Annotated in this window: 57 protein-coding genes and 1 tRNA gene (2 of these 58 only partly in view); 27 read left to right on the top strand and 31 right to left on the bottom strand. The window is 50.6% G+C overall.

All coding sequences use genetic code 11. From position 1 onward, the window contains the following. The 4 genes in view from F7P81_RS13870 to F7P81_RS13855 are tightly spaced (each overlapping or abutting the next) and all read left to right on the top strand, a layout consistent with a single transcriptional unit that may run on beyond the window. On the top strand, positions 1-171 hold the final stretch of the coding sequence (locus tag F7P81_RS13870) for an ABC transporter permease (RefSeq protein WP_022710893.1). Its footprint begins 894 nt before the window's first position; the window shows 171 of its 1,065 coding nt (coding positions 895-1,065); the start codon falls outside the window, past its left edge; it ends in the stop codon at positions 169-171. After that, a complete protein-coding gene (locus F7P81_RS13865; protein ID WP_022710892.1) occupies positions 168-1,097 on the top strand; it encodes an ABC transporter permease in 930 nt (309 codons plus the stop codon). The genes F7P81_RS13870 and F7P81_RS13865 overlap by 4 nt, the downstream gene beginning before the upstream one ends. Then, complete coding sequence (locus F7P81_RS13860) at positions 1,094-1,930, top strand: ABC transporter ATP-binding protein (protein WP_022710891.1); 837 nt, start codon at positions 1,094-1,096, stop codon at positions 1,928-1,930. The genes F7P81_RS13865 and F7P81_RS13860 overlap by 4 nt, the downstream gene beginning before the upstream one ends. Further along, entirely contained in the window at positions 1,927-2,697 is a 771-nt protein-coding gene (locus F7P81_RS13855; RefSeq protein WP_151159964.1) for an ABC transporter ATP-binding protein, read from the top strand. The genes F7P81_RS13860 and F7P81_RS13855 overlap by 4 nt, the downstream gene beginning before the upstream one ends. Before the next feature lie 216 nt (positions 2,698-2,913). Here the strand turns inward: F7P81_RS13855 and F7P81_RS13850 are convergent, their stop codons facing one another. From F7P81_RS13850 to F7P81_RS13840, 3 genes are all read right to left on the bottom strand, one after another. Next, positions 2,914-3,402: a hypothetical protein gene (locus tag F7P81_RS13850; protein ID WP_246176130.1), complete on the bottom strand. Its 489-nt coding sequence runs from the start codon at positions 3,400-3,402 to the stop codon at positions 2,914-2,916. Between the two features lie 171 nt (positions 3,403-3,573). After that, entirely contained in the window at positions 3,574-4,404 is an 831-nt protein-coding gene (locus tag F7P81_RS13845) for an alpha/beta hydrolase (RefSeq protein WP_151160024.1), read from the bottom strand. Positions 4,405-4,597: 193 nt separating this feature from the next. Beyond that, positions 4,598-5,140 (bottom strand): flavin reductase family protein, encoded by a 543-nt coding sequence (locus F7P81_RS13840; RefSeq protein WP_022709840.1) that lies wholly within the window; start codon positions 5,138-5,140, stop codon positions 4,598-4,600. A gap of 479 nt (positions 5,141-5,619) precedes the next feature. Here F7P81_RS13840 and F7P81_RS13835 point away from each other — a divergent pair, with 479 nt between their 5' ends. Further along, positions 5,620-6,690, top strand: a complete 1,071-nt coding sequence (locus F7P81_RS13835; protein WP_170265287.1) for an ABC transporter substrate-binding protein — start codon at positions 5,620-5,622, stop codon at positions 6,688-6,690. 37 nt (positions 6,691-6,727) lie between these two features. Continuing rightward, a complete protein-coding gene (locus tag F7P81_RS13830; protein ID WP_151159960.1) occupies positions 6,728-7,777 on the top strand; it encodes a P1 family peptidase in 1,050 nt (349 codons plus the stop codon). Positions 7,778-7,839: 62 nt separating this feature from the next. Here the strand turns inward: F7P81_RS13830 and F7P81_RS13825 are convergent, their stop codons facing one another. Continuing rightward, positions 7,840-8,292, bottom strand: coding sequence for a tellurite resistance TerB family protein (locus tag F7P81_RS13825; RefSeq protein WP_075656273.1), 453 nt, complete (start codon positions 8,290-8,292; stop codon positions 7,840-7,842). A 359-nt stretch (positions 8,293-8,651) separates the two neighbouring features. On the opposite strand from F7P81_RS13825, the gene F7P81_RS13820 reads away from it, so the two are divergent. Then, the gene (locus tag F7P81_RS13820) at positions 8,652-9,437 is read left to right on the top strand and encodes a TSUP family transporter (RefSeq protein WP_151159958.1); all 786 of its coding nucleotides are present in this window, start codon (positions 8,652-8,654) and stop codon (positions 9,435-9,437) included. Here F7P81_RS13820 and F7P81_RS13815 read toward each other — a convergent pair. Continuing rightward, positions 9,434-9,862, bottom strand: coding sequence for an EamA family transporter (locus F7P81_RS13815; protein ID WP_022709845.1), 429 nt, complete (start codon positions 9,860-9,862; stop codon positions 9,434-9,436). The two genes, F7P81_RS13820 and F7P81_RS13815, sit on opposite strands and share 4 nt — an antisense overlap. A gap of 850 nt (positions 9,863-10,712) precedes the next feature. On the opposite strand from F7P81_RS13815, the gene F7P81_RS13810 reads away from it, so the two are divergent. From F7P81_RS13810 to F7P81_RS13800, 3 genes are all read left to right on the top strand, one after another. After that, on the top strand, positions 10,713-11,723 hold the full coding sequence (locus tag F7P81_RS13810; RefSeq protein WP_022709846.1) for an ABC transporter substrate-binding protein: 1,011 nt from the start codon (positions 10,713-10,715) through the stop codon (positions 11,721-11,723). A gap of 227 nt (positions 11,724-11,950) precedes the next feature. Then, positions 11,951-12,841, top strand: a complete 891-nt coding sequence (locus tag F7P81_RS13805; RefSeq protein WP_075656271.1) for an ABC transporter permease — start codon at positions 11,951-11,953, stop codon at positions 12,839-12,841. Next, entirely contained in the window at positions 12,831-13,886 is a 1,056-nt protein-coding gene (locus tag F7P81_RS13800; protein WP_246176129.1) for a quaternary amine ABC transporter ATP-binding protein, read from the top strand. Before F7P81_RS13805 ends, F7P81_RS13800 begins: the two co-directional genes overlap by 11 nt. 212 nt (positions 13,887-14,098) lie before the next feature. Here F7P81_RS13800 and F7P81_RS13795 read toward each other — a convergent pair whose 3' ends face one another. Next, complete coding sequence (locus F7P81_RS13795; RefSeq protein ID WP_075656425.1) at positions 14,099-14,233, bottom strand: entericidin A/B family lipoprotein; 135 nt, start codon at positions 14,231-14,233, stop codon at positions 14,099-14,101. A gap of 588 nt (positions 14,234-14,821) precedes the next feature. Between F7P81_RS13795 and F7P81_RS13790 the strand changes: the two genes are divergently transcribed. Then, entirely contained in the window at positions 14,822-15,820 is a 999-nt protein-coding gene (locus F7P81_RS13790) for a GlxA family transcriptional regulator (RefSeq protein ID WP_022709850.1), read from the top strand. A gap of 114 nt (positions 15,821-15,934) precedes the next feature. Here F7P81_RS13790 and F7P81_RS13785 read toward each other — a convergent pair whose 3' ends face one another. The 3 genes from F7P81_RS13785 to F7P81_RS13775 all read right to left on the bottom strand — a co-directional run bounded on the left by F7P81_RS13785 (position 15,935) and on the right by F7P81_RS13775 (position 21,635). Beyond that, positions 15,935-18,445 carry a GcvT family protein gene (locus F7P81_RS13785; protein WP_151159954.1) on the bottom strand — a complete coding sequence of 837 codons (2,511 nt, stop codon included), beginning with the start codon at positions 18,443-18,445 and terminating at the stop codon, positions 15,935-15,937. 373 nt (positions 18,446-18,818) lie between these two features. Continuing rightward, complete coding sequence (locus F7P81_RS13780; protein WP_022709852.1) at positions 18,819-19,103, bottom strand: hypothetical protein; 285 nt, start codon at positions 19,101-19,103, stop codon at positions 18,819-18,821. A gap of 189 nt (positions 19,104-19,292) precedes the next feature. Beyond that, a complete protein-coding gene (locus F7P81_RS13775; RefSeq protein WP_170265286.1) occupies positions 19,293-21,635 on the bottom strand; it encodes a mechanosensitive ion channel domain-containing protein in 2,343 nt (780 codons plus the stop codon). Between the two features lie 543 nt (positions 21,636-22,178). Between F7P81_RS13775 and F7P81_RS13770 the strand changes: the two genes are divergently transcribed. From F7P81_RS13770 to F7P81_RS13755, 4 genes are all read left to right on the top strand, one after another. After that, positions 22,179-22,568 carry a hypothetical protein gene (locus F7P81_RS13770; RefSeq protein WP_151159952.1) on the top strand — a complete coding sequence of 130 codons (390 nt, stop codon included), beginning with the start codon at positions 22,179-22,181 and terminating at the stop codon, positions 22,566-22,568. A gap of 143 nt (positions 22,569-22,711) precedes the next feature. Next, entirely contained in the window at positions 22,712-25,246 is a 2,535-nt protein-coding gene (gene secD / locus F7P81_RS13765) for a protein translocase subunit SecD (protein WP_151159950.1), read from the top strand. 342 nt (positions 25,247-25,588) lie between these two features. Then, complete coding sequence (locus F7P81_RS13760; RefSeq protein WP_151159948.1) at positions 25,589-27,370, top strand: cation:proton antiporter domain-containing protein; 1,782 nt, start codon at positions 25,589-25,591, stop codon at positions 27,368-27,370. Between the two features lie 173 nt (positions 27,371-27,543). Then, positions 27,544-28,494, top strand: coding sequence for a lysylphosphatidylglycerol synthase transmembrane domain-containing protein (locus tag F7P81_RS13755; protein WP_022709857.1), 951 nt, complete (start codon positions 27,544-27,546; stop codon positions 28,492-28,494). Between the two features lie 57 nt (positions 28,495-28,551). On the opposite strand, the gene F7P81_RS13750 is transcribed toward F7P81_RS13755, so the two are convergent. Beyond that, positions 28,552-29,406: a branched-chain amino acid aminotransferase gene (locus F7P81_RS13750; RefSeq protein ID WP_075656257.1), complete on the bottom strand. Its 855-nt coding sequence runs from the start codon at positions 29,404-29,406 to the stop codon at positions 28,552-28,554. 645 nt (positions 29,407-30,051) lie between these two features. Here F7P81_RS13750 and F7P81_RS13745 point away from each other — a divergent pair. From F7P81_RS13745 to F7P81_RS13730, 4 genes are all read left to right on the top strand, one after another. Continuing rightward, positions 30,052-31,065 (top strand): ABC transporter substrate-binding protein, encoded by a 1,014-nt coding sequence (locus tag F7P81_RS13745; RefSeq protein WP_028233375.1) that lies wholly within the window; start codon positions 30,052-30,054, stop codon positions 31,063-31,065. 277 nt (positions 31,066-31,342) lie between these two features. Continuing rightward, positions 31,343-32,437, top strand: a complete 1,095-nt coding sequence (locus F7P81_RS13740; RefSeq protein WP_022709861.1) for an ABC transporter ATP-binding protein — start codon at positions 31,343-31,345, stop codon at positions 32,435-32,437. Next, on the top strand, positions 32,434-33,627 hold the full coding sequence (locus F7P81_RS13735; protein ID WP_151159946.1) for an ABC transporter permease: 1,194 nt from the start codon (positions 32,434-32,436) through the stop codon (positions 33,625-33,627). Before F7P81_RS13740 ends, F7P81_RS13735 begins: the two co-directional genes overlap by 4 nt. Next, positions 33,624-34,415 (top strand): ABC transporter permease, encoded by a 792-nt coding sequence (locus tag F7P81_RS13730; protein WP_075656254.1) that lies wholly within the window; start codon positions 33,624-33,626, stop codon positions 34,413-34,415. Before F7P81_RS13735 ends, F7P81_RS13730 begins: the two co-directional genes overlap by 4 nt. Positions 34,416-34,478: 63 nt before the next feature. Here F7P81_RS13730 and cysW read toward each other — a convergent pair whose 3' ends face one another. From cysW to F7P81_RS13700, 7 genes are all read right to left on the bottom strand, one after another. Further along, the gene (gene cysW / locus F7P81_RS13725; protein WP_281348910.1) at positions 34,479-35,351 is read right to left on the bottom strand and encodes a sulfate ABC transporter permease subunit CysW; all 873 of its coding nucleotides are present in this window, start codon (positions 35,349-35,351) and stop codon (positions 34,479-34,481) included. Beyond that, positions 35,335-36,177, bottom strand: a complete 843-nt coding sequence (cysT, locus tag F7P81_RS13720; RefSeq protein ID WP_151159944.1) for a sulfate ABC transporter permease subunit CysT — start codon at positions 36,175-36,177, stop codon at positions 35,335-35,337. The genes cysW and cysT overlap by 17 nt, the downstream gene beginning before the upstream one ends. A gap of 78 nt (positions 36,178-36,255) precedes the next feature. Next, positions 36,256-37,266: a thiosulfate ABC transporter substrate-binding protein CysP gene (cysP, locus tag F7P81_RS13715; RefSeq protein ID WP_151159942.1), complete on the bottom strand. Its 1,011-nt coding sequence runs from the start codon at positions 37,264-37,266 to the stop codon at positions 36,256-36,258. A 249-nt stretch (positions 37,267-37,515) separates the two neighbouring features. Beyond that, positions 37,516-37,659, bottom strand: a complete 144-nt coding sequence (locus F7P81_RS17140; RefSeq protein WP_170265285.1) for a hypothetical protein — start codon at positions 37,657-37,659, stop codon at positions 37,516-37,518. A 311-nt stretch (positions 37,660-37,970) separates the two neighbouring features. After that, the gene (locus tag F7P81_RS13710) at positions 37,971-38,537 is read right to left on the bottom strand and encodes an NADPH-dependent FMN reductase (protein ID WP_246176128.1); all 567 of its coding nucleotides are present in this window, start codon (positions 38,535-38,537) and stop codon (positions 37,971-37,973) included. Between the two features lie 190 nt (positions 38,538-38,727). Continuing rightward, entirely contained in the window at positions 38,728-40,287 is a 1,560-nt protein-coding gene (locus F7P81_RS13705; protein WP_075656249.1) for a TerC family protein, read from the bottom strand. A 773-nt stretch (positions 40,288-41,060) separates the two neighbouring features. Beyond that, positions 41,061-41,738, bottom strand: a complete 678-nt coding sequence (locus F7P81_RS13700; RefSeq protein ID WP_022709872.1) for a DedA family protein — start codon at positions 41,736-41,738, stop codon at positions 41,061-41,063. A gap of 516 nt (positions 41,739-42,254) precedes the next feature. Here F7P81_RS13700 and F7P81_RS13695 point away from each other — a divergent pair. Further along, positions 42,255-42,330: transfer RNA gene (locus F7P81_RS13695), tRNA-Lys, on the top strand. Positions 42,331-42,661: 331 nt separating this feature from the next. Here F7P81_RS13695 and F7P81_RS13690 read toward each other — a convergent pair. After that, the gene (locus tag F7P81_RS13690; RefSeq protein ID WP_183956650.1) at positions 42,662-43,288 is read right to left on the bottom strand and encodes a LysE family translocator; all 627 of its coding nucleotides are present in this window, start codon (positions 43,286-43,288) and stop codon (positions 42,662-42,664) included. A gap of 154 nt (positions 43,289-43,442) precedes the next feature. Then, positions 43,443-43,661: a hypothetical protein gene (locus tag F7P81_RS13685; RefSeq protein WP_151159940.1), complete on the bottom strand. Its 219-nt coding sequence runs from the start codon at positions 43,659-43,661 to the stop codon at positions 43,443-43,445. Between the two features lie 211 nt (positions 43,662-43,872). Between F7P81_RS13685 and F7P81_RS13680 the strand changes: the two genes are divergently transcribed. Beyond that, complete coding sequence (locus F7P81_RS13680) at positions 43,873-44,346, top strand: c-type cytochrome (RefSeq protein ID WP_151159938.1); 474 nt, start codon at positions 43,873-43,875, stop codon at positions 44,344-44,346. Positions 44,347-44,566: 220 nt separating this feature from the next. Here the strand turns inward: F7P81_RS13680 and F7P81_RS13675 are convergent, their stop codons facing one another. The 3 genes from F7P81_RS13675 to F7P81_RS13665 are packed head-to-tail and all read right to left on the bottom strand — an operon-like array spanning position 44,567 to position 46,812. Next, complete coding sequence (locus tag F7P81_RS13675; protein ID WP_151159935.1) at positions 44,567-45,472, bottom strand: dihydrodipicolinate synthase family protein; 906 nt, start codon at positions 45,470-45,472, stop codon at positions 44,567-44,569. 21 nt (positions 45,473-45,493) lie between these two features. Then, the gene (locus tag F7P81_RS13670) at positions 45,494-46,177 is read right to left on the bottom strand and encodes a B3/B4 domain-containing protein (protein ID WP_151159933.1); all 684 of its coding nucleotides are present in this window, start codon (positions 46,175-46,177) and stop codon (positions 45,494-45,496) included. Between the two features lie 23 nt (positions 46,178-46,200). Continuing rightward, positions 46,201-46,812: a LysE/ArgO family amino acid transporter gene (locus F7P81_RS13665; RefSeq protein WP_151159931.1), complete on the bottom strand. Its 612-nt coding sequence runs from the start codon at positions 46,810-46,812 to the stop codon at positions 46,201-46,203. 99 nt (positions 46,813-46,911) lie between these two features. Here F7P81_RS13665 and F7P81_RS13660 point away from each other — a divergent pair, with 99 nt between their 5' ends. After that, positions 46,912-47,814 (top strand): LysR family transcriptional regulator ArgP, encoded by a 903-nt coding sequence (locus F7P81_RS13660; RefSeq protein ID WP_151159929.1) that lies wholly within the window; start codon positions 46,912-46,914, stop codon positions 47,812-47,814. 96 nt (positions 47,815-47,910) lie between these two features. Further along, positions 47,911-48,330, top strand: coding sequence for a group III truncated hemoglobin (locus tag F7P81_RS13655; protein ID WP_151159927.1), 420 nt, complete (start codon positions 47,911-47,913; stop codon positions 48,328-48,330). A gap of 61 nt (positions 48,331-48,391) precedes the next feature. On the opposite strand, the gene F7P81_RS13650 is transcribed toward F7P81_RS13655, so the two are convergent. Further along, positions 48,392-48,898 (bottom strand): hypothetical protein, encoded by a 507-nt coding sequence (locus F7P81_RS13650; protein ID WP_151159925.1) that lies wholly within the window; start codon positions 48,896-48,898, stop codon positions 48,392-48,394. Between the two features lie 379 nt (positions 48,899-49,277). Here F7P81_RS13650 and F7P81_RS13645 point away from each other — a divergent pair, with 379 nt between their 5' ends. From F7P81_RS13645 to F7P81_RS13635, 3 genes are all read left to right on the top strand, one after another. After that, entirely contained in the window at positions 49,278-49,712 is a 435-nt protein-coding gene (locus tag F7P81_RS13645) for a DUF2834 domain-containing protein (RefSeq protein WP_151159923.1), read from the top strand. Positions 49,713-49,797: 85 nt separating this feature from the next. Then, entirely contained in the window at positions 49,798-50,307 is a 510-nt protein-coding gene (locus tag F7P81_RS13640; protein ID WP_116087713.1) for an MgtC/SapB family protein, read from the top strand. A 99-nt stretch (positions 50,308-50,406) separates the two neighbouring features. Continuing rightward, positions 50,407-50,745 carry a hypothetical protein gene (locus tag F7P81_RS13635; protein WP_246176127.1) on the top strand — a complete coding sequence of 113 codons (339 nt, stop codon included), beginning with the start codon at positions 50,407-50,409 and terminating at the stop codon, positions 50,743-50,745. A 288-nt stretch (positions 50,746-51,033) separates the two neighbouring features. Here F7P81_RS13635 and F7P81_RS13630 read toward each other — a convergent pair whose 3' ends face one another. Next, positions 51,034-51,369: a hypothetical protein gene (locus F7P81_RS13630; RefSeq protein ID WP_022709125.1), complete on the bottom strand. Its 336-nt coding sequence runs from the start codon at positions 51,367-51,369 to the stop codon at positions 51,034-51,036. 132 nt (positions 51,370-51,501) lie between these two features. Then, entirely contained in the window at positions 51,502-51,825 is a 324-nt protein-coding gene (locus tag F7P81_RS13625; protein WP_022709126.1) for a hypothetical protein, read from the bottom strand. Between the two features lie 162 nt (positions 51,826-51,987). Here F7P81_RS13625 and F7P81_RS13620 point away from each other — a divergent pair, with 162 nt between their 5' ends. Then, entirely contained in the window at positions 51,988-52,335 is a 348-nt protein-coding gene (locus F7P81_RS13620) for a hypothetical protein (protein WP_022709127.1), read from the top strand. A 75-nt stretch (positions 52,336-52,410) separates the two neighbouring features. On the opposite strand, the gene F7P81_RS13615 is transcribed toward F7P81_RS13620, so the two are convergent. The 6 genes in view from F7P81_RS13615 to F7P81_RS13590 are tightly spaced (at most 26 nt apart) and all read right to left on the bottom strand, a layout consistent with a single transcriptional unit that may run on beyond the window. Beyond that, entirely contained in the window at positions 52,411-53,829 is a 1,419-nt protein-coding gene (locus tag F7P81_RS13615) for a M20 family metallopeptidase (RefSeq protein ID WP_151160020.1), read from the bottom strand. 26 nt (positions 53,830-53,855) lie between these two features. Beyond that, on the bottom strand, positions 53,856-54,731 hold the full coding sequence (locus F7P81_RS13610) for an alpha/beta hydrolase family protein (RefSeq protein ID WP_151159921.1): 876 nt from the start codon (positions 54,729-54,731) through the stop codon (positions 53,856-53,858). Beyond that, positions 54,731-55,732, bottom strand: coding sequence for an ABC transporter ATP-binding protein (locus tag F7P81_RS13605; protein WP_151159919.1), 1,002 nt, complete (start codon positions 55,730-55,732; stop codon positions 54,731-54,733). Before F7P81_RS13605 ends, F7P81_RS13610 begins: the two co-directional genes overlap by 1 nt. Next, positions 55,729-56,730, bottom strand: a complete 1,002-nt coding sequence (locus tag F7P81_RS13600; RefSeq protein ID WP_210246331.1) for an ABC transporter ATP-binding protein — start codon at positions 56,728-56,730, stop codon at positions 55,729-55,731. Before F7P81_RS13600 ends, F7P81_RS13605 begins: the two co-directional genes overlap by 4 nt. After that, the gene (locus F7P81_RS13595) at positions 56,730-57,629 is read right to left on the bottom strand and encodes an ABC transporter permease (RefSeq protein WP_075656207.1); all 900 of its coding nucleotides are present in this window, start codon (positions 57,627-57,629) and stop codon (positions 56,730-56,732) included. The genes F7P81_RS13600 and F7P81_RS13595 overlap by 1 nt, the downstream gene beginning before the upstream one ends. Further along, positions 57,626-57,671: the end of an ABC transporter permease gene (locus F7P81_RS13590; protein ID WP_151159915.1), read on the bottom strand. Its footprint extends 932 nt past the window's final position; 46 of the gene's 978 nt are visible here — the last part of the coding sequence; the start codon falls outside the window, past its right edge; its stop codon occupies positions 57,626-57,628. Before F7P81_RS13590 ends, F7P81_RS13595 begins: the two co-directional genes overlap by 4 nt.

The raw sequence follows: 57,671 nt of genomic DNA, 5'->3' as shown, positions 1-57,671 counted from the left end.
ACCGTGTTCTCATGGCCGGGTCTTGGTCTGTACATCACCAATTCTCTGCAAAGCGCTGATATGAATGCTGTTCTCGGCGGCACCATTATCATCGGCTCTGTGTTTATTGCCCTTAATCTGCTTTCCGATCTGCTCTATCGGACACTCGACCCACGGACGCGCGCACGATGAGTGAGACAACACTTCCAAAAGAAACATGGCGGGAATGGCTGCTCACTGAGCGTCCGCAATCCCGTGCACAAGCCAAACTCGGCCGTTCCTACATGATCTGGCGCCGTTTTACCGCGAATAAACTTGCGGTACTCGGCCTGATTATCATCGGTCTGCTGGTATTCGTGGCTGCCTTTGCACCATGGCTGGCACCGCATTCACCGGTTTCCGGTGATCTGGCCAATTCACGCCTGCTGCCAATGGGCTCACCGGGCTATCTGCTGGGTACAGACGATCAGGGGCGCGATATTCTCTCCCGTCTGATCTACGGCTCCCGCTGGACGCTCTATGTTGTGCTGCTGGTGGCTATCCTGTCGGCTCCTGTCGGTCTTCTGGTCGGCACTGTAGCCGGTTATGCCGGTGGCTGGGTTGATGCGCTGCTAATGCGTATTACCGATATTTTCCTTGCTTTTCCGAAGCTCATTCTGGCGCTCGCTTTTGTTGCGGCTCTGGGACCCGGCATTGAAAATGCAGTTATCGCGATTGCGATTACCTCATGGCCGCCTTATGCCCGTATTGCCCGTGCAGAAACACTGACATTACGCAATTCGGACTATATTTCAGCTGTGAAGCTGATGGGCGCATCCCCTGCCCGTATCGTCATCCGTCATATTATGCCGCTCTGCCTGTCCTCGCTGATCGTTCGTGTGACGCTGGATATGGCCGGTATTATTCTGACTGCTGCCGGTCTTGGCTTCCTGGGTCTCGGTGCTCAGCCGCCACTGCCTGAATGGGGTGCAATGATTGCTTCCGGCCGTCGTTTCATTCTCGACCAGTGGTGGGTAGCCGCTGTACCGGGCATGGCCATTCTCATTGTCAGCCTTGGCTTCAACCTGCTTGGTGACGGCCTGCGTGACGCTCTTGATCCGCGAGGCAACAACCAATGAGTGATAAGCTGCTTTATGTTGACGATCTGCGGGTATCATTCCCTACCCGCACCGGCTCGATTGAGGCTGTTCGCGGCGTGTCTTTCACGCTGGGACGTGAGCGTCTGGGCATTGTGGGTGAATCCGGCTCGGGTAAATCCCAGACCGGCCGCGCCATCATGGGGCTGACACCGCCCCATGCAAAAATCACAGCCAAGCGTCTGGAATTTGATGGTATTGATCTGCTCGGCATCTCTGCAAAAGAACGCCGTGCTTTGCGCGGCAGCCGCGTGGCCATGGTTCTGCAGGATCCGAAATATTCGCTCAATCCTGTTATGACCATTGGTCGCCAGATTATTGAGACGCTTTCGGCTCATGCACCGGTCAAAAAATCCGAAGCCCGTCAGAAGGCTCTGGAAATGCTGGAAGCGGTACAGATCCGTGATCCGGAGCGCGTTTTTGATCTCTATCCGCACGAAGTATCCGGCGGTATGGGACAGCGCGTAATGATCGCGATGATGCTGATTGCCCAGCCTGAACTGCTGATTGCCGATGAGCCGACTTCGGCTCTCGACGTCACCGTTCAGCTTGAAGTGCTTGGTATTCTCGACAAGCTGGTGGCAGACCGCGGAATGGGGCTGATCTTTATCAGCCACGATCTGCGTTTGGTTTCCTCCTTCTGCGACCGCGTTATCGTGATGTATGCCGGTCGTATTGTTGAGGAAATTGCCGCAAGCGATCTGGCCAATGCAAAACATCCATATACTCAGGGGCTTCTGAACTGCATGCCTAAGATCGGCGCCGACCGTCATCCGCTGCCAACCCTGCAACGTCAGGCGGAGTGGAGCGTATGACCGGTACCAGTACAAAAACATCTGCCAATCCGGCATTGTTCATTGAAAATCTCAATGTCTTGTTCAATGACTTCCACGCGTTGAAAGATGCGTCGATCACGGTTGCTAATGGCTCCTCCTTTGGTCTGGTCGGTGAATCCGGTTCGGGCAAGTCCACACTGCTGCGCGCAGTTGCAGGACTGGCACCAACCTCTTCCGGCAAGATTGAGGTCAACGGCAAGCCAATACCAAACCCGCGTGACAAGGCCTTCTATAACACGGTACAGATGGTGTTTCAGGATCCTTACGGTTCCCTTCACCCGCGCCAGACTGTAGATCGCCTCTTGCTTGAGCCATTGGCTATCCACGGCATCAAAGACACGGAGAAGCGTATTGTCCGAGCATTGGATGAAGTAGGCTTGGGCTCCGGCTTCCGCTTCCGCTATCCGCACCAGCTTTCCGGTGGTCAGCGTCAGCGTATTGCGATTGCACGCGCCCTCATCGTCGAGCCGAGCATTCTGCTGCTGGATGAACCGACTTCCGCACTTGATGCTTCCGTTCAGGCGGAAGTGCTCAACCTGCTGGAGCAAATCCGCCGCGACCGTAAACTGACCTTCGTTATGGTCAGTCACGATCTCGCAGTTATCACCCATATGTGTGATGAGCTGGCGGTAATGCAGAACGGTACGATTGTTGAGAAACTCAAAGCTGATGATCTCGCTAAGGGCAATCTGAAAGAAGACTATACACGCAATCTGATGGTTGCCAGTGAAGGCTTCAAACGCTGATTTCCTGACATCATTAAAAATCAGGCCGCGTGTCCCTCGACCGCGGCCTTTTTCTTTATCTACACAATGATTTCAGATGGTTAGCACCACTATCGGAATCATTTTCTCAAACAAAAAAGCCGCTCTGTATTAAGAGCGGCCTTTTTGTAATTCTCAGCCTATAAAATGTTAGAGCGACCTTTGTGCGCCCGGGAGGGCGCACGGCGCTCTAAAAAATCAGCTGGCTTTTTTCTGTTTTGTTGCGGCTTTTTTCGCAGGTGCAGCCTTGGCAGGCGTTGCTGCAGGCGCTTTAGCAGCTGCTTCATTGGCTGCGCGCTGATCGGCACTCATCGGGCTGGTATCAACAACCGAACGCACAGTGCCGTTGGCGCTGATTGTGCAGCGTGCATCACGGGAATCCACTTTCAGGATCACATCCGTATTGCCACCGCCGCCCGGACGGCTGTCTACAGCAGTAACCACGCGCTCCGGAATATAGTAGCGGTTAGCCGCTGCTGTAATGCACGGATTTGCCAGTTCAGGCGCTACATTGCTGCGCACGAATTGCGGGAAGCTCGGCATTTGCGAAGCAACCGGAACCGGTGCCTGTGCAGCAGCCGTTATCGGAGCCGGAGTTGTGTTGGATGTTGTGGTACAGGCGGCAACCAGCGGAGCAAACATTGCCAGAAGTACAAAACGTTTTGCGGAACCTGTGCTGGTGCGCATACCATGCCTCATTCATAAAACAGATGTTATTACTGTGAAATCGTCACTTTTTTCTGAGCCGAACCTATTCGCTTTTTCCCAAATGTCGAGTGGCAGCACAGTCACACTGACCAACAATCCTTCATGCTCCACAGTCAAAATGCCCTGTACTGACATTATCCGCAGCAGATTTTATGGCGCCTTGCTAACCAGCCAGTTCAATGCCACCCGCCAGTCTGTCATGCGGATCGGCGTACCGTGATTGCCGCTTTCATAACGATGCATCACCACCGGATATCCGCCCTTTGTTTTGCGCAAAGACCGGTAAAAAGCTTCCTGACTGTCAATCGCAAAAACCGGATCACGACTACCATGGCTTAGGAAAACCGGAACCTTGCGTTTAAACGCAACGCTCTTGCGGAACTGGTCATCCCAGAGGGAGCCAAGCAGTGCCAGCCCGTCAATCTGCTGCGCCGCAGTTGCATCCGCAGTCAATTGCCAGCACAGCACACCACCCGCTGAACCGCAGGTGACAATCACCTTGGCACGTGGTGCCTGCTGCTTCATGGCAGCAATCAAACCGGAAATTTCTGAAGTTCCCTTGGCTGCGAAATCCGAAAAATCCGGAGCAAGATAAACACCGCCGCCCTGCACCACCAGATTTTTAAGCCGGTTAAAATTACCGCCAAATGTAAAGTCATTCACACCCTGATGGCGGTTGCCGCCTTTACCATGGAGATAGAGCACAATCATGGAGGTCTGCGGTGTCAATTTGCCGACCTGATAGGTTTTCACCACGCCCGCTGCAGTCGGCACAGCGACATCCTTCTGCTGCGCCCGTATTTTCAGCGAGACATATTTATCCTGCACCCGCTTCTCTACAATGGTGTCGCGCCCGTTAATGTCGCGCATTTCATTATAATCGAGGATGAGATAATTGCCGCCATCGGCGCTTTTCAGCACGGTCTGTGCAGAAAACAAGTCATCTTTGAAAGGTTGTAACTGCGGTTGCGCATGAGCCATACCAGCGCAGAATAATCCCGCAGCCAGAACCAGCGCCCCCGCAGGCCGCAATGAAATTCCCAAAACTCCCACTGCAATCTCCCTTTGCAGCCTCCCCTTTAGTCCTTGAGCATTCTCATAATAAAAATACCCGCGCGCAGAGTGCTGCGCACGGGCTTTTTTGTCAAACCAAGTCTCGTTTAATTAACAGGCTTCAGATTTTGAGCTGATGATAGGAGCGGTTGAGATAAACCAGCGCTTCATTGCCCTCGGCCTGCGACTGTTCCGCAGAAATCTGCCGCAAGGCCAGCACTTCCCCGAACAGAACATGATGCGTGGCATGATCCTGACGCGAGATGATCTTACAATCGAGACTTGCCAGCGCGCCTTTGAGAACCGGCGAGCCTGTTGCCATGACATCCCACTCAGCCAAGGCAAAACGCTCTTCCATGGTCAGGTGATTGCGGCCGGCAAAAGCCTCCGCGAGATCTTTTTGCCCCGCATGAAGCACATTGAAAGCAAAAACACCGTTTTCAATGAACATCAGATTATCGGTATGCACACGCTGCAGGCAGATCAGAATAGTCGCCGGATTATCCGATACGGAACAACCGGCAGAAAGCGTCAGAGCACGGCGTCCGGCCGGACCGTCAGTCGTCACAATGTTCACAGCACCGGCAAACTGGCTCATCGCATTGCGATAGTTCAGCGGATCCACAGCCTGATTTGTCGTCACAATAGACTTTACCATATTCATTTATATCGCTCTGCCAGTGCACCACTATAAAATGCGCATAAGATTTCAACACCCTCTTACACGTCCGGTGCCCACTTTACAGTACCAACTCTTCAATTTTAGCAATCAAATGACAGTGAGGACTGTCGTTTAACTCTATAAAAGCAGAATTCTAAAGACGGCAACAGAAAATCAGCACAGTTACGTAGGTGTGGCCGGAACAAGTTTAAGTATCTGAATCAAAAAGCGGCTGACACAAGCGAAAATGGTGATTTTTGAGCATCCGCACGGAGCGTACTTAATGTATGTGAGTACGGAAGCGGAGAAAATTGCCATTTGCAGCCAAGTCAGGCGGTTTTGGATCAGATACTAAGCCATTGCAAGCAGATGCAGAACACTCTACCTCTGAGGGCAGAATTTTCTTATCAAGGTTGAACCCGCATCTCATGAGACTTGCCGCCACGCTTTACTGTCTTTGTACCGGACTATCAGCGCTGACCATGAGCACTGCTCACGGCCAGACACAGGCTGATAATTCTCCCCTGCAAATCGGTATTGTTGCCCCTTTTGAAGGGCCTTATGCCACGCTGGCAAAACAGATCATGCTTGGTGCGGAAGCGGCCAAAATACAAAACCAATATCCGGTCAGCCTTGTCTATATGCAGGAATATTGCAAAGCGGATCAGGATGCAGCCACAGCTGAGAAACTCAGACAGGCCAAAGTCAAAGTCGTTATCGGCTATTTGTGCAGTGAATCGCTGGAAGGTGCGGCACCGGTACTGGCGCGAGACGGCATAGCCATTCTCAGCCTCGGCAGTCGCCAGCCAACAATTCTTGAGCAGGAAACCAGACAGAGTTTTGGTATTTTCCGGTTGCAGCCGGATCGTAAGCTCGCAACGGCAGTTCTCGCTGATAAGCTCGCCCCCCTCTGGCGCACCGCTCCTTTTGCTTTGATTGAAGACGGAACCGTTCAGGGTCGTGACTTTGCGCGCGATGCTCTATTGGCGTTCAAATCCCGCGGCCTTGAACCGGCATTGACCGACACTTACCGTCCGGCACAAACCTCGCAAAATGCTTTAATCTCACGGCTGAAACGTGCGGGTATCAACCATATTCTGCTCGGCGGTGAAGGAGATGATGCTTCAGTCATTGCCCGCAGTGCAGCAGCTGCCAACTGGCCTTTGACAATAGCAGGCAGCGAAACATTTCTGCGCGTTGATCCGCAAAACCCGTTGCCAGCAGGACTGCTGATGAGTGCCATTCCTGAAGCCATTACACAGGCTTCGGCAGAAAGTGCAGTTAAAGCCATTACCGCTATGGCTGAAAAGCAACCGGATACGCAGGATATGAAGGCTGATGGTTATGCATTAGAGGCCTATAGCGCCCTGCAAATTGCCGCACAGATCCTGACCGATCCGTCAGAAACGCAAAAAACCGCTGCCGAGCTTTTATACTCAACCCGTTTTGAAACAGCCGGTGGCACCATCAGCTTTACACCTGCAGGTTTGCGGCAGGAAAATCCCTACCGGCTGATGCGCTTTAACGGCAAGGATTTTGAACCGGTGCAATAAAATCAAAAATGGGAAAACCAAAATAGGGGGACAGAAAATGACAAAGCCGCTGAGCCACAGCCACAACACCACTGTTTCCGGCCCGCGAAATCTGATTACCGATGTGGCGGGGCTGCGGGTTGGCAATGCGCAGGACGAGCATATCAAAACCGGCGTCACAACTATTCTCTGCGACCGCGAAACCACCGCTGCGGTGCAAGTGCTGGGCGGCGCGCCCGGAGCACGGGAAACCGATCTGCTGGAGCCCCATAATACCGTGCAAAGCGTGAATGCGATTGTGCTTTCCGGCGGTTCGGCATTCGGTCTCGATTCTGCCTCCGGCGTGCAGGCTTACTTACGCGAGAGAAAAATCGGTTTTGAAGCGGCAGGGCATCATATTCCGATTGTCCCCTCTGCCATTCTTTTTGACATGCATAATGGCGGCAATAAAGACTGGGGGCGTTACCCGCCCTATCGCGAGCTTGGCTATCTGGCAGCGGAAAATGCGGCAGAAGACTTTGAACTCGGCAGTTATGGTGCCGGTGCCGGTGCTCTGGTCGCCGGTTTCAAAGGCGGGCTTGGCTCCGCCTCTCACAGACCACCGAATGGCATGACCATGGGCGCACTGGTTGCCGTCAATGCTGTCGGCTCTGTCACTGTCGGCGATACAAAGCACTTCTGGGCTGCACCATTTGAGCAGGATAATGAGTTCGGTGGGATTGGTTACCCCTCACCTATGCCTGCAAATGCAACAGACCTGCGCATCAAATTCCGTGACAACGGCACGGCATTACCACCTGCCGCGAATACTACCATCGGCACCATTGCCACCGATGCGGTTCTAACAAAAGCGCAGGCCAAGCGTCTGGCAATTGCTGCTCATGACGGTTACTCCCGCGCGATCTGGCCTGCACATACACCTTTTGACGGTGATCTGATCTTTGCACTCGCCACCGGTGCCAGCGGCATTGAACCCTCGGTTGAAGATTTCATTGATCTTTGTGCCGCTGCGGCTTCAACCATGGCACGCGCTGTGGCACGCGGAGTTTATCATGCTGCACCGAGAGAAAATGACCTGTCCTCGTGCTGGAGTTTGAGCGGAGAATAAATAAAAAGCGCGCCGGTCGGGGCGCTCTTTCTTTGTTGATTACCCCGCTTGAGTGAGTGTGCTTAATCTTCAACCTGTCCGCTGTTCTGGCGGCGTTCAAACAGTTCTTCCGGTGTAACATTCAGCTGCTCAACCACACGGGCAATCAATGCACTTTCCGCCGGATGAATTTCATTATCCGCTTTTGCAATGGTCAGCAGATGTCCGACAAGCGACTGACGGCGTTCCGGCACCATTTCACTGAACAAAGCGGCAGCCTGTGTACTGGTCGTCTCATAGGAGAAGGTTTTCAGATAATCTGCCACTTCAGGCAGTTCTTCCGGCTTGATATCAAAATCATGCTGCATGATGCGCAATAATGCATTCATTTCAGCCTGATTTTTCTGTCCGTCAGCAAAAACCAACCGCACCAGCAGCAGCAATTCGGAGACCAGAGCCGGATCCTCCGACAGGCGCTGCACAGCAGTCTTCTTGCTCAGATAAGCGCTGATACGCTCAAAAATCGTTTCACTCATCATCGTCCCCGAAAAACGCAAGTCTTTTAAGAAATGCAGTGTTGGCAAGACTGCGGCCAAATGACAAGCCCTGCCTTGCAACTCTTTAGAAATAAGACAAGCATTGAGCATAATTTCTTAAACCTGGATCAGTTTAAGGTAGAATTATGCTCTGCTTTAAAGGTGTTAGAGCGACCTGTGTGCGCCCAAACAGGCGCACGGCGCTCTAAGTAAACAATCCCGTTATTGTTCTGTCCCATCTTGCACCTCTATCCGGCAGTCTTTATGAATTGCTCCCAACATAAAAGCCCGCCGCCTGCTTTGCCCCTCTCCGCAAGACCCGCTGCACAGTTCTAAACGGTTCCCCCATGTTCGCGTCTATGACCGCCTCCATTGATTCCCTGCTTCTGCTGCTCGCTCTTGCCGGTTTTATTGCCGGATTTATTGACGCGATTGCAGGCGGCGGTGGTATGATTACCGTTCCGGCGCTGATGCTGGCCGGTATTCCCCCTGTTGAGGCACTGGGCACCAACAAGTTGCAATCGCTGTTCGGCTCATCTTCCGCAACCCTGTCCTATGCGCGCAAAGGCCATGTCAATATCAAAGAGCAATTGCCGCAAGCTTTAATGTCCGGTCTCGGTGCTGTGCTTGGTGCCCTGCTGGCCACTTATATTCCAGGTGATTTTCTCTATGGCTTGCTGCCAATTCTGTTGATCGCTATCGCCATTTACTTCGCCCTGAAACCGAATGCAGGCGATGTCAGCCGCGTTCAGCGTATGAAGCCGTTTCTCTTCGGTGTAACCATCGTGCCGCTGATCGGTTTTTATGACGGCTTGTTTGGCCCCGGCACCGGTTCGTTCTTCATGCTGTGCTTTGTGTCGCTGGCAGGCTATGGCCTGCTCAAAGCAACTGCACACACAAAATTACTGAACTTTGCCTCGAATTTCGGCAGCTTCCTGACCTTTTTGGCTTTCGGTGCGATTAACTGGAAAATCGGTCTGGTGATGGGTATCGCCCAAATGTTCGGCGCCACAGCCGGTGCCCATCTGGCAATGCGTGTCGGCGCAGGTCTCATCAAGCCATTGCTGATTATCACTTGTATCCTGCTGACAATCCGCCTGCTGATGGAGCCAAGCAATCCGCTGCGTCTCTGGATCGGGTTTTAAACTTTTAAGGTCAGCAGAATAACGCCGCCTGCGATCATCACCACACCGGCCCAGTTTATCGCGGAGAGCTTTTCGCCGAGAAAAACCACACCGAAAATTGCCACCATAATGATTGAGAGCTTGTCTACCGGCGCAACCCGCGCGGCATCCCCGATTTTAAGCGCACGAAAATAAGCGATCCATGACGCACCGGTTGCCAGCCCTGACAGAACCAGAAACAACCAGCTCTTTGCCGAAATATCAGATGTTTTCTGCCATTGCCCGCTGATTGTGAGAAACAGGCACAAGGCTGCGATAATCACCAATGTACGGATAAAGGTCGCAAAATCCGAATTAATTCCGGCAATACCCAGCTTGGCAAAAATTGCTGTCAGTGCCGCAAATGCAGCTGATACCAGCGCCCAGAATTGCCAGCTTTCCGTCATTTTCTGTTCCTTAACTTTATCTTCTGCGTTTCTTGTAAATAATCTTCTGAGTTTTCAGATGCTACTAACAATAATGGTCACGCAGCCCATTATTTAATGTATTGCACAATAGAAATAATCTGCATCCCGAGAGAAAAACAATCAAAAAAATTGCATATTTACCACCCGTTAAACTCTTGATAACCGAACGGTAACGATGTGTGTTTAAAAGAGTGGATAAGAGACATTTATGTCTCCCGCTCCGGATCAGGTACTGCGTACCGGAGTTGTATTTTATCTGCCGCGTTGAGTGAGGCAGATAAGCCAAGCGTATTTTGGCAATCACCGCGCAAGCTTAAAAGCGATAGCGCGGTTTTTGCCGTATCTGCTCTCTATGCGCAGCCGCAGCCAAGCCTGCACCTGTATTTTCCCAGCTCTAAATTCTGATAAATCTGCTCCGCCTGTTATGCCAGAGCGAGTTTTTTTCGCGCCTGTAGTACAGGCTGCCTACGGCTTCCAAAAACCTCTTTACTATCAAAGTGATACTTAAAATTACTCAAAGTATAATATCACTATTTTTATCTGATTTTACACTAACCTAAATATTACCCACAAAATCTTCCTGACAAAATAGGTCACATTTTTAAAACTGAAGCACTCCATTTCTCTTCTGTCACAAAACAACTGACAGCAGCAAAGTTTTTCACTCTTTAAATAGGAATGTCGCTAATTCGTTACAGATCGTCGTTGTGAAGCCGCACAGTTTGCTGCTTAGAATATTGCATATCATTATAAAAAATTAACTGTCTCCGGCACCGGTACCACCGGAAGACAGATAACAACCGGTACCACGGGGAATAGGAGAACACATATGAAGAGGCTCTTTGCTTCAACTATTCTGGCCGCCGGTCTTTTGACGGCTTCCGGTATGATGTCTGTGTCTGCACAAGCTGCCGAATGCGGTGAAGTCACCATTTCCAATATGAACTGGCAGTCCGCAGAACTGCTTTCCAATCTTGATAAAATCATTCTCACCGCAGGCTATGGCTGTAATGCGGAGATCGTTGTCGGCGATACAGTACCGACCATCACATCCATGGTAGAAAAAGGTCAGCCGGATATTGCTCCGGAAGGCTGGGTCGATCTACTACCCGATATTGTTAAAAAAGGTTTTGATGACGGCAAAATTATTGCCGTGTCCGAGTCCCTGCCCGATGGCGGTGAACAGGGCTGGTGGATTCCAAAATATATTGCCGACAAAAACCCTGACATTAAAACCTTCGACGATTTGCTGAAACATCCTGATCTGTTTCCCGATCCGGAAAACCCGTCTAAGGGCGCTATTTATAATGGTGCACCGGGTTGGGGCGGCACGGTTGTTACCAGCCAGTTCTACAAGGCTTTTGAATTTGAAAAGGCCGGTTTCAACCTGATCGATACCGGATCCGCAGCAGGTCTGGACGGCGCTATCGCCAAAGCCAATGAGCGCAAAGAGCCGATTGCTGCCTTCTATTGGGCACCAACCGCCCTGCTCGGCAAATATGAAATGGTCATGCTGAAAACCGGCTATGACATTGATGAAGCTGAATGGAAACGCTGCAACACAGTGCTCGACTGTCCAGATCCGAAGAAAAACGGCTGGCCGAAAGATCGTGTGCAAACACTGGTCACCAAGAAATTCTCTGATCGCGCAGGCCCTGCCCTCGATTATCTGAAAAACCGGTCATGGTCGAATGAAACGCTGAACAAGCTGCTCGCATGGATGACCGACAATCAGGCAACCGGTGAACAGGCTGCCGTTCACTTCCTGAAAACACAGGAAGATATGTGGACGAAGTGGGTTCCGGCAGATGTTGCTGAGAAAGTGAAAGCTGCGATCTGATCCTTAGAGCATGTCGCGCTCAAATGAATTCATTTGAGCTACCGCGAACATGCGACAATGAAAAGAATCTAGAGCGAGCGCTATGATCCAATCTGGATGTAAACCGCTCTAGTCACTGATTTTTATCAGTAACAAAGCCTCTTCAAAAATCCCTGTCCGGCCTCATCATGCCGGACAGGGAGTGTTTAAAAAATTGAATGAGTTGCAAATCGGAGAACAGACGCTTCATGGACTGGCTGTACCGCTTTCCCAATCTCGACAATGCGACACTTACCAATCTCAAAAAAGCCATTGACGAGACATTCCGCAGCTTCACCCGTGCCTACGGGGATGCCATTGAGGGCTTTTTCAACCCGCTGCAATATTTTCTGATTCAGGCAGAACGCTTTATGACAGGCACACCTTGGCCGGTTATATTACTGCTCATTGCCGCAATCGCATGGTTCTCCAGCCGCAGCATCAAAATCACCATCGGCTCTGTCATCACTTTGTTTATCATCGGCTATCTCGGCATGTGGGATGATACGATGAAGACAATCTCGATGATTTTTGTCTGTACGGTTATCGCCATTCTCGTCGGCATCCCGACCGGCATTCTGATGGCCAAATCCAACCGGCTGCAAAGTGTCATCAGCCCTGTGCTGGATATTATGCAGACCATGCCAAGCTTTGTTTATCTCATTCCGGTGGTGATGCTGCTTGGTATCGGTCGCGTACCGGGGCTGATTGCCGTGGTTATCTACGCCATTCCGCCGATTATCCGCCTGACCAATCTCGGTATACGGCAGGTTGACCGTGACGTGCTGGAGGCGGCAGATGCTTTCGGCTCATCCCCGTGGCAAAAGCTCAAAAATGTACAGCTACCGCTGGCGCTGCCAACTATTATGGCGGGTATCAACCAGACAATCATGATGGCGCTGGCCATGGTGGTGATTGCCTCGATGATCGGCGTGCAGGGGCTGGGACAGCCGGTGCTTAAAGCCATTTCCAACCAGTATTTCACTTTGGGTATTTTCAACGGCATGGCCATTGTCGGTATTGCCATTATTTTTGACCGCATCAGTCAGGCCTATGGCGCACGGTTGCAGAAACATCTGGAGATCACGCATGGCCAATAATCCGTCTGTATCGACGGCTGAGACACCTGCAGCCGGCATCTCCATCCGCAATCTCTACAAAATCTTCGGTCATGATCCGAAAGCCTATGTGCAGCTTGTCAGAGAAGGCATGACCAAAGCAGAACTGAATGACAAGCATGGGCATATTCTGGGGCTGCGCGACATTAATATTGATATGCCTGCGGGTTGTATTCAGGTGGTGATGGGCTTGTCCGGCTCCGGCAAATCCACCCTTATCCGCCATATCAACCGGCTGATTGACCCGACCAGCGGTGAACTTCTGGTCGGTGACGAAGATGTGGTCACCATGTCGCCTGCGCAATTGCGCGCATTCCGGCGGCACAAAACCGCGATGGTGTTTCAGAAATTTGCGCTATTGCCACATCGCACAGTTTTGGAAAACACCGTCTACGGGCTGGAGATACAAGGGGTGCCGCGTGCCAGACAGCTGGAAGAAGCCCATCGCTGGATTAAACGCGTCGGCCTGAAAGGCTTTGAGGAGAAATATCCGAACCAGCTTTCCGGCGGAATGCAGCAGCGCGTGGGACTTGCCCGTGCGCTGACCAATGATGCACCGATCCTGCTGATGGATGAAGCCTTTTCCGCGCTTGATCCGCTGATCCGCGTGGATATGCAATCTGTGCTGCTCGACCTGCAAAAAGAGATCAAAAAGACCATTGTATTTATCACGCATGATCTGGATGAGGCTTTGCGGCTGGGCGACCGGATTGCCATTTTGCGTGACGGTGAAATTATTCAGCAAGGCACAGGTCAGGATATCGTGCTTCATCCGGCAGATGCTTATATTGAAAGCTTTGTGCAGGAGGTCAATCGCGGGCGGGTTATCCGTGTGGATACGATTATGACACCCCCGCAAGGTGCGGACACCAATCTGCCGGTGATCCGTTTTGATACGCTGCTGGAAGAGGCAATGCGCAAGCTCGTGGATGAAAAAACTGAACAGGTCAATGTGTGCTGCGAAAAAGGCATCATCATCGGCCAGACATCTGTCAGTTCGGTTATGGCTGCGATGATACGCCGTTAAACTTTAGAGACTTAACTAGAGCGGTTTACGTCCAGATTGGATCATAGCGCTCGCGTCTCAATTCTTTATTTGGGCGCATTATCACGGGCGTCAAGTTGATCCAGCTTGACATAATCAAGAAGTCAAGTTGATCCAACTTGACTGTGAAATGCTCTAGCAAAAGCCTGCATTGATCCCTCAATGCAGGCTTTTAAAGTATTTTGTGTGCTTATTTACTCAATGGTCTGCTGAACAGCACGGCCGGTGTCTTTCACGTCCTTACCGACACCACGCACCGTATTGGCACAAGCGGCCAGCGACAGCGCACAGATAACAATAACAAGCGGGGCGAATACAGAAGTTTTCATCAAGATATCTCCCAAATCATGAACCAAAACCTGATCGCCTATCAGTTACGGGGCGTTTTCCCAAAGAATAACCTTAGAAAACCGCATCACTCCTGACAGAAAACGAACAGTTTCATGACAAGGAACGCGGAACGCCCCTTTCTGGTTGCATCACTAAAACATAATTCAGGAAATAATTGAGCGCCTTACCGGCTGTGCCTTGCACAATATCAAGAGACGCAAACAATATAGCGTTCGCGACATAATTTTATTTTACACCAATTCTAAGATTACAAAAAATTTGCGTCTGCACGCCATTTTTCGATACAAAATTACCATTTCGCGACAGGCATTTGGCCGCACTTCCCTAAGACCAAAGAATATGTCTCAATACCGATATCCTGATTGCGCCGTCTGTGTGGGACAGAAAACCGGCCTGTCAGAGATCAAACTATACAAAGCGGTTCAGACAAAACAGAGAGTGTTTTACGGGAAAAGCACCTTAAAGGATAAACCCGGCTCTTCTCTGGCCCGATCTGACCTGCACAAATTAATAATTGAGCATCTTGTTTTGCGACATGACAGCTCTGAAAATGCGGGAACATGGCCATGAATGATAAAGCACGGCTTAAGCGGTCTATTGTCTTTTTTCTGGTGCCGAATTTTTCTATGATTGCTTTTGCCACGGCGATTGAGCCATTGCGCATTGCCAATCGTATGCTCGGTTTTGAAGCCTATCGCTGGCGGCTGGCCTCCGCAGACGGTAAACCTGTCATGGCATCCAGCGATATTGAAATTGCTGCAAACACATCACTGGATGATGAACGCCGCAATCTTATCGGAGAGAACCGCCCCAGCATGGTATTTGTCTGTTCAGGCGTTCATGTCGAAAATTATCAGAATAAATCTGCACTGGCATGGCTCCGTGAATCCTATAATCGCGGCATTTCCGTTGGCGGACTGTGTACAGGTGCTCATATTCTGGCATCGGCAGGACTGCTCTCCGGCAAACGCTGCGCCATCCACTGGGAAAACCTGCCCGGCTTTTCTGAAACCTTTCCGAAGGCTGAGGTCTATGCGGATCTGTTTGAGATCGACAGCAATCTCTACACCTGCGCAGGCGGCACCGCGGCACTGGATATGATGCTGAAACTGATCGGCGATGATTTTGATGAAAATCTGGTCAACAGCATTTGCGAACAGGCACTGACTGATCGCGTACGCAAACCGCATGACCGCCAGCGCCTGCCACTGCGTGCCCGTCTTGGCGTACAGAATTCCAAGGTACTCTCAATCATTGAAATGATGGAAGGTTGCCTCACAGAACCTCTGTCACTACTGGATGTCGCCGGTAATGTCGGCCTGTCCCGCCGCCAGATTGAACGCCTGTTCCGTCAGGAAATGGGGCGTTCTCCTGCCCGCTATTATCTGGAAATCCGTCTTGACCGCGCCCGCCATCTACTGATCCAATCTTCTATGCCGGTGGTTGAGGTGGCTGTTGCCTGCGGCTTTGTCTCCGCCTCGCATTTCTCAAAATGTTATCGCGAACTTTACGGTCGTTCACCACAGCAGGAACGCGCCGACAGAAAACAGCTGATTGCTGCTTAAGAACACTGCAAAGGCCGGTTTTACCGGCCTTTTTATTTTGCGCTCAATCCATAAAAAATCACCGGCATCTCAAAGGAAATGCCGGTGATTTTGTCTTTGCAATGACGGAGAGTTTTAAGCTCTCAGGCGTTCATTCTCAGGATCAAACGGCGATTCCGGTACGATCGTCGCCTTGTAGTTTTTGCCGAGAATATTGATTTCCAGTTCCGTCCCGATTGCAGCATGTTCCGGCTTGACCATTGCCAGTGCAATACTCTTATTGAGACGCCATGCAAAGCCGCCATTGGTGGCGCGGCCAACCAGCTTGCCGTCTTTGTAAATCGCCTCAGAACCACGGGCATCGGCATCCTCAACACCGTGGATTTCCAGCGTTACAAAATTCCAGCGCAGACCTTTTTCGCGGGCAGCCACAGCTGCATCACGGCCGATAAACTCGCCTTTATTCGGATGAACAAAGCGATCCAGACCGGATTCAAAGGCATTATATTCAACCGACATTTCGCGCGGGATCAGACGATAGGATTTTTCAATACCCATCGACAGCATGGCGCGGATGCCAAACGGCTTGATACCGAATTCAGAACCGGCTTCCATCACCAGATCATAGATCGTGTTCTGCTGTTCAATCGGATGATGCAGTTCCCATCCCAGCTCGCCAACAAAATTGACGCGCAATGCATGGGCGGTTGCAGTGCCGACGCTGATTTCCTTACCTGTCAACCAAGGGAAATCTTCATTGGACAGGCTGGTGCGGGTCAGTTTCTGCAAAACTTTACGGCTATTCGGTCCAGCCAGAACCAGCACACCATATTTCTGGGTGATCGGACGCAGAATAAGCGAACCGTCTTTCGGTGCCAGCTTATAGAGATAATCATGATCGATATTCTCATAGGCACCGGCGGACACCAGATAGAAACTTCCTGGTTTCCACTCATAGACGGTGAATTCGCTCTGCACACCACCCTGCGGTGTCAGCATATGGCTCAGTGCCACGCGGCCCTGTTTCTTCGGCACACGATTGGCGAGAATGCTTTCCAGCCACTGACGCGCACCGGAACCGGTAACTTCCATCTTGGCGAAAGGTGACATATCCAGCAGGCCGACATTATTGGTGACATTCTTCACTTCATTGCCGACATGTTCGAAATAATTCGAGCGGCGGAACGACCAGAGTTCCTGAACCTTACCATTGGCATCCGGCTCCGGATGATTATGGTTCAGCAACACATCCGGCTTATCCAGCGATGCAACATCAATGCCATAGCCCTCCGGTGCAAACCAGTTGGCACGTTCCCAGCCATAGACGGAACCGAACACACCGCCCAAAGCCTTTTGGCGGTCATAGGACGGCGAGCGCTTCAGCGGACGCGCAGCCGTGCGTTCCTCATCAGGATAATGCACCGTAAAAACATCAGCATAGGCTTCTTCCGCTTTTTCTTTAAGATAGCCTTCGGTCACATAAGGGCCGAAACGGCGCGGATCGACGCCCATCATATCAATGGATGGTTCGCCCTCGACAATCCATTCGGCCAGCTGCCAGCCGGCACCACCCGCAGCAGTCACACCAAAGGAATGGCCTTCATTGAGCCAGAAATTCTGCAACCCCGGTGCAGGACCGATAATCGGATTACCATCCGGCGTATAGGCAATCGCACCATTATAAACTTTCTTGATCCCCACTTCGCCAAAGGCAGGCACACGCGCAATTGCGGTTTCAATATATGGCATCAGGCGTTCGAGATCTTCCTGAAACAGCTCATATTCGCTCTCGTCAGACGGGCCGTCCTGATAACAGACCGGCGCGCCGATTTCGTAAGGCCCGAGCAACAACCCGCCATTTTCCTCACGCATATACCACGAGCTGTCACTTTCGCGCAGCACGCCCATTTCCGGCAGACCTTTGGATTTGCGCTCCATGATTGCCGGATGCGGCTCGGTGACAATATATTGATGCTCGACCGGCACAACCGGCACAGTCAGGCCGACCATCTTGCCGGTTTTCGCAGCGAAACTGCCGGAAGCGGACACAACGTGATCAGCGGTAATGTCGCCCTTGTCAGTTTTCACCAGCCATTTGCCGTCCGGCAATTGTTCAATACCGGTCACGGTGGTGTAACGGTAAATCGTAGCGCCCATATCACGGGCACCTTTTGCCAGCGCCTGTGTGAGATCGGCCGGCTGGATATAACCGTCATCCGGATGCTGGATCGCACCGAGAATACCGTCCGTTTCCGCCAGCGGCCAGACTTCTTTGACCTGTTCCGGTGTCAGAATATTCACCGGTACACCAATGGTCTTCGCCACACCGGCATAATACATATATTCGTCCCAGCGGTCTTTGGTGCGTGCTAAACGAATATTGGTGCACTTACTGAAACCGACATTCAGACCGGTCTCTTTTTCCAGTTCCTGATAGAATTTGACGGAATATTTGTGAATCTGCCCGACCGAATAACTCAGATTAAACAGAGGCAAAAGCCCCGCCGCATGCCATGTCGAGCCGGAGGTCAGTTCTTTGCGCTCGATCAGCACAGAATCTGCCCAGCCTTTCTTCGCCAGATGATAGAGCGTTGACACGCCTACCACACCGCCACCAATAACCACCGCACGGGCATGGGTCTTCATGAAACTTCATCCTCTGAACCGGCAATGCCGCGTCTTGTTCTGAAGCGGTCCGGCACTGCAACATTCTGATACAGCCTGTTATTTCAGCCCCTTTATCCGGTGCGGTCATAACGTGGCAGGGCGCAAATCTCCCGCCTTGAGGCGCACCATTCTTCCGGTGTTTCAAAGCAGATTGCGCTTACTATGCTGTCAGTTCAGTGACTTGTAAGGTCTGTTTGCGACACCGCCGAAAAGCGCCGCGACGCGGCCTCTCAGCAGTGTAAATTCACCCGCGCAGGCAATGTCAAAACAAGGATTGCTGCTTTAAGCATAAGAAAAAGCCGCAACGGTTGTGACCATTGCGGCTTTAAAAAAATCAGTCGCTTTGAAGCGGTTATTTATGCGTACCGCCGCCATTGAGAATTGTGATGGCCTCATTGCCCGTCAGCGCCTCGCGGTCGCCGTTCGGAAAGGTCACAAAACAGCCGCTCGGGCAGATTGATACTGTTTCACCGGGCTGCACTGTCACCTGCTGCTTGGAAGAACCTTCCGTCACCACAAGCGTCTGTGCTGTGCTGTCGCTGTTCAGGACGGATGCTGCCAAAGCAGATGCTGATCCGGCCAGAATGCCTGCAATCATAACAAGGCTGCCAAATCCGGTTTTTTTCATATTCACCATAGCACTCCTCAAACTCTGAACTTCACTGCGGTTTCAATCTCTGTGTCAGTCACATTTTAGTCTGCACCGCATCATTTCATGGCCTTATTTATAATCATTGCCGATGAACCGCAACTGAATGAGAAGTTAATTAAAGCTTAATCCAGACAAGAATCGAACAACTTTCTGGCATTTCCTTCATGATCAGCTCTAAGCAACCTCTTCTGAATTTACATGCGGCTCAGGCAAAGGAATCGGAGACGGCAAAGGCATCACACTGATCCCTTCTGCTGCAAACCGCTCAACAATCGTGAATTGCAATTCATTACGCACACCGAGAGCGCTGGTAATATCGGCCAGAAAAATACGGATCTCGAAGCGCATCATCATATTGCTGCTGACCAGCTCAGTCATATTAATCAAGAACACCATCGGCTCCGGATTTTTCAGAACCAGCGGCGTTTCTTTGGCGATCTCAAACAGCATTGCCTGAATTCGGCGCACATCGGTACGATACCCGATCAGAAGCTGCATGTCGGAACGGCCAAGTTTGTTACGATGCGTCCAGTTGCCGACATTGTCATTAATCAGCGTCGAGTTCGGCACGATAATCGTCTCGCGCTGGAAGGTTTCCACTTCCGTTGCACGCACGCTGATCTTTTTCACAAAACCGCTGACAGTGCCAGTCTGTACCCAATCGCCGACCTTCAGCGGGCGCTCAGCCAGCAGGATCAGACCCGAAACAAAGTTCGAGACAATATTCTGCAAGCCGAAACCGATACCAAGCGAAAGACCACCGGCGACCAGTGCAAGGCTGGAGAGATTGATACCGGCAGCTGAAATACCAAGCAGCCCCGACAAAGCCAGACCGACATAACCAACTACGGTTTTGATGGAATTGCGCACACCCGGATCAATACGCCCGCGTGCCATGACACTGCCGTCCAGCCAGTTCTGGAACAACCGCGTCAGGAAATAGCCCATAATGAACAGCACAATACCGGTCAGGATGCTCAGCAGCGAAATCGAGAAATTCCCGATCTGGAAACCGGTCATAATCCGCACAAAACTCGTGCTCATTTCCGACCACTGGAAACCGAACTGCATCAGAACCAGCGGCACACCAATCAGCAGGACGATAAGATTAATGACGATACCCGCGAGCAGCCCCAGCTGATCCAGCGTGGCCTCATTGGCATTAAACTTGTCCCGCAGCTTCCGTCCGAGGCTGGTATTGGCAAAAGCTTTCTCATGGGTAATGGCGCGGGCTGTCAGAAAGCCGAGATACATGGTGACGATAAACGCACCTGTCACCACAATCTGCTGCGCCACAAAACGGGCAAGACCGATATAACCAAAAATCGCAGCACAAATCGGCACAAGTCCCAGCACGATCAGAATGATCTTGGTGAGTTTCGGCCATTCACGCAATTCACCGGTTCTCGGATTTTGAATCGGTTTCAGGAAGGCAATCGCCAGCAGCAGAGCGCCGACCATTGCTGTGCCGATCACACTTTTCGCCACGGTCAGCGACAAAGGCGAGGACATCACGCCATTCAGAATTTCCAGAAAATATTCAATACTCTGCGTAATCGCAGCGGCTGTCAGCAGCCAGATCAGGATTTGCGCAGGCTTTGGTGCAATCGGCAGCAGACGCCAGTTCGGCATATCGGGACTAAGCACGCCCCGTGCCAACCGGTAAATAAACAGCACCACACAGAAAAGAGAAAATAAGGCCGCCAGCAACTGCGCCACATCAGGTCGCAGCAGATCGAAACGCTGGAACAACACATAGACCAGCCCCAGAAACACGACAATCGCCACCGACGGAATGACCGTTGACCAGAAGGCAACGGACAAACGGCTGAGATAGCTCGGTCTGTCCTCCAGCGGATCGCGCTCATAAAGATCGGCGAGCCAGCGCCTTGCACTTAAGTGAATAAGCAATGCTGGAATAACGGAAATCGCCAAAACACCAAGCAATGTCCACAGGCGCGGATAGAGCGTGAAATCCCACCATGATTTCAGCAGATAATAAAATGTCTTGGTTTCATAACCGGCCGCATTGATAACCTCGGTCACCAGCGCCGTGTTAATATCAACGCGCTGAGACAGGGTCTGCGTAAACAGGTCACGGCGCATGGAGCCGATTTTCTCGATCAGCTGATTGGCCTGTACCGATGCATCTTCGGTAAAGCCGAGAACCGTATTGATCTCGGCCTTTTCTGCTGTCAGCCGCTCCCGCTCAGTCGCAACAATTTCGGATTCAGCAGGCTTACCTTCCGCAGGCGGAGGCCCCATCTGGTCAAGGCGTGAATTAATTTCGCTCAGACGCGGGCGAAATGCGAGACCGGCATCGAGAAGCTTTTTGGAAATTCCCTCAAGCTTGACCTTAATATTGGCCAGCGTTTCATCATTGCTTTTGGATTTATCGAGAGTTTTGCCGATCTCATCAATCTGGACGCGCAAGTCCTCGACAATCGTCTTTTGCTGCGCTGCCAGATTTTGCGACACGGATTGCGCCTGAGCCATATCCCAGCCGTTTCCGGTCACGCTCCCTGCAGCAATGCCCGATATCAGCAATACAAAGCACAATAAAAACCTTAAGGAGATTGCTGATAGGAGTTTCAAAATCTGTCTCTCAATAAACTGCTGCTTCCGATTCATATTATTGACTTTTCCGGGGCTTTTTCAGAGCCGTCAATCCACAAATAACAGCATAGAAATAAATGGGCGCAAACGCTGCTTTCTTATGCACAATATAGGCGCAAATAAGATTAAGGCCACAGCTTCATGTCACAGAGAAATTGTTTATCTTCTCGTGCAGGTCGTCAGCAGACATAGCTGTTTTTTGTCGGTAAAATGCAACAAAGCCGTGTCATGTCAGCTATTTTCCTTGTGATTAAGATGCTGAATGGTTAATGAGATGAAATAGTATTTTTGCATAAGCCGGAGACCTTCTGCAAATTTACGCAAGTCAGACATGATTTTCGCAAATCAGGACAAAAGCGAGCCGGAACAATTTTCAGATCCAGACTTTGCAGCGCGATAACGGGGAAAGCACGACAGGAACAGCACAGGCTGTCTCTTCGCACTGTGCTTTATTCTTTCGGCCTGCTGTGGTTTCTGTCCGGACTGCTGGCTCTGCAATCGGCATTAATTGCTGCCGGTGATCAAAACTCAATCAGCTATCAGACTGCAGCACTGGTACAGGATCGCCAAAGCGTTCAGACCACTGATCCGTCAGGGCGCGCGCCGAACAGCACGCTGACAGCGCCGGTTCGGGCAATTCTTACCCCTGCGCTTTATTTCAACAGCAAGGCTCTGCCTTTCAATGCTGACGGCACTTTCATTGTGCCTGCATTATTTGCCCTTCTGGCAGCTTTCATTTCCGCATCCGTTCTGCGCATTCAGCATAACCCGCAGACAGATGCCCGCCGGAGCGCTATCCGCGCCCGCGCACCGCCTGCTTTCTTCCAAATTTAAATTCTGCTTTCCGGCAGTTCTTTTAAAATAAGCCCTATTGGACTTTATTTGTCTGACAGGTCTTATGATTTCCATCTGCATTACGGCACGGTCTGTCTGAATACAGCCATTCCTGCCGCAAACAATCGGACCGGATTACTCTCATGCGTACACCCAAATGGGCTGTATATCTTTACAGTCTCATCATTCTGGCGGGCATATTCATTGCCCTGCCGAACGTCTTTACCAAGCAACAGCTGGAAAATATGCCCGGCTGGTTCCCGAAAAATCAGGTCACACTCGGGCTTGATCTTCGCGGCGGTTCCTATCTCGTCCTGGAAGTGGATGCTGCCGGTCTGAAAAAAGACCGTCTGCGTACATTGCTGGATGATGCACGCAGCAAGCTGCGCTCAGAACGCATTCAGCCACAGTCCATTCGTGTGGCCGGCGATGCGGTTCTGGTCAATATTACCGATACTGCGCAGCGTGACCGTGCGGTAACAGCACTGAAAACCCTGATTAATCCTGTATCGACCAGCGGTTTCGGCACACCGATCAATGATATTGATGTGACAACGCCAGGCGAACAGATCCGTCTGTCGCTGACAGAAGCCGGTTTCAACTACCGTCTCGACAGCGCCCTCACCCAGAGCCTTGAAATCATCCGTCAGCGTGTGGATCAGGTCGGTGTTTCCGAACCGTCCATCCAGCGCGTTGGCAGTGACCGTATCGTGGTTCAGTTGCCGGGTCTGCAGGATCCGACACAGCTGCGTCAGCTGCTGGGTTCAACGGCTAAAATGGCCTTCCATATGGTTGCGGATGCAGATCCGAACAGCCCGCCGCCTCCGGGCGTCACGATTATGGAAGATTCCAAAAATCCGGACATTAAATATCCGATCGAAGATCAGGTCGCACTCAGCGGCGAACGCCTGACCGATGCCCGCGCCGGTTTTGACCAGCGCTCAAACGAACCGATTGTTTCGTTCCGTTTTGACAGTCAGGGTGCCCGTCAGTTTGCTGAAATCACCACAAAGAACGTGAACCGTCCTTTCGCTATCGTTCTTGATGACAAGGTTCTGTCTGCGCCGACAATCCGTGAGCCTATCACCGGCGGTTCCGGCCAGATCAGCGGTCAGTTCACTGTTGAAGATACTGTTGTTCTGTCCGCCCTGCTGCGTGCCGGTGCATTGCCTGCGCCGCTGACAGTTATTGAAGAACGTACCGTTGGTCCGGATCTCGGTGGCGATGCCATTAAAATGGGTGTCTATACCGGTATTCTCGGCTTTATTCTGGTCGCCGCATTCATCGTCATGCTCTACGGTTTCTGGGGTATGATCGCGAATTTCGCGCTGCTTCTGAATATTGTTCTGACCTTTGCGGCACTGACCCTGATCGGGGCAACGCTGACCCTGCCCGGTATTGCCGGTGTTATCCTCAGTATTGGTATTGCTGTGGATGCGAATATTCTTATTAACGAGCGTATTCGTGAAGAAACCAAAAAAGGCATGGGCGCTATGGCTGCGCTCGATAAAGGCTTCAACTCCGCTTATTCAACCATTGTTGACGCCAACGTCACCTCGGTGATTGCAACCGTTCTGCTGTTCATGTTCGGTACCGGCCCTGTTCGCGGCTTCGCTATCACCATGATGCTCGGTATTGCCATTTCCATGTTCACGGCTGTTTCGGTCGTTCGCATCATCATGGCATGGTCTGTCCGCCGCCGTAAGCTGAAGGTTCTGCAGATTGAACCTTGGGTTCGCGTTGCACCGGAAAACACCAATTACCAGTTCATGAAAGCCCGTTATTTCGGGATTCTGGTATCTGTGGTTCTGTCGGTCGCCTCGCTGTTCCTGTTCTTCAAACCAGGTCTGAATTACGGTCTCGATTTTACCGGCGGTATTCAGGTTGAAATCACCACATCCCAACCGGCTGATCTGGGACAATTGCGTTCCTCGCTCGGCGGACTTGGTTTGGGTGAAGTCGCATTGCAAAATGCAGGCAGCCCTGAAAATGTTCTGATCCGCGTTCAGCGTCAGGACGGTGGCGAAGAAGCGCAGACTGTTGCGGTTAACAAGGTTCGTGAAGCTGTTCAGTCGATCGACAAGGATGTGAAGATCGAACGTACAGAAGTCGTGGGGCCAAAGGTCAGCGGCGAGCTTGCACGTTCCGGCTTTATCGCTCTGGTACTGGCTGCCGGTGCGATGCTGATCTATCTCTGGTGGCGGTTTGAATGGTATTTCGCCGTGGGTGCGATTGCCACGCTGGTACTCGATACCACCAAGCTGGTCGGTTTCTTCGTCATCACCCAACTCGACTTCAACCTTACAGCGATTGCGGCCGTGCTGACACTGGTTGGTTACTCGGTCAATGATAAGGTGGTGGTCTATGACCGTATGCGTGAAAATATGCGTATGTATAAGGCCAAGCCGCTGCGTGAAATCATTGATCTGAGTATCAATCAGGTTTTCGCCCGTTGTATCTACACCTCGCTTTGTACCTTCCTTGCTGTTCTTCCGATGGCAATCTGGGGCGGCAGCGCGGTTGAGAACTTCGCGATCCCGATGCTGTTTGGTGTGTTCATTGCAACCACATCGTCGATCTTCATTGCAGCACCGATCCTGATGCTGCTCGGCACCTGGTGGGAGCGTACTCATAAGCGCGGCCTCGGCGAGACAGACGACGCAGTGACTGCCAAGTAACAAAGACACGATCTTATCGCGCGGCATAGAGCATCGGACCGAAAAGTGTATTCGGTTTTCGGATTATTCCGATGCTCCATTTAAATATTAGAGCGTCCTTTGTGCGTCCAATTGGACGCACGGCGCTCTAAAGCCGCGCGATATCCCCTTCTCTGCTTTGCCCTTTTTCTGAACCTGCATAATTCCGCCGAGATTGCAGTTGAGACAAACGGCAAAAGACGCTTATCGCAAGGCGATGAGATGCTGCGCATCACGCCTTGGAAAGTTCAATCGCCACTCGGGCTTAACCAAAGTCCAATGAGTCTCACTCAACGGACTTTGGTTTTATAAGGACAAGCCGCTATGCCTCACGACACTCCCCTGATCGCTACGATTGTTGTTGGTCTGTGTCTGGCCTTTCTGTTCGGGGCGATAGCCAATCGCCTTCGCATTTCTCCGCTGGTGGGTTATCTCCTCGCCGGTGTTCTCTGCGGCCCTTACACCCCGGGTTTTGTTGCCGATCAGGAACTGACACTGCAGCTTGCTGAAATCGGCGTCATCCTGTTGATGTTTGGTGTCGGCCTACATTTTTCCGTCAAGGAGCTGCTGTCAGTCAAAGCCATCGCGGTTCCGGGAGCGCTGGCGCAGATTTTTGCCGCAACCGCTCTTGGCACCGGCCTCGGCCTGATTATCGGCTGGGATCTCACAGGCTCTGTGGTTTTTGGTCTGGCACTCTCCACTGCATCGACCGTTGTGCTGCTGCGCGCTATGCAGGAGCGTCGCCTGATGGAAACCGATCGTGGCCGCATTGCCGTCGGCTGGCTGATTGTTGAAGATCTGGTCATGGTGCTGACGCTTGTATTGATGCCAGCCATTGCCGGTTTGTTACATGGCAATTCCGGTACGGTTCCGTCAGACCCTATTGCTTCGTATCTGGGGCTTGGCATTACCGGCATCATTGTACTGACACTGATCAAAATCGCGGTCTTCATTGCACTGATGCTGATAGTCGGCAAAAGAGTTGTGCCATGGGTGCTTGAGGTGATTTCCGCCAGCGGCTCGCGTGAACTCTTCCGCCTCGGCGTGCTGGCCATTGCGCTTGGCGTGGCCTTTGGCGCTGCCAACCTGTTTGGCGTTTCACTGGCACTGGGTGCATTTTTTGCCGGTATGGTGATGAGTGAATCAGAACTCAGCCATCAGGCGGCCGAGGAATCCCTGCCGCTGCGTGATGCATTTGCGGTGCTGTTTTTTGTCTCGGTCGGCATGTTGTTCGATCCGATGGTGCTGATTAATAATCCTCTGTCCCTGCTGGCGACATTGCTGATTATTATGATCGGAAAATCCGCTGCCGCTTTTTTTATTGTGCGCGCGTTCAAACATCCGACGGGTACCGCACTGACCATCTCCGCCAGCCTTGCGCAAATCGGTGAATTCTCATTCATTCTGGCCGGTCTTGGCGTATCGCTGAAAATCATGCCGCCGGAAGCACGCGATCTGGTGCTGGCCGGTGCTATTCTTTCCATTCTCTGTAATCCGCTGGTCTTTATCGGCTTTGAAAAACTGCGCCCGTTTATTGAAAGAAAGCTTGGAGCGAAACAATCCGCAGATGTCACAGATCTCGACGCTGATGACAAAGACAGTGCGGCAGATGATTTCAGCACCTATGCAACCACACAAACCGGCCACACGATCATTGCCGGTTATGGTGAGGTGGGCTCGCGTGTTGCAGCCAGACTGATTGAAGAAAAGCGCCCGCTCGTCGTGATTGAGAATGCCGAGAAACCGGCCACAGAATTACGTGAAACAGGTGTCGAAGTTATTCTCGGCAATGCCGCCGATGCCGATGCACTGGCCAGAGCCGGTCTTGCAGATGCACAATGCCTGATCCTCGCTCTGCCTTATGCATTTGAGACAGCGCGTGTTATTGCGCAGGCCGGTCAGATCAATCCGTCCCTGCATATTATTGCCCGCGCTGAATCGGTAGTTGAGGCTGATTATCTGCGTGATCTCGGGATTGGTACGATTATTCTGGCAGAAGAAGAAATTGCCCGCGGCATTCTCGGAAAAATTTCCGAAACAAAGACAGATTATGTAAAAAACTTGACAGAAACTTCACCTGAAGAACCCTTAAGTTCCATAAATTAATGATTAAGACATAAAAATCGTTAAAAGTGACGAAGTATAAAAACTGACAACATGTGAATACCTGTTACAAATGAGTGATGTGGAATCAATCAGCAGACATCCGCCCTTAAAAGACGGAATTCCGGTGATGACTTGTGTGACCACACCAACAACAAAAGGGTGTCATCTGATAGATGAAATGGAAAGATTACATCTGGCCGACAATCGGCATCGGCGCGGTTATTGTATCCGTATGGCTTCTGTATAATGAACTGCGCAGCATTTCTCTTGAGGATGTAATTGACAGTCTCGCGGCGATTACCCTGAAACAATGGCTGCTGAGTGCTTCCTGTGCATTGCTTTCCTATATGGCGCTGGCCGGTTACGACCGCATCGCGCTCAAGCATCTGCACAAAAAAATCTCATGGCTGTTTATCAGCCTGTGCTCTTTCACCGCTTATGCCCTGTCCCATAATATCGGTGCTTCGGTTATTTCCGGTGCGGTTGTCCGCTACCGTGCCTATTCTTCCAAAGGCCTTTCCGGTGCAGAAGTGGCCGTTCTGGTCGGTTTCTGCTCTTTCACCTTTGCGCTCGGCACGCTGATTCTCAGTGCTATTGTTCTGCTCGTTGAGCCGGAGCTGCTTCAGCGCTTTAACAATGATATTCCTGAAAGCCTCGCAATAGCTGCCGGTGTCGTCATTCTCGTATTGGTTGCGCTTTATGTATTTGGCAGCTTCATGCAATTGCGGCCTTTGCGCATCGGCTCAAAATTCCAGCTGTCCTATCCGCGCCTGTCCGTTGTGTCATGGCAGCTGCTGATCGGCCCTCTGGAACTGATCGGTGCAGCAGGCATCATCTATTTCGCTCTGCCTGAAGTGAACCATCCGGGCTTTCTGATTGTGCTCGGCATTTTCCTGATCTCATTCTCGGCAGCTCTGATTTCCAATGCACCGGGCGGTCTTGGCGTTCTGGAATTTCTGTTCATCACCGGCCTGCCAAATCTCAATCCGGCCGATGTGCTGGCGGCGCTGATTGTCTTCCGCCTGCTCTATCTGCTGATACCCTTCGGTATCTCTCTGATTGTCGTGCTGATTTTTGAGAAGAGTGAATTCTCCAAAAAGCGCAAACTTGATATCAAGTCTTGAAAACAAAAAAGCCGCGAAACTTAAGTTTCGCGGCTTTTTTGTTAAGGGATGACACTCTTACGAATGCGCCCAGTCCCAATAGAGTTTGCGGGCTTTTTGCGCAACCGGACCATAGCTCAGCTGCTTGTCGTCAAAGCCGATCACCGGCACGACCTTGGAATGATTGCCGGTTGAGAAAATCTCATCGGCTTCACGGAAATCTTCAACCTTCAGCGTGGTTTCCGTTACAGACACACCATTATCACGCAGCAGACCGATTACGCGCTGGCGGGTAATACCGTTGAGGAATGTGCCGTTTGGCGCAGGTGTAAACACTTCACCATCGCGCACCATGAACACATTGGAAGATGCCAGTTCGGCCACATTACCCAGCATATCGCAAACCAGCGCATTGCCGAAACCCTTGGCACGGGCTTCACGGATCATACGGGCATTATTCGGATAGAGGCAGGCAGCCTTGGCATCCAGCGGCATGGTCTCAATTGTCGGACGACGGAAACGTGTAGTGGTAATGGTGAAACCGGTTGGCTCGCCCATCGGAATTTCTTCCAGACACAGCGCAAAATCCGTGCTTTCGGCAGCAGGCAGAACCACATTGGCTTCGCCCTCTTCCGCCCAATACATCGGACGGATATAGACCGCAGCATTCTCGCCGAATTTTGTCATGCCCTGACGGCTCAGTTCCATGATTTCTTCAGGCGTATTCGTCGGTTTCAGACCAAGTGCCTCTGCGGAGCGGTTAACGCGTGCGCAATGGCGATCCAGATCAGGGATCACACCTTCAAAACCGCGTGCACCGTCAAAAACCAGCGAACCAAGCCATGTTGCCTGTGATGACGCACCGAGAATGCGCACATCGCCTTCATGCCATTTGCCTTTATAAAATGTCCAGCTACGACCAATCTGGCCCATGTCACTTCTCCATATGCGAATCAAATTTGAAATCCGGCAGTCTGCTGCAAGCAAAATCCGGCCCGTGGCGACCAGCTGCATTTGTCCGTAACCGGCTGAGTTTATCAGCAATCTCCGGCAAGGTGGCAGCGTCAGCAACGCAGAACCACATTAAAATCCTCTCAGGGAAGTGCAACTCCCCAAAGATAAAAACTATTTTTTTAATTTATTCCGGTGCGCGGAAGCCTCAATAAAATCAGCAGTCCATACATTTTAAACACAAAATCATTCCTAAAACGCATCAACTTTGTCATTTCCGGACCGGAATATATCTGTGTGACGTAAACGGAAGCCAGCCTTTTCAAGCCAAGGAAAACACACATCATTCTTACTGTGGTTTTATGATTTCAAGACCATTTCCCTGCAATGAGGCAGCAGAAATGCTTCATGCTCTTTGCGCAGGAGCTGCCGCAAAGCCCCTCATTCAACATTGTCACAATGCTAAATTAGCGCCTGCACTATGCGACATTAATTGTATGGCAACTGCACAATCAGCTATTGCCCCCCTGCATTTCCTATGGAAAACTTGTTGCAACAAATTTCATAACAATAAACTGTGGGGAATAATCAATGAAGCTTACGCATATTGCATTCACGGCCTGCACCATGCTCGGCGGTCTGGCTCTCGCAGCCGGTTCTGCTCAGGCACGCGACCTTACAGTTGTCTCCTGGGGCGGCAGCTATCAGGACGGACAGCGCGAAATTTATTTCAAACCTTTTGCTAAAGAGCTGGGCAAACCGGTTCTCGATGAGAGCTGGGATGGCGGCTACGGCGTTCTGCAAGCCAAGGTCAAAGCTGGCGAAACCAACTGGGACGTTGTGCAGGTTGAAGCTGAAGAGCTTGAGCTTGGCTGTGCCGATGGTATTTATGAAAATATCAATTGGGAACAGCTCGGCGGCAAAGATAAATTCATTCCGGCAGCGGTTCATGATTGCGGCGTCGGCGCGATCGTCTGGTCTACCGGCATCGCCTATAATGGCGACACGATGAAAGATGCCCCGCAATCATGGGCTGATTTCTGGGACGTGAAAAAATTCCCGGGAAAACGCTCTTTGCGTAAAAGCGCCAAATATTCTCTTGAATTTGCGCTGATTGCCGACGGTGTTGCACCGAAAGATGTTTATGATGTGCTGGCATCACCGGAAGGTGTGGATCGTGCCTTCAAAAAACTCGATGAAATCAAGCCGCATATCGTGTGGTGGGAAGCCGGTGCGCAGCCGGTACAGCTGCTCTCTTCCGGTGAAGTGGTAATGGCCTCGGTCTATAACGGCCGTATCAATGCGCTGAACCGCACCGAGAACAAGAATTTCGGTTTTGTCTGGCCGGGCAGCATCTATGCCGTCGACAGCTGGGCAATCATGAAAGGCACGCCTTTCCCGAAAGAGTCGATGGATTTCATCGCTTTCGCCAGCAAGGCCGACAATCAGGCCAAACTGCCTGAATATATCACCTATGGTCTGCCGAATATCGAAGCCGATAAATTCGTTGACGAAAAATACCGCAAAGACCTGCCGACCACACCGGCCAATATGACCGATGCAGCAGCCATTGGCGTGGAATTCTGGACAGATAATTCTGAAAGCCTGAACCAGCGCTTCAACGCATGGCTTGCCCAGTAAGCTGAAGTCAAAGACCGGCAATCATATGACCGGTTATGCAGTTGTTCCGGAATTTGCATACCTTCCCCCGTAAGGATGCAAATTCTCCGGAACGGCTGTACTTCGCAGCTTAATTTTCCTGACTGCTAAGCAGTCATCTTTTCCCCGACTGCACGGCAGTCATTCGATTCAAAAGCGCATTTCCTGTTGCCGCCCCGCAGCAGACAACAGCAAACACCGTCCTGTTTGACTCCCGAAAACGGTCTGACGGTGCTTCGCTCCATTCGAGGTTTTACGCGTGAATAATCCCTTCATTCATTTTGACAAGGTGAGCAAAGCATTCGGCTCCCTGACAGTTGTCGATAATCTGGATTTAACCATCGGCAAAGGTGAGTTTGTCAGCATGCTCGGGCCTTCCGGTTCAGGCAAAACAACCTTGCTGATGCTGCTGGCCGGTTTTGAGCGCCCTACCGGCGGCACTGTCAGTGTTGACGGTAAACGTATCGATCAGCTCCCGCCGCATAAGCGCAATATGGGCGTGGTGTTTCAGAACTACGCATTGTTTCCCCATATGACCATTGCCGAAAACGTGGCTTTCCCGCTGAAAATGCGCGGGCTATCCAAGTCTGAAATGCAGGATCGTGTGAAGCGTGCATTGGATATGGTGCAGCTTGGCACCATGCTGGAGCGCAAGCCTTCGCAGCTTTCCGGCGGCCAGCAGCAGCGTGTGGCACTGGCACGTGCTCTGGTTTTTGAACCGGAAGTGGTGCTGATGGACGAGCCGCTCGGCGCTCTCGACAAGCAGTTGCGTGAACGTATGCAGCTCGATATCCGCGAATTGCATCATCGTCTCGGCCTGACCATTGTTTTCGTGACCCATGACCAGTCCGAAGCGCTGACTATGAGCGACCGCATTGCCGTATTCAATCGCGGTAAGATTGAGCAGATCGGCACGCCATCCCAGATTTACGACCATCCGGCCACGCAATTTGTTGCGGAATTTATCGGTGAAACCAATCTGATCGACGGTAAAGTCTCCGGCATCCACAATGGCGAAACCCAGATCCGTCTGAACAATGGTCAGGATATCCGTGTAGACGCCGAAGCACCGTTCCATGCCGGTCAGGATATCCGCCTGTCGCTGCGGCCTGAGCGCGTGCGGCTGAATACAGAGGAAAGTGCCGCCAATCATCTGACAGCAACCGTCAGCGATATTGTCTATCATGGCGACCATCTGCGCGTGGCACTGGACTTTGCAGGCCAGAGTCTTGTCACCAAGGCCGACCGCAGCTTCCATAATTTGAAAGCCGGCGATCCGGTCACCTTATCTTTCCTGCCAGCTGATTGCTGGCCGATTGCAGTTCCTGCCCGTAATTCTCAGGTGGCGGCATGAATGAACTGCAACGACAACGGCTGAAATCTTTCGCACTGGTGGCACCGCTGGCTTTGTTCCTGCTGGTCTTTTTCATCATTCCGTTGGTGACGATGATGAAAGAGGCAGTGTCTGATCCGGTTGCGGCCAAAGCTCTGCCGCTCACTGCACAGGCTGTCAGCGACTGGAATCCGGAAGCACCGCCGACACCGGAAATGAAAGCCGCACTGGCGGAAGATATCCGCAACAATGATGATGCCCAGCTCTTTGGTGATCTGGTACGCCGCCTCAACAGTGCGCAACCCGGCTTCCGCACGCTGATGAGCAAAACCCGTAATCAGCTGACCAAGCTTGAAGAGCCGGTTGATTATGCCCAGATTGATCTCGTCGCCATCGACAAGAAATGGGGCGAACAGCAATACTGGCAGGCCATTGCTTCAGCGGCTTCAACCACACTGACAGACCGTAATCTGCTGGCAGCCGTGGATATGGAGCGCGACATCTCCGGTGAAATCCGCTCTCTGCCATCCGATGCCTCTGCCAATGTCACCATTATGGTGCGTACCTTCATCACCGCGCTCAGCGTTACGATTGCCTGCATTCTCATCGGTATTCCGTTCGCTATGGTTGCAGCCTCTGTTGAAGGCTGGAAACGCCAGCTACTGCTCGGCGCAGTACTGCTGCCACTCTGGACATCGCTGCTGGTACGTACGGCCGCATGGTTTATCCTGTTGCAGGATCAGGGGCTGATTAATAATGCGCTGATCGCAATCGGCATTACCAGCGAACCGCTGGCACTGATCTTCAACCGTACCGGCGTAATTATCGCCATGACCCATGTGCTGCTGCCCTTCATGGTGCTGCCGGTGTTAAGCGTGCTGATCGGCATTCCGAAAAATCTGATGCCAGCCGCCGCTTCACTCGGCGCACATCCGCTGCGTTCTTTCTTTCATGTGCTGTTACCATTGATTATGCGCGGCGTGGTTTCCGGTTCGCTGCTCGTCTTCATGACAGCGCTTGGCTATTACATCACCCCTGCTCTCATCGGCGGCGCAAAAGATCAGCTCATCAGCTCGGTCATCGCCTTCTACGCCATGGGCGCTGCAAACTGGGGCATGGCCGGTGCGCTTGGCATGGTTCTGCTGATTGCAACCATCCTGCTCTATACGATCTATATGCGTCTCTCGACCGAGAAGGAGGTACGTTCATGAACGGCTTCAAACTCCTCAAACTTCTGTTTGGCGCAGCGGTCGTATTCTTCCTGCTGGCACCGCTGGTGGCAATCCTGCCACTGGCCTTCACCAGCGGGGCGTTGCTTGGCTATCCGATGGAAGGCTATTCCACACGCTGGTTTCAGGAACTGGTGCAGGCGGACGCATGGCGCAGGTCGATCATCAACAGCCTGATTATCTCTGTCGGCACCACGGCACTGGCAACAGTACTGGGCACCGTCGGAGCGCTGGGGCTGCGCGGCAATCAGTATTCCTTCGTGTTCAATTCGATCAAAACAGTGTTTCTGCTGCCGATGGTCGTGCCTGCTGTGGTGCTCGGCGTGGGCATGCAGCTGATGTTTGCACAATATGATCTGCTCAACTCCTATATCGGCGTAATTATCGCCCATACGGTTGTGGCAGTACCATTCGTGGTCATCAATGTGCTGGCTGTGCTGCAAAGTGTTGACCGGCGCGTGGAACAGGCGGCTGCAAGTCTTGGTGCACCGCCCCATATAGTCCTGCAAAAAGTGACACTGCCGCTGGCAAAACCCGGCATTATTTCCGGTGCTGTCTTTGCTTTCGCAACCTCGCTGGATGAAGTGGTGCTGACCCTGTTCGTGGCAGGTCCGAACCAGCGCACACTGGCACGACAGATGTTCTCGACCATCCGTGAGAATATCAGTCCGGCTATTGCCGCCGCTGCATTCGTCTTCATTGTCGGTACAATATTAATTGCGCTGGTGATGATCCTGACACAGCGTAAAGCAGCTGCACAGCCGCAATAAAATAAACAATTACAAAAAGATAAAAGCCGCCTTTGAATCAATTTCAGAGGCGGCTTCATCTTTTTAATCTACCTGCTTGCGTTCCAGCCAGACTTTCAGCACCAGTGTCAGCAGAGCCAGCACCGCCAATGTTGAAGCCGCAGCAAATGCGCCAACTGTGTTTTGATCCTGAAACAACAGATCAACCTGCAAAGGCAGCGTATTGGTTTTACCGCGAATGGCGCCGGAGACAATCGATGTCGCGCCATACTCGCCCATAACCCGTGCATTACACAGCACGGCACCATAGAGCAGTGCCCATTTGATATTCGGCAGCGTCACATAGAAGAAGGTTTGCAAGCCGCTGGCACCGAGCGAGAGTGCCGCCTCCTCATCCTCGCCGCCCTGCATTTCCATCAGCGGGATCAGCTCGCGGGCAACAAAAGGACTGGTGACAAACAGGCTGACCAGAAAAATCGCCGGAATTGTGAACATGATCTTGATATCATAGCTCTCCAGCAAAGGCCCCAGCATCCCCTGCGCACCATAGAGAAACAGATAGGCTGTACCGGCAATAATCGGCGATACAGAAAACGGTATTTCAATAAAGCTGATCAGCAAACGCCGCCCCGGAAAGCGGAAACGTGTGACCAGCCATGCCACGCAGACACCGAAAGCCATATTGATCGGTACAACCACAATCGCCGTCAACATAGTCAGCCACACCGCATGCATCGTATCCGGCTTGGTAATTTCTGCCCAGAAGCGTCCCATACCGCTGCCAAAAGCTGCAGAAAAAATCACCGCCATCGGAATGCCGAGCACGATCAGCGACAGCACAACGGCCAGCCCGATCAGGAAACGCCGTCCCCAAAGTCTGCGTCGAAACTGCGGTGAAGTTTTTTCAGAAGCTAAAGCAGGAAAAGCTAAAATCGCCATATCAGTTTCGCTCCGCATAGCGCAGCTGCCGTGCCTGCATCAGATTGGTTATCAGCAGCATGGCAAAAGCCATCAGCAACATCACCATCGCCAGAGCCGCCGCTGCCGGATATTCATATTCATCCAGCCGCACGAAAACGAGCAGCGAAGTCACTTCGGTTTTAAATGGCAGATTGGCAGAAATGAAAACAATCGCACCAAACTCTCCCAAACCACGTGCAAAGGACAAAGCACTGCCCGCCAGAAATGCAGGCAGGATCATCGGCCAGATCACATGGCTGAAGACCTGCCATGGATTGGCACCTAGCGTCTCCGCCGCCTCCTCCACATCGTGATTCAAGTCTTCAAGAACCGGCTGTACCGTGCGGATAACAAAAGGAATACTGGTAAAGGCCATCGCAATTATTATGCCTGCAGGCGTATAGGCCAGGTATAGGCCAAGCGGTTCAGTATATTGCCCGATCCAGCCATTCTTCGATAAAACGGTTACCAGCGCCAGACCGGCAACGGCGGTCGGCAATGCAAAAGGCAGATCAACGGCAGCATCCAGCAGGCGCTTGCCCGGAAACTCATAACGCACCAGCACCCATGCCATCAGCAGACCGAACAGAGCATTAAACACCGTAGCGGCGGCAGAGGTGAGTATGGTCAGCTTGAATGTCGCCACAGCGCGTGGCGAACTGATAATCGCCCAGAAATCCGCAAAGCCAAGACTGGCCGTTTTCATAATCAGAGCAAAGAGCGGCAGAGCCACAATCACCGTCAGATAAAGCAGCGTACAGCCCATCGTAATACCAAAGCCCGGCATCACAGTTTTTCTGACTTTAAAGATTGGTCTTTTCATAACCGGTCTGCTCTGTATGGGATACGGGAAAAACCGGCGCGCCTTTGAGGACGCACCGGCTGTCATGTTCAGATCACGTTATTTGCCCGTGAACAGCTGATCGAGAATACCGCCTTCGGCAAAATGCTCTTTGGTCACATTTGCCCAGCCACCAAATTCATCTTCCACACGTACCAGTTTCACCTCAGGGAAATTGGCTTTGTGCTTTTCAATGGTTGCAGCGTCATGCACACGGTTGAAATTGCTGGCGAGAATTTCCTGCCCCTGTGGTGCATAGAGGAAATCAAGATAGGCCTGAGCGATTTTACGCGAGCCGCGTTTATCGACAACCTTATCAACAATAGTCACCGGAAACTCGGACAGCAGGCTGATTGGCGGTACCACGACTTCATATTTATCTTTGCCAAGCAGCTTCTGAGTACCCAGTACTTCAGCTTCAAATGTCACCAGAACATCGCCAATACCGCGCTCGGTAAAGGTTGTGGTCGCACCGCGGCCGCCGGTATCAAACACCGGAACATTCTTGAACAGCTTGGTAATGAAATCGCGAACCTTGGCATCGTCTTTATTGAAAGCTTCACGCGCATAGGCGGTCGCGGCCAGATAGGTATAGCGCGCATTGCCGGAGGTTTTAGGGTTCGGGAAAATCACCTGTACGTCTTCACGCACCAGATCATCCCAGTTTTTGATCTGCTTCGGATTGCCTGCACGCACAAGAAACGCTGGGAGTGAATAATAAGGCGAGGAATTGTTCGGCAGACGGCTCTGCCAGTCCGCAGGGATCAGATTGCCTTTGTCATGCAGTACCTGCACATCCGTCACCTGATTAAAGGTCACGATATCGGCTTCCAGCCCTTCGAGAATAGAACGGGCCTGTTTGGAGGAGCCGGCATGAGACTGATTGACGGTGAGTGTTTCACCGGTCTGCTCTTTCCACACCGGAATAAAGGCTGTGTTGACCTGCTCATACAGCTCGCGGGCAATGTCATAAGAGACATTGAGGATTTCTTTCGGATCCTCAGCCTGTGCCGCAGTCAAAGAAGTTCCCAAACCGAGCACAAGCCCGGCCGCTAACAGAAGTTTTTTCATGAAATAACCGCCGCCTGTGTCTTTGCCTGAGGCAAATGATTGGAGTTATCTATAGCTCCAAAGATTAAGCAGCAGCGGCATGAAATCAATACTAAATTATTGATTTAAATAGATAATTTACTTTTAGAAACAAAATCAGAAATCTATGATACGTCAGAAAAAGAATGAGCAAGATTTTGCTAGCAAACATTCATATGGCGCAATTTGATTTCCGGAACATGGTTGAAAAATCGCAGTTTGCGGAAGGTTTTACCAAATACCGCGGTGACGCCAGCAGCCGAATTTTTCGGATTGGTTAGGTGCAAGGCGGCTTTGGCGTCGCCGTTCAATGGTCTTCTCGTCCTGAGAAATTTCCTGCCAGAATTTTTGAAACGCCTGACCGCGCTGCTGCATTATTCCCTTCAGAGACTGAAATAGAGCCATGAATAACACTCCTGTATCGTCAGATTGCCAGCGTTTCCCGAAAAGTGTGAAACGGTTTTCGGGTAAGATACGCGCAAAAACAAAGAGACAGAGCATTTCCTGTGATCAAGATAAACTGAAAATGCTCCAGAATTAACATTCCGTTAATGTCTGCCAATACAGTGCTATTGTCAATAATCCCATTAATTTTATGTGGTTTAAGATTGCTAATTTGGCGCTAAACACAAAAAACCGCTACATTGCTGCAGCGGTTTTTCATTCAACATCAATAAGATGGAAGCTTACTTATTGCGGATTGTCTGCAGGCCGTCATTCCAGACTTTCAGCTCTGCCAGAACAGTCTTTGCACTGGCTTCAACCATTTCAGTCGCAACAAATTCACCGTTCTCATTCAGGAACTGCGGATAATTCGGCAGCGGAATACCTTCCGGCAGCGGCATCATACGCAATGTGCTCAGATGCGAACGGGCAACCTGTGCGGAGCGCAAACCGCCGGACACACCGCCATAGCTCATAATAGCCGCAGGCTTATAATTCCATTCGGTATTGAGGAAGTTCACCGCATTGAAGAATTCAGCCGGAGGGGAATAGTTATATTCCGGAATCACAAAGACAAATGCATCACCGGCATCAATGAGCTTGCTCCATTTTTTGGTATGCTCATGCTCATATTTCTGCGCGCGTGGATGTGTGGATTCATCAAAAAACGGCAGTTTAACTTCTGCCAGATCAACCAGCTCTGCATCGAAATCAGAATTTGCGGCTGCAAAATCATTAAACCATTTGGCAAATTTATCGCCATGACGCGCAGAACGTGTTGCACAAATGATTGTATAAAGCTTTGGCACGGATATTTCCTTTTTCAGCTGAAAAACAGACAGGCATAACTGCGCCCTCTTTTCAGCCACCTGTTAAAAGTGTTTCAGAAAAACTGCAAGTTATCTCCTGCGACACAGTGTTCACAGAATAGGACAATGCATTTTATATAAAAACGCCGCATCAGATGATGCGGCGTTTCTCTCTTATCAGTCAGCCAGCTTAAAGATCATAAGCAGGCAAAGCTGTGATTTTGACTTTGGCGATGTTACGGCGCTCCATGGTCAGAACCTCGAACTCAAAACCTTCGGCAGTGAATTTTTCACCACCTGTCGGAATATGTCCGAGATGCCAGAGAACAAAACCGGCCAGTGTCGTATAACGGTCATCCTCATCCACAAGATCACGATCCAGAATACCGCTCAGACGGCGGATATCTGTAAAGCCATCGACAATCCAGACACCGTCTTCGACGGTCTCGACACTCGGAGCATCGCCGTCTTCATCCGGAAACTCACCGGCAATGGCTTCAAGAATATCCGTTGGCGTTGCAACACCTTCGAAAGAGCCATGTTCATCGACGATAACCGCCATCTGCACCGGAGAACCGCGCAACTGCTCCATAACCCGCAGCACATTGCTGTGTTCATGAACAACCAGCGGCTGTTTCATGGCACTCTGCCAGTCAATCGGTGCGGAATCCGCCAGATAAAGCAGCAAGTCTTTTGTCAGCGCCACGCCGACAAATTCATCGACCTGTCCACGGGCAAGAATGACACGTGAATGGGCAAACTGACGCAATTCATTGCGAAGCTCTTCTTCACTCGCATCCAGATCCAGCCACTCCACCTCATTACGCGGTGTCATGATGGAACGAACCGGACGATCAGCCAGATCCAGCACACCGCGGATCATTTCCTTCTCTTCCGGACGGAACACATCTGCCGCAGCAGTATGTTCCGCAATCACGTCAACAGTTTCCGACAGAGCATTGTCACTGCCGCGACCACCACCAAGAAGGCGCAGAACGGCACCGGCGGTACGTTCACGCAGGTCATTGGTCGTCACACGTTTTTCACGGTTGTGACGGCCGACCTGATTGGCAGCTTCGATAAGGATCGAGAAGCCGATTGCCGCATAGAGATAGCCCTTAGGCACGTGATAACCGAAGCCTTCAATCACCAGACTGAAACCGATCATCATCAGGAAGCCAAGACACAGGATAACCACGGTCGGATGTTTATTGACGAATGTCATCAACGGCTTGGAAGCAACCATCATCACTGCCATAGCAACGACAACAGCAATCATCATCACCGGCAGATGCTGCACCATGCCCACAGCGGTAATCACGCTATCGAGCGAGAACACAGCATCAAGAACAACGATCTGGGCAATAACCTGCCAGAACACCGCATGAACCGGATTACCTTCCTTGACGGCATTTTCACCTTCAAGACGCTCATGGAGTTCCATCGTACCTTTGGCAAGCAGGAACACACCACCGACGATCATAATGATATCGCGGCCGGAGAAACCAAAGGAGAAAATGGTAAAGAGCGGCTGTGTAAGCGTTACGATCCACGAGATCGAGGCCAGCAAACCAAGGCGCATCAAAAGCGCAAGCGCAAGGCCGAGCAGTCGCGCTTTATTACGCTGGCTCGGTGGCAATTTACCGGCAAGAATAGAAATAAATACGAGATTGTCGATACCAAGAACAATCTCAAGAACAATCAGAGTAACCAAGCCTATCCAGGCATTGGGATCGGCAATCCATTCCATGGGTTGTCGTTTCCTAGAATTTCTGTTGCGGGATGCGGTTGCAAGCCTGTTTTTGGCCAGCCAAACGCGCAAGCACTGGTTCGGCACTGAATCCGGTTACAAAAAACCGTGTCAGTTCCGTTCCGCTACCGGTTTTGAAATCAGATAACCGGACATGCTTATTGGCAGTGTGATTTCCTGCTGATAGCGCAGGATCAGAGATCCCTTTTTTCAGAGCCGCTTCAGGCACCTGAAACAAGGTTTGATACATCACCGAGAAAAACAGAAGGATTTTATCCCGCGGGCCGGTCTCCTTTGCAGAAAACAGGCGGGCGATGACAGCTGCAGCACCGGCAGTCTTATCACGCAGAAATTGTACAGGACGGGAAACATGCACAACCGGTGGAACAGAGGTCTGATATGTCAAAGACCTGTTTTGTCTGCCAGCGGCGTGCAGGAAAATTGTGTTTCGGATTGTTACCAGTTCGGAGCGGCAACAATCCGGAATAGACGAATCGTCAGAAGTATCTTCCGGCATCGGAGTTTTTAAAGACCCATTTTAGGCGCAATTTGCGCGGTTAAACATTTCATATTCAGCGTAAAGCTTTTAAAAATCAGACCATTGCACGATGAACGGCTGTCTGTTGGACTGATAATTTGCATTTATAATGAATACAAATGCAAATCTAATCAAGTTCGTCCGGTGATTATTTTGCCAAACCTCTGGCAATGCGGCAACAATTTTACGTGTCTGTGTATATCAGACACTGCCCCGAATTTTATGACAGGAACTATTATTCAGCTGGTGTTGCAGAGATTTTATTCTTCGCGGCACCGCGTCTGCGCTCATGTTTCGGGCGTGCACGCATAAAGCGGACACCAACAATACTGACAACTGTCGCCAGCACTGTAAGAGCAACAGCCATCCACACCCAGTCAGTACCATCGAGACGTGCAAAGATGCCCGCACCTTTACCGGCCAACCAACCTGGCAGGATCATAACCGGCGCCCAAACCAGCGCGGAGGTAATATTAGCGGTCTGAAAACGCTTCTGATCCATGGACATCATGCCCGCAACCAGCGGCACGGTACAACGCACAGGGCCGAAGAAACGGCCAAAAAACACGGCAGCAAAACCATATTTGCGGAACAACAGGCGTGCCTGCGCAATATGGGAACGGTATTTGTTCAGCGGCCACTGGTGAATAACCCGACGTCCGAGCCACCAGCCCAGCAAATAGGAAATAACATCGCCGATAACGGCACCGATAACAGCGCCGATCATGACGGGAATAGGATCGATAATACCGGCCCCGACCAGACCGCCGATTGCCAGCATGATTGGTGTTGCCGGAATCAGCATACCGATCACAGCCAGAGACTCACCAAATGCTATCAACCCGACAATCGGTCCGGCCCAAGCCTGATTGGCCGAAATAAACTGCCCGAGATCGCCGATAAAACCGTCCATTGAACCCTCAGATCATGCAAAGCATGAAAATTTCCGCGCTGCTTCGCCATCATTCCTGTAAATGATTAATACTGCCCGGAAGGAGGATTAACCAGAACCATAGCAGACGCTATGCCAGTTTTTTTGCGCCTAATTATGGCACAAAGACAAAACTCTGATGACAAAACCAGTCAGCAGCAACAATATTCAGCAGTCTGTATAGCTGTTAGATTATTAAAAATCCGATATGCAGGCTGAAACTTAATTCAGCGTGATATACCTATATGTCTGCAATGCAAACTATATGTGCAATCATTTATCACGTATCAAGGCTATTTAGCCGCCTGTTTTGCGGTTTATGAACCGAAACATCCCAGTCAGGCGTAAAAGCACAATCCGGATCAGTCACTTGCCTGCCTCACATCACAAGACATGAAAATTGCACATTTTTTTTCAAAAAAATAATTTCATGACTAGACAGGCCTTCGGCTCCACTTTATAGAACCGCTCACTTACTGAATGATTATTCAGAAAAGTGGGTGCGTAGCTCAGTCGGTAGAGCAGCTGACTCTTAATCAGCGGGTCACAGGTTCGATCCCTGTCGCACCCACCAAGCTTTTCAATAGCTTAGTGGAAACCTCCCCAGAACGAACTGCTGTAGTTTACAATCAGTTTACTGTTTTTGTGCAATCTCACTCCTTAATCAGCATGAGATTGAATGCACTGGAGCACTCTTTATGCATCTCTGGCAGGAACATAGATGAGCTGGAAGATTGCCATGCAGTTCAAAAACAACCCCATCTAAATGAAATTGAAACCGTGTCCGATGCAAGGCTAGAGGCTGCAAAGGTCAGATGCGCATAGCTATGGTCAGGCTGGATGAACTGTCCGGCTTTACCTCAGGGGTGGTATGAGTAGAGTAACTCACATTGTATTAGATAGTTTTAATTTTGTGTTGCAACACGAAGTGCAAGGCCTGCAAAAATAGTTCCCATTACCCACTGCTGTATCTTGATCCACTTCGTGTGACGCAACACGACAAAGGAAATTGAACCGGCTGTTACTATTACTACTGACTGAACCGTAATTGCCGACAATATCTGCACTAAGCCTAGTGTCAAAGACTGCACAAACACACTCCCTTGTGCTGGGTCAATAAATTGAGGGAGCAGCGCTAAGTAAAGCATTGCAACTTTTGGATTTAATAAATTTGTCAAAAACCCAACTATAAAAAGCTTTTGATAGCAATCAACATCAACTCGACGAGGTGTTAACGAAAGTGTTTTCTTTGGCCGTAGGGCTGCCCACGCCAGGAAAAGCAGATACAAAGCCCCCAGATAACGCAGCACCTCATAAGCGTAAGGCACTGCGAAAAACGCCGCAGTTATTCCCAAGGCACTGCACAAGACATAAACAACAAACCCCATTGCAATACCGAAGAGAGAGATAAAACCTGCTGTTTTCCCCTGACAAACAGTACGTGAGATTAAATAAATCATATTAGGCCCCGGAATGAGGGCCATTCCAAATGTCAAACTTGCGAAGGCTAATACCGTAGACATTGTCGGCAAGGAGTGATCTCCAATAAGCGCCAGATAACGATGGGTTTATGAATGGCAATGATTGAGAATTAATCAGTTTTTCGTCCGTACCCAACTTGCAACGCTTAACTCAAAAACGGGTCGATGGATGTTACTTTTTCTCCTGAGCTAAAACAGCCAACACCTAGTCGAGACCCTTAATTGTCTCTTTGGCACTTTCCCACATCTCTTCCTTTAGCTCTTTCATACCTTCGCGTAACTGGTTCACATGGCCGTCAAGACCAACACGGTGTACGTAATCATCACATGCCCTGCTTATCGCCTCATGCAACGCATCGTTACCAGACTTGATAGACGCAACCGAAATGAAACGGCTATAGAGGCAGATATCCCGATCAGCCATTGATATCATCCGAACAACTATCGGCATTCGCCACGTAAGTCACCATGTTCAACTCTGCCTAAGCCATCGATTACCTCATTAATACTTATCCTGCTCTGTATTTAACCCACGCCCTCCATCAAAAGGCTAATATTGTACTCCGTTTAGCTAGCTTACTTAAGCGCCTCTACCTTGTTAACTGTCATAGGTATCAAGCTAAATGGAGAGAAAAATGATAAGGTTTGTTACAGCGACTTTCATTATTGTTTTTGCAAGTACAGCAATAGCGGCCGACAAGGCCAGCGTGGAAGAAGGTGCGCGTATCGCTGTGACCGGCGGATGCCATGACTGCCACACAGAAGGCTTCGCTGAAAGTGGTGGTAAAGTAGACACCAAGAAAGCGCTGTTAGGAAATCAAATCGGGTTTCAAGGGCCTTGGGGGACGACTTATCCCGCTAATTTGCGCATTACCCTCTCCAAAATGAGCGAAAATGAGTTCGTAAAATACGGACATACAATGAAAACCCGTCCACCTATGCCGTGGTACGGAGTGAATACCATGACTGACCATGAGTTGCGGTCATTATATCAATATGTGAAGTCATTTGGGGAAATTGGGCGTCCTGCTCCAGAATATGTGGAACCAAACCAGACACCCAAAACGCCGTTTATCGTCTTTGCTCCACCCAATATGCCCGCTCAATAATCAGTAAACTCCCGCATCATAACCAATACCATAGTTCGTCGATTTCCTTCGTGCCCTCTAATCAGAGGGGCAAGGGTGCGCAATATCGTATTCACCAATTTTTCAATAGCTTAGTGATTTCTCGCAAGAACATAACAGCGTAGTTACATATAAAAACCGTGCACATTTATATGTGATTTTAGCGGCAGGCTCGCATGTTACAAAGCTCTGCCATTGTTATTTATTCCTGCCCTGTGGCTCCAGAAATTGCCCTTATTGCAACTGCAATTTCAGCAGCAATGCTTTTATCGAGTGGCAAGAACGGGCGCGGAAGTACAGCATCAGACAAAGACAGCTGATTAAGCATTTCATAAACAACACGCAGACTGCCATGTCGTTGAAACAAAGACCAAACCGGCTGCAAAATCCCGTTAAGTTTGTGTGCCAGCTCTGTATCTTTTCTTTCAGATGCACGTGTTAAACTGACACAGAGTTCAGGAAAAACGCCTCCCAAAACGCTATACCAAACATCCGCGCCTTTGAGCAAAGCTTCGGAGCATTTCCAATCACCGCTATAGCCACACGAGAACTCCGGCGGAACTGAAGCGCGTTGCTTCAGTATATGCTGCTCCAAATTACTATCTGCCGGCAATGCATTTTTGATGCCGACAATCCCCGTCACTCTGGATAGACGGGCTATTAACGCATCAGAGAAGTTAAAGTGCGTCGTTCCCGGATTATCGTAGATACAGATCGGTAGCTGACTATCTCTAGCAACACTAGCGTAGTGCTCAAAGACCTCATCCTGCGTTAAACTTGTGTATGAAACAGGCGCTAATAGCCCTACTGTAGCCCCTAAAGACTTCGCATCCTGTGCAAATTTAACGGCATCATCCGTCCGTAGAGCACTTACGCCGACAATTAGCGGCACCCTGCCTTTAATTTGCTGATGCGCCGCTTCTATTGCCTTTTTCCGCTCTGCATAATTCAGATACATATATGTACCTGTACTGCCGAGAAGCCCGATTGAATCGACCCCGGCGACAATCATTCTTTCGATTAGCGAACATAGATTTTCTATGCAGACTTCGCCATATTCATTGGCAGGCGTGATCGGAAACGCAGAGAGACCGGTTAATACTGACATAAAATTTTTTGCACCTACCGGCTAAACCGCAGTTTTTTGTATGAGTATTTCACTGTTCGGTGCCATTTTCCTGATACCATTCACAAGCATATCCCCTGCTTCATCAAGAGCAGATGCAGGCATTGCTTTTAAACTTTCCAATATAAACCACATACGGCCTCCAGCATGATCAAGCCGCGTCCTGCCTCCTTGACGCCAGTTCCAGCGCCTGCATGTAACACCCAGATCATCACGCCAAATCACCTCCCCCGGCATAGGGTTCTCAATGACGTCCTCTCCGTTATTCTTAGTGTCAAAAATCTCGGTTCCTTCAGCAAGCATCAATTGAGGACGCCCGACATAGGCATCGTAATTTTCCCCGCCTACCGGCAGCGCATAGCGCAAGCTAATTGCATTATAGAGATCAACAACAGGATTGATTGCAGGAATGCGTCCCTCTTTCAAGACGCGCTTTCGAAGCGCCTGAGCAGAACATGGAGTGCGATTAGGCTTCGCACCAAATTTCAGATAGATGTCTGCCCAACCAGCCAGGTGATCCTCTGCCCATGATGGTCCGCCTGCCAGCACATAAGCACACGCATCGTCCAGAATAACAGGATCAATCTCATTCATGACACCCGCCTTGGTATCGACATAGATACTCAGCGCACGAAAATCCGGCGCTATTGCCATTACTTTCTCAGAAATAAACGGGGCTTCAGGCATTCAGTTAAACTCCGGTGATTTACTCACAAACCAATAAGAAGACGGGCAGCAATTCCCCACATTACAAATGCAATAATTGCCTCAAGAATTCTCCACGCTGACGGTTTTGCAAATAGCGGTCTCAACCACTTTGCCCCGTAACCAAGCGAAAAGAAAAATAAAAATGAAGCTAAGATTGCACCGGCTGCAAACATAAACTCAAAACCTGAAAACTGGGTCGAGATAGAGCCGAGCAGCATCACCGTATCGAGATAAACATGCGGATTGAGCCATGTGAGCGCGAAACAGGTCAGCACAGCTGCTTTTAAACTTTGCTTTTCAGCAGAATTACCGGATGCAAGGGTTTCAGATGATCGCAATGCCGAGCGCATATTAGCCGCCCCATAGAATATAAGAAATGCGGCTCCGCCATAGCGCATGACCGGATCAAGCCAGGGCGCCATGCCGATAATCGTACCAAAGCCCGCGACCCCCAATGCGATCAGAATTGCATCGGACAAAGCGCAGGTTAAGGAAACGGCAAAAACATGTTCGTTGCGCAAGCCTTGCCGCAGCAGGAAAGCATTTTGCGAACCAATGGCAACGATCAGGCTCAGCCCCATCGTCATGCCTGTAATGAATACTGATAAGCTCATATCTGAATTTTAAACTCGGCTGGAATTGCAAACCGTGTTATCAGAAGCGTGAGTTTAGTAAAATTAAACAATCTAATTCAAAGTAAGGGAAACTAATGCATGATTGACTATCCTGCCGCTCTTGCTGTCAAGATGGTTGTACAAACCGGCAGCTTCGAACAGGCTGCCAAAGCTCTGCATGTAACGCCCTCTGCAATCTCTCAGCGTGTGAAAATCATAGAAGAACGTCTCGGCGTGTCTTTGATCGAGAGAGGAAGCCCGTGTGTGGCAACAGAGAAAGGTGAATGGCTCTGCCGTCATCTGGAACATGTCAGCATGCTTGAAAGCGAGCTGGCCAAGCATTTGCCTAATCTGGCTGAGATGCAAAACTCAGCGATGCAACGAATTACCATCAATATAGCTGTAAATGCCGACAGTATAGGCACATGGTTCCTAAAGGCTATGGCTCCTTTTGTGCAGGATACAGGCTATTTACTGAGCATTGCGATTGATGATGAAGACTATACGGCTGAATGGCTTGAGCGCGGCCGGGTGCTTGCGGCAGTTACATCACTTTCAAAGCCAATAAAGGGCTGTCGTGTTTCGCAGTTGGGAGCATTGCGCTATCAGGCAACGGCCACCCCCGCTTTTATTGAAAAGCATTTTACCAATGGTATTGCAGAAGGAATTGCTAAAGCACCAGCACTCTCATTCAATCAGAAAGACCGGCTGCAACAGGAATGGATTAACCGGACACTGGGGCGTATTATTAATATGCCCACACATCGGATTCCTTCAACACAAGGTTTTATCGATGCCTGTTTAGCAGGAATGGGCTGGGGTATGAATCCGGTTCATATCGTGCATGAACACATCAAATCTGGTCGTCTGGTTGAACTGGTTCCCGACAGTGCTTTGGAAATTCCTCTGTTCTGGCAAGTCAATCATCTGGCAGCGAATGAACTGACCAATCTCACCCGACAGGTTACACAGGTTGCAAAGCAATTTTTGATCCAGCCGTGAATTTGCTTTCAAAACATGCCCGTTTTGAGTACAACCTGCTATATCCTTCCAACAAAAAAGCACACCTTACGTCGGGCAGTGCTTCCTGTACCGGTTATGACTGTTCTTATTAATCAACCGCATCCATCCATCGACAAAGCGTCAATCCAGACATTGGTTGCCAGATTTTACGGCCGTGCCCGTGAAGATGCATTAATTGGCCCGATTTTCGCCGATGCAGTACATGACTGGGATCATCACATTGCGCAGATTTCGGAATTCTGGTCAGCGGTCATTCTCAAAACCGGTGGCTATGAAGGTCGTCCGATGCCGCCTCACCTGAAGCTCAATTTAAAAAGCGAGCATTTTGACCGCTGGCTCGGCTTGTTTGAGCAAACTGCACGGGAAATTTTTCCTGAGGAAGCAGCCATTATCTTTATTGATCGGGCGCGCCGCATTGCCGATAGTTTTGAAATGGCGATTGCCGCCCATGCCGGAAAAATAATTGCACCGCGCCATTCCCGCCGGACCGTTTAACTATTCGCCAAAGCAGACATTCTACACAACTCTGGCTGACTTCAGATATTAAGCCGCACAATTATTTTTTTACTTGAACGCATAGATTGTCACCAGCCGGAAGCTCCGAAAACAGTTTAACATCAGCATCATAGCGATACACTATGATATTTGTCGTACAGTTATCCTCATATCGTGCGCAGGTTTGCATCGATACACAGAGACGGTCACCGGCACCCCAGACTTTAGCGGGAGGCCTGTCGTAAATCCCCTCATAAATAGTCTGTGACTGCGCCTCACCATCAGACCAGTTCAGCATAATTTCCGAACGGAAATGGTCATAACCAATATTGCTATAGCCGGTCTTATATTCAACAGCAGCAGGATTGGACATAAATGCAGTGCCTGAAGCTATATTTTCCCAGTCTGCAACATCTTCTGCATGGGCAGAAGCCGGAGTAAAAACAGCAACAACGCAAAGCAGACAGACACCCCCTGTTATGCTCCCTCTCTTGGATAAAAAATGAGCGACATCTTCTGCGAAGAACCGGCTGAAAATCATTTTGCCCCAACTATCCTCTTCATGCATATCCCGACACCTAGAGCGGTTTACGTCTAGATTGGATCATAGCGCTCGCTCTAGATTCTTTATTTGCTCGCATTATCACGGGCGTCAAGTTGATCCAACTTGACATAATCAAGAAGTCAAGTTGATCCAACTTGACTGTGAAATGCTCAAGCACGGCATGCCTTCGCTTATCGGTCTTAACTGATTATCTGCCTGTAGAACAAAACTTTCACAGCGAACAAAACTACAGAAAATTATAGCTGGGCAACACGCCCTCTAACTTGCCATTCTCCACGGACAGGAGATTGATATGGCAGGGTTCTGGATATGTATTTTTGTGATACTCGCCATAAACGGGGCAATCGCACTTTATTATGCTGGTGGCAGACGCGACAACTAATTGGCCAGCCGGACCGTTGCAGTTCCTCATGCTATCGCCTCTTGCTTTACTCCGGAAGTCGCGTTTTATTCTCCTCGGGTTTTAATATTTAAATCAGAGGGCAGAATGCGGCAGATTTATTTTCTATTGATGATTATAGGCGCAGCATTCCCTTTATATTTTTTCTGTTTGTTCCTGATCGAGAACGGGTTCAACTCAGCTTTATTTTTTGAGCATTTATTTGCAAACAATATCTCACGCTTCTTCGCAGCAGATGTCGCTATATCCGCACTGGTACTGATTATCTTTATCATCCATCAAAGCCGGAAACTTAAAATGCCTTCCGGATATTATGCTCTGATCGGCTTAGCTGCGGGCGTATCCTTCGCGCTGCCATTATTCTTATATCTGCGGGAAGGTCACATTGAGAAAATGAGCATCCGCGCGGAACTGTAAGAGCTTCTGCCACAACTGCTTCTTTGGAACATTCTGCAGATCACCACGTTTTCCTCTTCATCACCACAAAGATTCGAGGAAGCGGATGGAAGCGTTTCAGGCAGCAATCACAACCACGTTCAGCGCCGATAATTTCAATGTCTGGCCGCATATTATCGCCCTTGCAGCGGCCTATATATTGGCTTTGCCCATAGGCTGGCACCGGGAAAGGGAAGAAAGAAGCGCAGGCCTTCGAACTTTCCCCTTAGTTGCCGTAGCCAGCTGCGGCTTTGTTCAGGCAGCTGAAAGCATCACAGCAGACAATCCGGAAGCGCTTGCCCGTATTATAGAAGGTGTCATCACCGGCATGGGGTTTATCGGCGGCGGTGCAATTTTACGCCTCAGCACTTCAGTCAAAGGGACTGCAACAGCCGCAAGCCTTTGGGCCACCGGCGCAGTCGGCATCGCATGTGCGATGGGCACATTTGATGTCGCAATCATCATTGTCGTTTTCGCACTATTAACCCTGTGGATGTTCTCCAACGGAAAGTCTCTGACAGATGACCCCGACACCTCCGCACCTGAAACAGCGATCAACAAAAAAGGCAGCCAATAAACTGTAGAATATATTACCAGAAAACCGCTTGCTTATTACCAGTATCCATATGACATAAGCTTGCAGTAATAGTGTGTCCGATAAAAACAGCAGATAATAATGATGAAAAATATCCAGATTATCGACGGTGCAATAAACGCGACTTATAGCATATTTCAGGCAACCGAGAGTGAATATAACATCATCTTCCCGGATGAATGTGATATGGAGCTGATTGAAGACCTCATTGCACGGCTCGGTGACGATGAAACCAATCGTGTACTGGCTCCTCTTTGGGAGCGTCCGATATTGAAACGTAATGCTGTTGGCATTCACGGGACATTATTCTACGATAACGATCACCGTAAAAGCTTCATACCGCAATCAAAGCGTGAAGTTGACTGGAATGAACAGACAATCAATCAGGCCCAGTTCGATTTATTCTCGCGGTATCGTTAGATAAAACGATATAGAGCGCCGTGTGCCAGACTTGGCACACAAAGGTCGCTCTAACACTTTAAAATTATGCTCTAGCCGATGAGAAACAATGTCCACAAATTCAGAAGTGTAAAACACGCAGATCCTGAAAAGAAGCTGCAAATGCTTCCGCCTCCGCCTAAAACTCAGCTGAATAGCACTGCTTTTTCAGCAATTGTGATTGTTGTTTTCATCTGCACATTTGTAGCCACTCTATTCCTGCTTCAATAAAAACCCCGCACTTGGCGGGGTCTGTAAAATTGCGAATGACTATCTGCAGCCTTTGTTTCTCCACACGGCTTCAATGGCATTTATTTTGCCTTTAGACACAGCAACCTGTCCTTCTTTATTTCCGCCAAATGTGCTCGAAGCCGGAACACCGATTAAAAACACACCAACGGCATCTCCGGTTGCGGCATCATTCTGCTGTTTAGAAAGAACAGCAAGATTACTTTTCTCTCTGGAATATTCATGAGCCAAACTCTGACAGTTCAAATTTGAATAAGCTGCCATCGGAATATCAACCGGCACTATAGCATCAGGTCTTTTAGCACATGCTACAGAAAATACTGTCAAAGACAGAGCTAATATTAATTTGATCTTCATGATTCCCCCGCCATATACACACAGTCTAATTGGCCAAGGGATTGATTAAGGTCAAGTAAAACAAATAAGGCAGTCAAAAGACTGCCTTATACTTTAGTCATGCATATCCCGTTCATCCATGAATGAATTTGATCACGGGCATTCCTGATCCCGAACAAAACGGGCTTTAACAAAACCGTGCAATGTACCGTCTTCATAGGAATAGCTGACCGGACACCAGCGCTGCCCCCACGGAATTGTCTTCGGTGTGCATTCCCCCTTCAGAGCCAGCACACCATAATTATTGGCAGGAATTGAAATCACAATTCTGCTTTTTGCAGAGGGTCTCGCACGAACATTCAACGCATCACCGGCATCAACATTCACAACGCGAAGACAACCCGGCCCTGTTGTTGCATGTGCCGAAACCGGAAAGACTGCCAGTGCCAAAGCGATAATTATAGGTTTTGAAAACATACCGGACTTCCTGTCGTAAATTACAATTGCACAATAACATTCAAAACTGTACCGGGCATGAACATAGTCTCAGTAATACCAGATTATTTGATTTGTTTACTTTTTCGACACATGAAAGTTATACGCCCCTTTATCAATATTCATAAATATGACTGAGGTAGAATGTTAGGGCGTATTCTGAACGGTGTTGAACGCACATATCTGATCCGTGCCTGGTTAATTGGTGCTTGTTTCTTCGCTTTAATGGTCACGGTAGCTTTGCAGGCAAAAAACGGCGCACAGTTCGCCCCGCTTTTCTATTTTGCAATCTGCACGCTTATGTTCCCGTTTTCAAAACTCGTCTGGGATGAGCTGAAAAATCTCGTCATGGGACAGAATATTTTCCTGATGAACGCGCTGATCCTGATGATGCTGAAACTATTCATCAATGCGCTGCTATGGGCTTTCGCACCATTTATAGCCATCATTGGTATCGGATATATTTGGTATCGCACTAAATCGAATGATTGAGAGCACTCAAAATCATCAGCAAAAAAGGCAGCCTGAAGGCTGCCTTTTTCGTTTCATAATCACTTTAAACGACCATCAGCCTTTAGACATATCCAGCGGCGGCTCCACGCCTTCGCTCAACGGACTGATATAAGGTGTGCGGGCAGTTTGTGCCGCCAATGCTGCCTTGGCATCTGCCATCAGCACCGGATCACTCAGCACAGCAAGACCGGTCGCGGCCATCGCTTTTGCCACATGCACCATGGCTTTATGTGCTGCCGGAGATTTGCCCTGCGCCACCACCTGCCATGTGTGAAAAGGCGTGCCGATGGCCACTGTCGGCGCATGAACCTGCACAGTCGGCACCACCCAGCTGACATCACCAATATCAGTCGAGCCTATCTGTGGCTTATGTGGCTGATCGAGCGGCACTAAGAACTCTGCCAATGGTGCATCCGTTTCCGGCATTCCAATCACATTATAGACGGAAGAGATTTCTTCCGGTGAGAGGGTGGCACGGATTTTGCGGGCATAATCACGATCCTGATCGTCAAATTCCGGTGCGCCCAACTCCTGCATAGTGCGATACAGTGCCTGTTCCAGCGGCTTGTTGCTCAGCGTATTGGAAACCGCGCTGACGATTTTCATCTCCATACGGGTTTCGGTCATCATCGCAGAACCTTGCGCAATCTTGTTCACGCGGTTCACCAGTGAGAGCATGGTCTGCAAATCCATCGCACGGATAGAATATCGCACGCGTGCATGGGCTTGCACCACATTCGGAGCAATACCGCCGGTATCCAGCAATGCATAATGGATACGCGCGTCAGACGGCATATGTTCACGCATATAATTGACACCGACATTCATCAGCTCAACCGCATCGAGTGCACTGCGACCAAGATGCGGCGCAGCAGCCGCATGAGAAGCACGACCGGTAAAGATGAAGTCCGCACGGGTATTGGCCAGCGACAAAGCCGGAGCCACTTCCCAGAAGCTGTATGGATGCCAGGAGATTGCAACATCGGCATCGTCAAAAGCACCGGCACGCACCATAAATGCTTTGGCCGCACCGCCCTCTTCCGCTGGGCAGCCATAATAACGCACACGCCCAGGAATTTTATGTTCAGCAAGATAATTTTTGAGAGCAACTGCCGCAAGCAATGCACCCGCGCCCAACAGATTATGACCGCAGCCATGACCATGACCACCCGCTTCAATCGGCTTATGTTCAGAGGCACCGGCTTCCTGACTGAGCCCCGGCAGCGCATCATATTCGCCCATAAAAGCAATAACCGGCCCGCCTTCACCGGCCTCGCCAATCACAGAGGTCGGAATACCGGCAATGCCCTCGGTCACACGAAAACCGTGATGCAACAGCTCAGCCTTATGTTCAGCCATAGAGCGCTCTTCGGTATAGCAAACCTCCGGCATTCCCCAAACGCGGTCGCTCATTTCGATGAGGCGCTGCTTTTCGTCCTCAACCTTTTGCCACAAGTCCTGACGGTCATTCATGCTCATTGGATCATTCCTGCATAAAATTAGAGATTGGTAGCTTCTTCAAAGACCAGTTCGGATGCGGGTGGGATACGCCCCTCAAACCAGTAAGCCGCAGCCGCACGCGACATAGCCGCACCGTCATGGCCGACTCCGGCCACATCAATCAGCTTCCAGTTAAACGGCATGCCCAAACTTTGTGCTTGTTTCTTCGCAAAATCATAGACGAAATATGCGCGTTTATAGCGGGAAGGCCCTTGCGCAAATGCTTCCGGCTGATCCGGCAAATTGGGATCAGCCTCATCAATATCCTGATCACCGGCAAAAATATGCATCGGATAGGCAAACCAACGGGCAAGCTGCGTCTCATCAAGACCGATGCCGCCCATACCTTCCGGAAATTTACGTGTCAGATCAGGCAATGTGTACCAGCCCGGATTGGCCGCAACAACATCCGAGAAAATACCGTGATCCTGCGTGGCCAGCAGACGGTGCGAGAACTGGCCACCAGCCGAATGGCCGTATAAACGCGCCTGTTTCTGCGTGGTTACCCCACCGGCCTGAAGGGCTGCAAGAACACGCGCAGGCACACCATAGAGCCAATCCTGCTTTTCACGCACAAGCCCTGCACTTTCATCGAGGATCAGCCCGTTATTATAGCTTTCCGCCATCGGGAATTGTGCATCGGGGAAAGTCGGCGCAACAATCAGCAAGCGGTGTTTTTCAGACGCCGGAATCCAGAAATCACGATATTCATCGCCATTACGCAGCATACCATGCTGCACGATAATCACCGGATCTTCAGGGCGATAGCTTTCAGGGCGGTAGAAGTTTACTTCCAGCGGTCTGTCCGGATGATACTGATCAACAAACGGCAGCGTACTGCGTCCGGTTTCTGGACGAAGAATGGTGGTAGTCATTATGTCTCCGGATTATGCAAATGACAGGCAGCACTCTGGTCGGCTGTCACATCTTTTAGTTCGGGGCGGCGCTCGCGGCATACCGGCATGGCATGGGCGCAACGCGGATGAAACGGACAGCCGGAAGGCGGTGCCAGCGGTGATGGCAGATCACCGGTCAGCGGCTGGAAATCACGTTTACGACAGCTGATCGACGGGCTGGCATTAATCAGAGCCGCGCTATAGGGATGCGCAGGCTTGCTGAAAATTGCTGATGCGGAACCAATCTCAACGATACGGCCGAGATACATGATCGCAATCCGGTCGCTGATATGCCGGACAACGCCGAGATCATGGCTGACAAACAGATAGGTCAGCCCGTAGCGGGCACGCAAATCCATAAACAGATTGATCACCTGCGCCTGAATAGACACATCAAGTGCAGATACCGGCTCATCGCAAACCAGAAAATCAGGTTTAACTGACAAAGCGCGGGCAATGCCGATACGCTGACGCTGGCCACCGGAAAACTGGTGCGGATAGCGATCACGATATGCGAGATCCAGCCCCACCTCCTCCAATGCTTTGTTCACCGCACCGGCAATCTCGGCTTTCGGCATCAGGCGATGCACCTTCAGTGCCTCACCGACAATCTGATTGACCTTCATGCGCGGATCAAGTGAAGCGTAAGGGTCCTGAAAAATCATCTGTACTTTCAAAAGAAAGTCGAGCTTTTCACGGCCTTTGAGCTTTTCAACGGCGCGACCGTCATAAAGCACATTACCTTCTGTCGGCTGATAAATACCAGTAGCCATACGGGACAGAGTGGACTTCCCACAGCCGGACTCGCCGACAAGTCCCAGCACCTCACCACGTTTGATACTCAGATCAACACCATCTACCGCACGCAAAACCCGCGCCGGTGCGGCCTGTCCTGTCAGGCGCAGAATGCGATCAGCCATTGTGGATTTGGAGTGAAAATGCTTCTTCACCCCGCGCATTTCAAAAAATGCATCACTCATGGTCTTGCCTCCTGAGCGAATACCTCACGGACAGGCAGTGATACCGGATTGTGACAACGGAAAATCCGCCCGTCGATCACCTGCTGTTCGGGATTAACTTCTGCACAAACCGGTTTGACGCGCTCGCAGCGCGTGCGGAACGGACAACCGCTTGGCCTGTCATCAATACGCGGTGCATTGCCGTCAATCTGGTGCAGGCGTTCCCCCGGTTTTACCATGCCGGAAGACGAATTCAGCAGACCTTGCGTATACGGATGCAGCGGTCTGTCCAGCACATCATCGACCGCACCGGTTTCAACAATCTGCCCCGCATACATTACCGCCACACGATCGGCGAGTTCAGCCACGACTGCAAGATCATGAGTAATCCACAGCACGGCAGTACCGGTTTCCCGTGCCAGTTTCTGCACTTCGTAGAGGATCTGGCTTTGAATGGTCACATCCAGTGCTGTGGTCGGCTCATCAGCGATAATCAGATCGGGATTGTTGAGCAATGCGGTGGCAATCGCCACGCGCTGGCGCATACCACCGGAGAATTCATGCGGATATTGTTTTAGCCGTATTTCCGGCGAGGAAATACCCACACGCCCCAGCGCATCAGCAGCCTCTTTCATCGCCTGCGCTTTACCACAGGAACGATGTTCAAGGATCGCCTCGCACATTTGCTCACCAATGGTCAGCACCGGATTGAGTGTGGAGAGCGGATCCTGAAAGATCATCGCAATGCGGTCGCCGCGTAAATTACGCAAACGTTCATCGGATGCTTCACGCAGATTTTCGCCATTGAACAGGATTTCGCCTTCAACGATTTCCCCCGGCGGATCAATCAATTGCACCAATGAGAAACCGGTGACAGATTTACCGGAACCGGACTCGCCGACAAGGCACAGCACTTCGCCGCGCGCGATGCTCAGATCAATGCCGTCAACTGCCGACCATGCACCGCCCAGCAGGTGAAATACGGTTCTTAAGCCCTTTACTTCAAGCAAAGCTGTCATCATACGCCCCTCACATTAAAGCTGCGACGCAGGCGGTCACCAACAAAATTGAGCGAGATAATCAGCAGAACCAGTGCAATACCCGGAAAGACGGCAATCCAGTATTCGCCCGACAACAGATAATCAAATCCATTGGCAATCAGCAGGCCGAGCGACGGCTGCGTAACCGGCACACCAACACCGAGAAACGACAATGTAGCTTCAAGTGTAATCGCGCTGGCGATGCTGATAGTAGAGATCACCAGTACCGAACCGATAGAGTTCGGCAGCAAATGCCGGAGCATAATATAATGGGTCGGCAGGCCGAAATTGACGGCCGCTTCGATATATTCCTTACGGCGTTCAACCAGCGCGGAAGCACGCATAAGACGGGCATATTGCGCCCATTGCACCAGAATAATCGCGAGGATCACTTTATCAACGCCACGCCCGACAGAGGCCAGCAGCACCAGCGCCACCAGCATTGACGGAAAGCCGAGCATAAAATCCACGACGCGCATGATAATCGCATCGGCAACACCACCAAGTTGTGCGGCCAGCAATCCGGCACTCACACCGATGGTCATGGCACCAAGTGTCGACAGCAAGCCGACCAGCAGGCTGGTACGCAAACCATAGAGAATGGCGCTAACCATATCGCGCCCCTGTGCGTCCGTGCCCAGCCAGTAGACCGAACCCGTCATACTTGTTGAGCCCGGTGCAAGCCGGTTATCCATCACGCTCAAAGAGGCCAAATCATAAGGGTCTTGCGGGGCAATAAAAGGCGCCAGCACCGCCAGCAGAACCAGCAGCCCGAGCAGGATACCCGCACCGCGTGTTGTCGGCTTGTTGCGGATGCTGCGCAGCACTTTCTGGCGTAGCGGTGTATTGGCATAATCCGGAATAATCGGCTTATTCATACCATATCTCCGGAAAGTTTGACCCGCGGATCGAGAACCGCA

The organism is Pseudochrobactrum saccharolyticum (assembly GCF_008801715.1).
GTDB classification, from domain to species: Bacteria; Pseudomonadota; Alphaproteobacteria; order Rhizobiales; family Rhizobiaceae; genus Pseudochrobactrum; species Pseudochrobactrum saccharolyticum.
The sequence above is the reverse complement of the archived record's forward strand: the minus strand, read 5'-3'. Positions and strand labels throughout refer to the sequence as shown.

Excerpts from the sequence above, each read along its gene's own strand:
- F7P81_RS13865 (WP_022710892.1), top strand. The coding sequence starts at position 168 with ATGAGTGAGACAACACTTCCAAAAGAAACATGGCGGGAATGGCTGCTC.
- F7P81_RS13860 (WP_022710891.1), top strand. The coding sequence starts at position 1,094 with ATGAGTGATAAGCTGCTTTATGTTGACGATCTGCGGGTATCATTCCCT.
- F7P81_RS13855 (WP_151159964.1), top strand. The coding sequence starts at position 1,927 with ATGACCGGTACCAGTACAAAAACATCTGCCAATCCGGCATTGTTCATT.
- F7P81_RS13850 (WP_246176130.1), bottom strand. The coding sequence starts at position 3,402 with ATGCGCACCAGCACAGGTTCCGCAAAACGTTTTGTACTTCTGGCAATG.
- F7P81_RS13845 (WP_151160024.1), bottom strand. The coding sequence starts at position 4,404 with ATGGCTCATGCGCAACCGCAGTTACAACCTTTCAAAGATGACTTGTTT.
- F7P81_RS13840 (WP_022709840.1), bottom strand. The coding sequence starts at position 5,140 with ATGAATATGGTAAAGTCTATTGTGACGACAAATCAGGCTGTGGATCCG.
- F7P81_RS13835 (WP_170265287.1), top strand. The coding sequence starts at position 5,620 with ATGAGCACTGCTCACGGCCAGACACAGGCTGATAATTCTCCCCTGCAA.
- F7P81_RS13830 (WP_151159960.1), top strand. The coding sequence starts at position 6,728 with ATGACAAAGCCGCTGAGCCACAGCCACAACACCACTGTTTCCGGCCCG.
- F7P81_RS13825 (WP_075656273.1), bottom strand. The coding sequence starts at position 8,292 with ATGAGTGAAACGATTTTTGAGCGTATCAGCGCTTATCTGAGCAAGAAG.
- F7P81_RS13820 (WP_151159958.1), top strand. The coding sequence starts at position 8,652 with ATGACCGCCTCCATTGATTCCCTGCTTCTGCTGCTCGCTCTTGCCGGT.
- F7P81_RS13815 (WP_022709845.1), bottom strand. The coding sequence starts at position 9,862 with ATGACGGAAAGCTGGCAATTCTGGGCGCTGGTATCAGCTGCATTTGCG.
- F7P81_RS13810 (WP_022709846.1), top strand. The coding sequence starts at position 10,713 with ATGAAGAGGCTCTTTGCTTCAACTATTCTGGCCGCCGGTCTTTTGACG.
- F7P81_RS13805 (WP_075656271.1), top strand. The coding sequence starts at position 11,951 with ATGGACTGGCTGTACCGCTTTCCCAATCTCGACAATGCGACACTTACC.
- F7P81_RS13800 (WP_246176129.1), top strand. The coding sequence starts at position 12,831 with ATGGCCAATAATCCGTCTGTATCGACGGCTGAGACACCTGCAGCCGGC.
- F7P81_RS13795 (WP_075656425.1), bottom strand. The coding sequence starts at position 14,233 with ATGAAAACTTCTGTATTCGCCCCGCTTGTTATTGTTATCTGTGCGCTG.
- F7P81_RS13790 (WP_022709850.1), top strand. The coding sequence starts at position 14,822 with ATGAATGATAAAGCACGGCTTAAGCGGTCTATTGTCTTTTTTCTGGTG.
- F7P81_RS13785 (WP_151159954.1), bottom strand. The coding sequence starts at position 18,445 with ATGAAGACCCATGCCCGTGCGGTGGTTATTGGTGGCGGTGTGGTAGGC.
- F7P81_RS13780 (WP_022709852.1), bottom strand. The coding sequence starts at position 19,103 with ATGGTGAATATGAAAAAAACCGGATTTGGCAGCCTTGTTATGATTGCA.
- secD (WP_151159950.1), top strand. The coding sequence starts at position 22,712 with ATGCGTACACCCAAATGGGCTGTATATCTTTACAGTCTCATCATTCTG.
- F7P81_RS13760 (WP_151159948.1), top strand. The coding sequence starts at position 25,589 with ATGCCTCACGACACTCCCCTGATCGCTACGATTGTTGTTGGTCTGTGT.
- F7P81_RS13755 (WP_022709857.1), top strand. The coding sequence starts at position 27,544 with ATGAAATGGAAAGATTACATCTGGCCGACAATCGGCATCGGCGCGGTT.
- F7P81_RS13750 (WP_075656257.1), bottom strand. The coding sequence starts at position 29,406 with ATGGGCCAGATTGGTCGTAGCTGGACATTTTATAAAGGCAAATGGCAT.
- F7P81_RS13745 (WP_028233375.1), top strand. The coding sequence starts at position 30,052 with ATGCTCGGCGGTCTGGCTCTCGCAGCCGGTTCTGCTCAGGCACGCGAC.
- F7P81_RS13735 (WP_151159946.1), top strand. The coding sequence starts at position 32,434 with ATGAATGAACTGCAACGACAACGGCTGAAATCTTTCGCACTGGTGGCA.
- F7P81_RS13730 (WP_075656254.1), top strand. The coding sequence starts at position 33,624 with ATGAACGGCTTCAAACTCCTCAAACTTCTGTTTGGCGCAGCGGTCGTA.
- cysW (WP_281348910.1), bottom strand. The coding sequence starts at position 35,351 with ATGCGGAGCGAAACTGATATGGCGATTTTAGCTTTTCCTGCTTTAGCT.
- cysT (WP_151159944.1), bottom strand. The coding sequence starts at position 36,177 with ATGAAAAGACCAATCTTTAAAGTCAGAAAAACTGTGATGCCGGGCTTT.
- cysP (WP_151159942.1), bottom strand. The coding sequence starts at position 37,266 with ATGAAAAAACTTCTGTTAGCGGCCGGGCTTGTGCTCGGTTTGGGAACT.
- F7P81_RS17140 (WP_170265285.1), bottom strand. The coding sequence starts at position 37,659 with ATGCAGCAGCGCGGTCAGGCGTTTCAAAAATTCTGGCAGGAAATTTCT.
- F7P81_RS13705 (WP_075656249.1), bottom strand. The coding sequence starts at position 40,287 with ATGGAATGGATTGCCGATCCCAATGCCTGGATAGGCTTGGTTACTCTG.
- F7P81_RS13700 (WP_022709872.1), bottom strand. The coding sequence starts at position 41,738 with ATGGACGGTTTTATCGGCGATCTCGGGCAGTTTATTTCGGCCAATCAG.
- F7P81_RS13685 (WP_151159940.1), bottom strand. The coding sequence starts at position 43,661 with ATGGCTGATCGGGATATCTGCCTCTATAGCCGTTTCATTTCGGTTGCG.
- F7P81_RS13680 (WP_151159938.1), top strand. The coding sequence starts at position 43,873 with ATGATAAGGTTTGTTACAGCGACTTTCATTATTGTTTTTGCAAGTACA.
- F7P81_RS13675 (WP_151159935.1), bottom strand. The coding sequence starts at position 45,472 with ATGTCAGTATTAACCGGTCTCTCTGCGTTTCCGATCACGCCTGCCAAT.
- F7P81_RS13670 (WP_151159933.1), bottom strand. The coding sequence starts at position 46,177 with ATGCCTGAAGCCCCGTTTATTTCTGAGAAAGTAATGGCAATAGCGCCG.
- F7P81_RS13665 (WP_151159931.1), bottom strand. The coding sequence starts at position 46,812 with ATGAGCTTATCAGTATTCATTACAGGCATGACGATGGGGCTGAGCCTG.
- F7P81_RS13660 (WP_151159929.1), top strand. The coding sequence starts at position 46,912 with ATGATTGACTATCCTGCCGCTCTTGCTGTCAAGATGGTTGTACAAACC.
- F7P81_RS13655 (WP_151159927.1), top strand. The coding sequence starts at position 47,911 with ATGACTGTTCTTATTAATCAACCGCATCCATCCATCGACAAAGCGTCA.
- F7P81_RS13650 (WP_151159925.1), bottom strand. The coding sequence starts at position 48,898 with ATGCATGAAGAGGATAGTTGGGGCAAAATGATTTTCAGCCGGTTCTTC.
- F7P81_RS13640 (WP_116087713.1), top strand. The coding sequence starts at position 49,798 with ATGGAAGCGTTTCAGGCAGCAATCACAACCACGTTCAGCGCCGATAAT.
- F7P81_RS13635 (WP_246176127.1), top strand. The coding sequence starts at position 50,407 with ATGATGAAAAATATCCAGATTATCGACGGTGCAATAAACGCGACTTAT.
- F7P81_RS13630 (WP_022709125.1), bottom strand. The coding sequence starts at position 51,369 with ATGAAGATCAAATTAATATTAGCTCTGTCTTTGACAGTATTTTCTGTA.
- F7P81_RS13625 (WP_022709126.1), bottom strand. The coding sequence starts at position 51,825 with ATGTTTTCAAAACCTATAATTATCGCTTTGGCACTGGCAGTCTTTCCG.
- F7P81_RS13620 (WP_022709127.1), top strand. The coding sequence starts at position 51,988 with ATGTTAGGGCGTATTCTGAACGGTGTTGAACGCACATATCTGATCCGT.
- F7P81_RS13615 (WP_151160020.1), bottom strand. The coding sequence starts at position 53,829 with ATGAATGACCGTCAGGACTTGTGGCAAAAGGTTGAGGACGAAAAGCAG.
- F7P81_RS13610 (WP_151159921.1), bottom strand. The coding sequence starts at position 54,731 with ATGACTACCACCATTCTTCGTCCAGAAACCGGACGCAGTACGCTGCCG.
- F7P81_RS13605 (WP_151159919.1), bottom strand. The coding sequence starts at position 55,732 with ATGAGTGATGCATTTTTTGAAATGCGCGGGGTGAAGAAGCATTTTCAC.
- F7P81_RS13600 (WP_210246331.1), bottom strand. The coding sequence starts at position 56,730 with ATGACAGCTTTGCTTGAAGTAAAGGGCTTAAGAACCGTATTTCACCTG.
- F7P81_RS13595 (WP_075656207.1), bottom strand. The coding sequence starts at position 57,629 with ATGAATAAGCCGATTATTCCGGATTATGCCAATACACCGCTACGCCAG.